Origin of the sequence: Mesorhizobium sp. Ca11 (genome assembly GCF_020165275.1) — a bacterium.
Taxonomy (GTDB): Bacteria; Pseudomonadota; Alphaproteobacteria; order Rhizobiales; family Rhizobiaceae; genus Mesorhizobium.
Genome location: NZ_JAIUHU010000011.1, coordinates 169831 through 222383, shown reverse-complemented (window position 1 = coordinate 222383; position 52553 = coordinate 169831). Strand labels below are relative to the sequence as shown.

Here is a 52553-nt window from a genome sequence, read left to right as displayed (position 1 = left end):
GGCGGGTGCGGGCGCCGGTTGCGGCGCGCGCGGGCGTTGCGCAACTCCTGTCTGCTGCTGACCCGCGTCGCCCGTCAATGCCGGGCGGCGCAGCGCCGCCAGCCTGATGTCGCGCTCGACCACGACATCGGTCGGCCCGCCGATCAGGATCAGATGCTCGATATCGTCGCGACGCACCAGGACAAGCCGGCGATGGCTGTCGACAGCGGTGGCATCCATCACGGCAAGCCGCGTCTTGCGGTTCCTGCCGCCGGCGACGAAGGTGCCGAACGTCAGGTTGCGGACCACCTTGATGGCGAGCAGGACGACAACCAGCATGATGAGAGCCGCTACCGTCCACAGGATTGCAGCGACATAACCCGGGCCCGCTACATTATCCAGCCACTGCATCGGTGCACCCCAATCGCCATCTTTGAAGTCAGGGAACACTAGACCGTTGGGACCAGCGACCGCAAGTTCACATCACCCATCGTGAACAGTTTGAAACATGAATCGTTGATTTTATCGGACATTTGCCGCCGAGGCCTTTTCCGCTACAGGAGAATGTGATTCAACCGGCCGTCCGTGCCCGTCGGACACCGGAATCACGAGCAGGGGGAACATGGCCAAGGAAGCGCGCGGCGATTTCTATCCGGTACCGATCGTCGACCAGAACACGCGTCCGGGCGCCGTCACCAGGCTCATCGTCTTCATCGTCGTCTTGACCGGCGCCGCGATCGTCTTCGGACTTTTCCGCGAGCGCCTCGGCGATCCTTTCCTGCTCGGCATGCTCGGCGTGCTCGCCATGATCGGCGTCGGTTTCCTGTTCGCGACCGCGATCGGCTTCGTCCAGATCGCACCGCGGTCGACCGGCGACGAATTGTCAAAAGCCTTCGTCGACTCCATGTCGCAGGGCCTGCTGGTCACCGACACCAAGGGGCGCGTCGTCTACGCCAATCGCGCCTATGCAGACATGACGGGCGCTGCCTCGGCCGCCGATCTCAAGACCGTCGAAGGACTGTTGTCGGATGTCCCCGAGGCCTCGATGACGATCTACCGGTTGGCGTCGGGCCTGCGCGACGGCCAGGCCGGCGACGGCGAGTTCCGGCTGGCGCAGTCGATCAAACCAGGCGCTGAGCCGGGCGCGCGCTGGTACCGCGCTCGCGCCCGCGCCTTCAGCATGCCCGGGCAAAGGCTGCCGATGCTGGCCTGGCAGCTCGCCGACATCTCGCAGGAACGGGCGGAGCAGGAGCGTTTCTTCCTCGACCTGCAGAAAGCCATAGACCATCTGGACCATGCCCCGGCCGGATTCTTCTCGGCCGACCAGGAAGGCCGCGTCACCTATATCAACGCCACGCTTGCCGAATGGCTTGGCATCGACCTTGCCTCCTTCACGCCGGGCGCCATCACGCTGCCGGAAATCATCGCCGGCGACGGCATGGCGCTGGTCCGCTCGGTCAAGGCCGATCCCGGCACCACGCGCAACGCCGTCATCGACCTCGACCTCACCACGATGAGTGGCCAGGCGCTGCCGGTGCGCTTCATGCACCGGGTTTCGGCAAGCCGCGAAGGCGTGAACGGCCCGACCCGCACGATCGTGCTCAACCGCACCCAGGGCGAGGACGCTTCCGCGGAGCTGCGGGCCTCCGAGGTTCGCTTCACCCGCTTCTTCAACTCGACGCCGATGGCCATTGCCGGCGTCGATGCGAGCGGACGCATCCTGCGCACCAACGCGCCGTTCCTACAGCTGTTTTCGTCCGTGGTCGACCGCGACGCCGTCGACCGGCGGGTGCGCTTCGAAACGATCGTTCACGAACGCGACCGGCCGGCATTCGCCGCCGCCTTCGAGAAGGCCCGGCAGCGGCAGGCTAATATCGAGCCGATCGATTCCGTCCTGCCCGGCAATGAGGAGCGCCACATCCGCTTCTACGTCAATGCCGTCGCCGACAGCGCGGGCAGCGAAGGCGCCGAGGAGGCGGCGATCGTCTATGCGGTAGAGACCACCGAGCAGAAGGCGCTCGAGGGCCAGATGGCGCAGAGCCAGAAGATGCAGGCAGTCGGCCAGCTCGCCGGCGGTATCGCGCACGACTTCAACAACGTGCTGACCGCCATCATCATGGCGTCCGACCTTCTCTTGACCAACCACCGGCCGTCGGACCCGTCCTTCCCCGACATCATGAACATCAAGCAGAACGCCAACCGGGCGGCATCGCTCGTGCGGCAATTGCTCGCCTTCTCGCGCAAGCAGACGCTGCGGCCGGAAGTGCTCAACCTGACCGATGTTCTGGCCGATCTCAGGATGCTGCTCGCGCGCCTCGTCGGCAACGACATCAAGCTGAAGATCGACCACGGCCGCGACCTGTGGCCGGTCAAGGTCGATATCGGCCAGTTCGAGCAGGTGGTGGTCAATCTCGCCGTCAATGCGCGCGATGCCATGCCGAGCGGCGGCGATCTCACCGTGCGCACCCGCAACGTCACCGCCGACGAGTGCAAATCCTTCGCCTACCGCGAATTGACGCCGGCCGACTATGTGCTCGTCGACGTCGAGGACACCGGCAGCGGCATTGAGCCCGAGGTGCTGAAAAAGATCTTCGAGCCCTTCTTCACAACCAAAGAAGTGGGAAAGGGCACCGGCCTCGGCCTGTCGATGGTCTACGGCATCATCAAGCAGACCGGCGGCTTCATCTTCTGCGATTCCGAAGTCGGCAAGGGCACGGTGTTCCGTATCTTCCTGCCGCGCCACATCGCCGAGGTGAAGAAACAACCCGAGCCGGGCGAGGCGCCGGCGATCGCGGCGGCCGCCCCGGCGAAGCTGGCCGATACCGCGAAAGACCTCTCCGGCTCGGCCACCGTGCTTCTGGTCGAGGACGAAGACGCCGTGCGCATGGGCGGCGTCAGGGCGCTGACCTCGCGCGGCTATACCGTGCACGAGGCGTCGTCCGGCGTCGAGGCGCTTGAAGTGTTCGAGGCGCTCGGCGGCAAGGTCGATATCGTCGTGTCCGACGTGGTGATGCCGGAGATGGACGGGCCGACATTGCTCGGCGAGCTGCGCAAACGCCAGCCGGACATCAAGTTCGTGTTCGTTTCGGGCTATGCCGAGGACGCGTTTGCGAAGAACCTGCCGGCCGAGGCGCATTTCGGCTTCCTGCCGAAACCGTTCTCGCTCAAGCAACTGGCGACGATCGTCAAGGACGTGCTGGAATCCTAGGGCGTTCAAGGCTTCCTTGGATTGCTCTAAATAAGCCAGAGCTTGCGCATTGCGGCAGTCCTGCCATGATGGTCGCCGGATGGGTCCATCAGGGGTGGTAGCGCGTGACGCCGCATATCGAGGCGGGCCGGGGGGACTATGCCGAAACGGTGCTGTTGCCGGGCGATCCCGAGCGCGCGCAATGGATGGCGGAGATGTTTCTCGAGGCGCCGCGCTGCGTGAACCGCCGAAGGGGCGCGCTGGGCTTCACCGGCCGGTTCCGCGGCAAGCCGGTCAGCATCCAGGCGACCGGGATAGGGGCGCCGTCTTTCCTGATTTATGCCTTTGAGCTGATGGAGTATTACGGCGTCAAAACGCTGATCCGCACCGGCACATGCGGCGGCTTGTCGGAAGACGTGCCTTTGCGCGGCGTCGTCATCTCCAGCGAGGTGCGGGCCGAGAGTGCAATCAGCGGGCAAGTGTTCGGGCTTTACCAGCCGGCGGGGCCGGACCCGGCGCTGCATGCGCGGGCGCTGCAATGCGCCGCCGATCTCGGTATCGCCTGCAGCGCCGGACTGACGATCTGCAGCGACGTCTTCCACCATCCCGATGGCCGCGCTCGGTTTGACGAGCCGATGGCGCTGGGGGCGTTGGCCGTCGATATGGAAACCAGCGCCCTCTATCGGATTGCGGCACAGTTCGGCGCTCGAGCGCTGTCGCTGCTGACCGTCGTCGACCATGTCGCCACCGGCGAGCTGATCGACGATTCGGAGCGCCAGGCGCTTTTCACCGACATGACCCGGCTGGCGCTCGAAGTCGCAGTCGAGAGCAGTTAGGCGGCTTCCTGCTTCAATGCGGCCTGGTCTTCGGCGCTGGGCCGATGGCCGCGCAAATAGAGCGCGCAGGTCGTGCGCAGCATGGAAGCGAAGTTCGGGATCTCGCCGTTGATCTCGATCGCCTCGTCATAGAGCTTCGAGATGAATTTCGGCGTCGTCAGTCCCTGGCTGTCGGCGATCTCGTCAAGCAGACCCCAGAACGTCGCCTCGAGCTGGATGCTGGTCGAATGGCCGTCGATGCGGATCGACCTGTTGATCTGCCGGTAGCCTTCCGGGTCCTGCCCGGCGAAGACTCTGCACATCGGTACCTCCCGTTGTTGTTTGTCTTGGGCGCCGATTGGGTTGGCTGGCGCCTTTTTGAACACTGCCTGCGTTGGTCATTTTCGATCCGATAGCCGCCGACGGCAATCGGACTTTCGTCCTTAAAATTGGAGCGACACTAGCCGTTTTCCTGCTCCACGCGTGGTAATCGGCTGCCACCACCATTTTTCGCCGGCGCGCATAATCGGCTTCGAAAGCATGAGAGCTCACGGAGTCCGATTTGGCGAAGACGATCCATTCCATGATCAGGGTTCTCGACGAAGCGCGCTCCGTCGACTTCTACAACAAGGCCTTCGGCCTCGAGGTCGCCCAGCGGCTCGATTTCGAGACCTTCACGCTCGTCTATCTCAGCAATGAGAGTTCGCCTTTCGAGGTGGAGCTGACCGTGAACAAGGGACGTACCGAGCCCTACGCGCTTGGCGACGGCTACGGCCATCTCGCCGTCTCGGTCGCCGATCTCGACAGCGAGCACGACCGGATCGGCGCGCTCGGTCTCAACCCGAAGAAGATTGTCGAGTTCAATCACGACGGGGCGCTGATCGCCCGCTTCTTCTTCATCGAGGATCCCGACGGCTACAAGATCGAGGTCCTGCAGCGGGGAGGGCGCTTCCAATAGGGATACGCCGCGGAGAGGCGCGGCGCCAGCAACGGCACTCTCAGGGGTGCGAACAGCAAGCAGGGAGGAAAATCATGGTTACAGTCTACGAGAAGAAACCGGGTTATGAGAGGAAAGCCGGACTATCTAGGCGCGAGCTTCTGAAACGTGGCGGCGCGGGCGCGCTGCTCATCATCTCCGGCAGCGCCGTCATCAGCCCCGAACACGCCTGGGGTCTCGAAACCTCGGCGCTGAAGCCCGAAACGATGGCGACGCTGATCCAGGTGGCGCGCGACATCTACCCGCACGACCAGGTGCCGGACAAATATTACGCCATTGCCGTCAAGGGCCATGACGAGACGGCCGCCAAGGACCCTGCCCACAAGGAGCTGATCGAGAAAGGCATCGCCGAGCTCGATAAGAAGGCTGGCAAGGGAGGCTATCGCGGGCTTGGCTGGGAAGAGCAGCGGGTGGCGCTCCTCACCGGTATCGAGAAGACGCCGTTCTTCCAGGCGGTGCGCGGCGGGCTTGTGGTCAGCCTCTATAACCAGAAGGAGGTGTGGCCGATCTTCGGTTACGAAGGCGAGTCCTACTCCAAGGGCGGCTATATCGCGCGCGGCTTCAACGACATCGAGTGGCTCTGAGCCGCTCTGTCACGAACCGCTTTTCGACAGATTTCATGGGAGGAAACCATGGCAGCACAATTTGATCTCAACAATGACGGCGTGGTCGTCATCATCGGCTCGGGCGCGGGCGGCGGCACGCTCGGCAACGAGCTCGCCCAGAAAGGCATCGACCTGGAAGGACAAGCGCACCACTTCGGGCGACTGGCGCGTGGCCAAGGATTTCCCGAACTTGCCGGCCTGGATCGTCAAGTCGGTCGGCGGCTCGACCACGCACTGGGCCGGCGCCTCGCTGCGCTTCCAGGAGCACGAGTTCAAGGCGGCCACGACCTACGGCAAGGTCAAGGGCGCCAACCTCCTCGACTGGCCAGTGACGCTGGCCGAGATGGCACCCTATTACGCCAAGGCCGAAGCCAAGATGGGTGTCACCGGCACCAACAATTGGCCGCGGCTGCCGGGCAACAACAATTTCAAGGTGCTCAAGGCCGGCGCCGACAAGCTCGGCTACAAGGAATGCCATACCGGCAACATGGCCATCAATTCGGTGGAGCGCGACGACCGCAATTCCTGCCAGCAGACCGGCTTCTGCTTCCAGGGCTGCAAATGGGGCGCCAAATGGTCGACGCTCTACACCGAGATCCCGAAGGGCGAGGCGACCGGGCATCTGGAGGTGCGGCCGAACTCAATGGCAATCAAGATCAATCATGACGCGTCCGGAAAGGTGACCGGCGTCGTCTATGCCGACAAGGACGGCAAGCTGCAGGAGCAGAAGGCCCGCATCGTCGCCGTCGCCGGCAATTCGATCGAGAGTCCGCGCCTGCTGCTCAACTCGGAGTCATCGAAATTCCCGCGCGGGCTCGCCAACTCGTCGGGACAGGTGGGCAAGAACTACATGCGCCACACCACCGGCTCGGTCTATGCCATCTTCGACAAGCCGGTGCATATGTATCGCGGCACCACCATGGCCGGCATCATCCGCGACGAGGCGCGCCACGATCCGTCGCGTGGCTTCGTCGGCGGCTATGAGATGGAGACGCTGTCGCTCGGCCTGCCGTTCATGGCGGCCTTTCTCAACCCCGGCGGCTGGGGCCGCTCCTTCACCACGGCGCTCGACCATTACGACCATATGGCGGGCCTGTGGATCGTCGGCGAGGACATGCCGCGCGAAGAGAACCGCATCACGCTGCACAAGGACGAGAAGGACGAGCACGGCATGCCGATCGCCGACGTCCATTTCGACGATCATCCGAACGACGAGGCCATGCGCAACCATGCCTACAGCCAAGGCCAGGCGCTCTACGCCGCGGTCGGCGCGACGCGGACCTTCCCGACGCCGCCTTATCCTTCGACCCACAATCTCGGCACCAACCGGATGAGCGAAAAGCCGGAGGACGGCGTCGTCAACAAGCACGGCCAGTCGCACGATATCAAGAACTTGTTCATCTCAGACGGCAGCCAGTTCACCACGGGTGCGGCGGAGAACCCGACGCTGACCATCGTGACGCTGGCGATCCGCCAGGCTGACTACATCGCCGCCCAGATGTCGGCGAAAACGATCTGACCTCCCGACTGCCTGCTGGCGCGGGACCCAAACGGGTTCCGCGCCTTTTTTATGCGGGCTATCTTTTGGTGCAGGTCGAGGCTGTGAAGGCGCCGTCCTGCTGTTTCATGATGATGTCGAACGAAGGACCGCTCGGGTCATCCAAGGTGGCCTGGGTCATCGAGATCGAATTGCCGCCGCTGGTGTAGCCGCCGAGCGGACCGAGCCAGGTGATCTCGCCATTGGGATTCATCTGGTAATTGTAAGGCGGCGGCACGGCACCGAAGGTTACCGGGCCGCTGTAGAGGCTGCCCTTGATGGTGATGTCGCCCAGGTTGAGGAACAGGCCGAGCAGGTAGACCTCGCAGTGATAGACGCCGTCCGGCAGCTTGCCGTCGGCAAAATCGGCGCGGGCGCCGCCGGCGGCGGACACAAGAAGCAGGAAAGCCAGGATTGTTCGCAGGGCCATGACGTCGCTCGTTTGCACGGCGACCTTGCCCCATTTCGCCATGAGCCCGCAACAGGGCCGACAAAGCTATCCTTGCCTATGTGGTGAAATCATAGGCATTTTTACAATTTGGGCAAAATCTAGGCAGAGGTGCGTAAACTTTTCTCAATCCTGCCGCGTTGCAGTAGAGGCGACAGTTGCGCGGCTATCATATAACCAACTGTAATCACTGCACTATCACGAAAATCAGTTCAGCGCATTCCTATCTGGCACGTCGCTTGCACCGCTAATATTGCGATGCAAAACAACCAGCTTGGGAGTGTGTCATATGAGGGGTAACTTCGCGAAAATAACAAAAATCCTGTCCGCCGGCGTCGTCGCGGCTGGTCTGCTGGCTTCAGCTTCCGCCAATGCGGCTGAAGACACGATCAAGGTCGGTATCCTCCATTCGCTGTCGGGGACCATGGCGATTTCGGAGACGACGCTGAAAGACGTCATGCTGATGCTGATCGACGAGCAAAACGCCAAGGGCGGCCTGCTCGGCAAGAAACTGGAAGCCGTGGTGGTCGATCCGGCGTCCAACTGGCCGCTCTTCGCCGAAAAGGCGCGCGAGCTGATCTCGAAGGACAAGGTCGCGGCCGTGTTCGGCTGCTGGACCTCGGTGTCGCGCAAATCGGTTCTGCCGGTATTCTCGGAACTCGACAATATCCTGTTCTATCCCGTCCAGTATGAGGGCGAGGAGAGCGAGCGCAACGTCTTCTACACCGGTGCGGCGCCGAACCAGCAGGCCATTCCGGCCGTCGATTACCTGATGAGCGCCGACGGCGGCTCGGTGAAGCGCTGGGTGCTTGAAGGCACCGACTATGTCTATCCGCGCACCACCAACAAGATCCTCGAAGCCTATCTCAAATCGAAGGGCGTGCCGGCCGAGGACATCATGGTCAACTACACGCCGTTCGGCTTCTCCGACTGGCAGACCGAGGTCTCGGCGATCAAGAAATTCGGCTCGGCCGGCAAGAAGACGGCCGTGGTGTCGACCGTCAACGGCGACGCCAACGTGCCATTCTACAAGGAGCTCGGCAACCAGGGCGTCAAGGCCGAGGACATTCCGGTCATGGCCTTCTCGGTCGGCGAGGAAGAATTGGCCGGTCTCGACACCGGGCCGCTGGTCGGCCATCTCGCCGCCTGGAACTACTTCGAAAGCATCGACACGCCGGCGAACAAGAAGTTCATCGACGACTGGCACAAGTTCATCAAGAACGACAAGCGCACCACCAACGACCCGATGGAAGCCCACTATATCGGCTTCAACATGTGGGTGAAGGCGGTCGAGAAGGCCGGAACCACCGATCCGGACAAGGTCATCGACGCCATGGTCGGCGTTTCGGTGCCGAACCTGACCGGCGGCTATTCGACGATGATGCCCAACCACCACATCACCAAGCCGGTGCTGATCGGCGAGATCCAGGCCGACGGCCAGTTCGAGACCGTTTCGCAAACGCCCGGCCTCGTCATGGGCGACGAATGGTCCGACTACCTGCCGGATTCCAAGGACCTGATATCCGATTGGCGCGCGCCTCTGTCCTGCGGCAACTTCAACGTCGCCACCGGAAAGTGCGGCGGCAAGGGCACCAACTGATCCCGGTCCGTGATCCCAGGTCTGTCGGATCGCGGAGTGGCCCCGCGATCCGAGACCGCCGCCCGGGCAGGTTCCTGACCCGCCCGGGCAAGATCCCTGAAACCTAGTTTTGCGCAATTCCGGACGGAAAACCGCTTCACACTTTTCCTGGAATTGCTTGAGAAAGCTGCTTGAAAACGACGATGCTGCTGCTGCGCGCAATCGGTCTGATGTTGCTGCTGACGATGGCTGGACTGACGCCGTCGAAGGCGGCTGAGGCCGACCTTCGCGCATCGATCGGCAAATTCGCAGCTGCAACCGGCTTCTCGGCTACCGAGGCCGTCGTGCGCGAGCTTGCCGCGAGCGGCGATCCGGCGGTAGAGCGGCCGCTTTCGGCGCTGGCCGACGGCAATCTCTACATCCGCAAGGCCGATTCCCAGGTTTTTGTCGGCAAGGAGAGCGGCGACAGCATCGAGCTGCTCGATCCGCTGAGCGGCGAGAACGCCGCCGAAGCGGCCAAGGCCGACCTCACCAAGATCAAGGTCAATAACGGGCTGCGTCGTGTCATCCGCGACGCGCTGGGCACGCTGACCTTGCGCGCCAAGGACGCAAGCGTGCGTCTTGCCGCGGCAATGACGATGTTCAAGACGCCCGATGCGGCGAACATCGGGCCGCTGGATGCCGCAATCGCCGCCGAAATCGATCCCGGCGTCAAGGCCCTGTTCGAGCAGGCGCGCGCGGCATCGGTTCTGGTTTCCGACAAGCCCGAAGCCGATAAGCTCGCGGCGATCTCGGTCGTCGCCGCGCGTGGTGATCGCGACGCGCTCTCGCTGCTCACCTCAGTTGAGGCGAACCCCCAGGGCGCGGTCAAGGAGGCGGCAGCCGCCGCGATCGGCAAGATCAACTCCAAGCTGGCTTTGTGGGATGCGGGCCAGAACATCTGGTACGGCATTTCGCTGGGATCGGTGCTGCTGCTTGCGGCGATCGGGCTTGCCATCACCTTCGGCGTCATGGGCGTCATCAACATGGCGCATGGCGAGATGGTGATGCTCGGCGCCTACACCACCTTCGTCGTCCAGCAAGTTATCCGCACCTCGTTTCCGGGCCTGTTCGACTGGTCGCTGGTGATCGCGCTGCCGCTCGCCTTCCTTGTCGCGGGGCTGGTCGGCCTTGCAATCGAACGCGGCATCATCCGCTTCCTCTATGGCCGCCCGCTCGAAACGCTTCTGGCCACCTGGGGCGTCTCGCTGGTCCTGCAGCAGGCGGTGCGCACCATCTTCGGGCCGACCAACCAGGAGGTCGGCAATCCGTCCTGGATGTCGGGTTCGTTCGATGTCGGCCAGCTGGCCATCACCTGGAACCGGCTGTGGATCTTGGTGTTCGCGCTCGCCGTGTTCGGTGTGCTGCTCTACGTCATGAAGCGCACGCCCTGGGGGCTGCAGATGCGCGCCGTCACCGCCAACCGCCGCATGGCCGCCTCGATGGGCATCAGGACGCCTTGGGTCGACGCGCTGACCTTTGCGTTGGGCTCGGGCATCGCCGGGATCGCGGGCGTGGCGCTCAGCCAGATCGACAATGTCTCGCCCAATCTCGGCCGCGGCTACATCATCGACAGTTTCATGGTCGTGGTCTTCGGCGGCGTCGGCAATCTGTGGGGGACGCTGGTCGGCGCCTTCTCGCTCGGCATCATCAACAAGTTCCTCGAGCCCTATGCCGGCGCGGTGCTCGGCAAGATCGTCGTTCTGGTGCTGATCATCCTGTTCATCCAGAAGCGTCCGCGCGGCCTGTTCGCGCTGAAGGGCAGGGCGGTGGAAGCATGATCGCGCAGCGCTTCCTTTCCGCCGATCGCCGCATCGGCATTGCCATCTTCGTCCTGCTGGCCGCCGCCATCATCGTGCCCCTGCTCGACCTGGCGGTCTCGCCGCAAAGCGCCTTCTACATCCCGCCTTACATCGTGGCGCTGATTGGCAAATATCTCTGCTACGCGCTGCTGGCGCTGGCGCTCGACCTGGTCTGGGGCTATTGCGGCATCCTTTCGCTCGGCCACGGCGCCTTCTTCGCGCTTGGCGGCTATGCGATGGGCATGTATCTGATGCGCCAGATCGGCTCGCGCGGCGTCTACGGCAATCCCATCCTGCCGGACTTCATGGTGTTCCTGAACTACAAGCAGTTGCCCTGGTTCTGGTACGGCTTCGATCATTTCTGGTTCGCGGCGCTCATGGTGCTGGCCGTGCCCGGCCTGCTCGCCTTCGTCTTCGGCTGGTTCGCCTTCCGCAGCCGCGTCACCGGCGTCTATCTTTCGATCATCACCCAGGCGATGACCTATGCGCTGCTGCTCGCCTTCTTCCGCAACGACATGGGCTTCGGCGGCAACAACGGCCTGACCGATTTCAAGGATATACTCGGCTTCAGCGTCCAGGCCGACGCCACGCGCTCGGCGCTGTTTGCGGCCAGCGCCGTTACGCTGGCGCTCGCCGTCTTCGTCACCGCTGCGATCGTGCGCTCCAAATACGGCAAGCTTCTGATGGCGGTGCGCGACGCCGAAAGCCGCACCCGCTTCCTCGGCTGGCGGGCGGAGAACGTCAAGCTGTTCGCCTTCACGGCCTCGGCTATCATGGCCGGCATCGCCGGCGCGCTTTACGTGCCGCAGGTCGGCATCATCAATCCCGGCGAATTCGAGCCGTCCAACTCGATCGAGGTGGTGATCTGGACCGCTGTCGGCGGGCGCGGCACCATTGTCGGTCCGATCGTCGGCGCGCTGCTGGTCAATGCCGGCAAATCCTGGTTCACCGGCGTGCTGCCGGAATTCTGGCTGTTCGCGCTGGGCGGCTTATTCGTCGCTGTCACGCTGCTTTTGCCCAAGGGCATCGTCGGCATGTGGGATGCCTGGCGCAGCCAGGCCAAGGCGCTGCGGGCGGCCTCGATCGCGGCGGAGGCCGGCGCCGATCCGCAGGCGCCGGAGCCGAAGATTGTGCGCTCGGCGGCGACGACGCCCGGCGCCTGGTCTGCCACCGGCGCCGAGCCGCAGCCGGCGGAGTGAGCGATCATGAGCAAGTCGAACACCATCCTTTATCTCGACGGCGTCTCGGTTTCCTTCGATGGCTTTCGCGCTATCAACAAGCTGTCGCTGGTGCTCGACAAGGGCGAAATGCGCGCCATCATCGGGCCCAACGGCGCCGGCAAGACAACGATGATGGATATTGTCACCGGCAAGACGCGGCCGGACGAGGGCGAGGTGTTCTTCGACGGCGAGGTCGATCTCACCCGGCATGACGAGGCCGAGATCGCCATGATGGGTATCGGGCGCAAGTTCCAGAAGCCGACCGTCTTCGAGAGCCACAGCGTTGAGGACAATCTCATGCTGGCGCTAAAAGGGCCGCGCTCGATCTTTCCCGCGCTGTTCCATCGCCGTTCGGCGGCCGAGACGCGGCGCATCGACGATATCCTCGGCATCATCCGTCTCGGCGACAAGCGCGGCGAGCTCGCCGCCAATCTCAGCCATGGCCAGAAGCAGTGGCTGGAGATCGGCATGCTCCTGGCGCAGGACCCAAAGCTTTTGCTCGTCGACGAGCCTGTCGCCGGCATGACCGATGCCGAGACCGAGGAGACCGCGCGGCTGCTCAAGGACATCGCCCGCGACCATTCGGTGATCGTCGTCGAGCACGACATGCATTTCGTGCGCGAGCTCGGCGTCAAGGTCACCTGCCTGCACGAGGGCTCGGTGCTGTCGGAAGGCACGCTCGATTTCGTTTCGGCCGACGAGCGCGTCGTCGAAGTCTATCTGGGGCGGTGAGCATGGTCTGGCGGGTTCCCTTCCACCGTTTCGATTTCGCTTTCCTGAATCGCTGGAGAAGGGGCTGACCATGCTCGAAGTCTCCAATGCCACGCTGCATTACGGCGCCGCCCAGGCGCTGCGCGGCGTTTCGCTAAAGACGGGTGCCGGCAAGATCACCTGCGTGCTCGGCCGCAACGGCGTCGGCAAGACAAGTTTGATGAGATCGATCGTCGGCCATCACCGGCTGACGAGCGGAAGCGTTGCCTTCGAGGGGAAGGCGCTCGACCGGAGCGCGGCGTATGACCGCGCCCGGTCGGGCATCGCATTCGTGCCGCAGGGCAGGGAAGTCTTTCCGCTGCTGACGGTGCGCGAAAACCTGGAATCCGGCTTCGCGCCGCTGCGGCGCGCCGACCGCAACATTCCGCCCTATGTCTTCGAGCTGTTCCCGGTGCTGAAGCAGATGCTGTCGCGGCGCGGCGGCGACCTCTCCGGCGGCCAGCAGCAGCAACTTGCCATTGGGCGAGCGCTGGTGATGCGACCCAAGCTCCTGGTGCTCGACGAGCCGACCGAAGGCATCCAGCCCTCCATCATCAAGGATATCGGCCGCGCCATCCGCTATCTGCGCGACCAGGCGGGGATCGCCGTGCTTCTGGTCGAGCAGTATCTCGACTTCTGCCGGGAACTTGCCGACGAGGTCAACATCATGGATCGGGGCCAGATCGTGCATACCGGTCCTGCAGAAGACCTCGACCGGGCGGATGTGCGGAAGTTTCTGACAGTTTAGAATCGTTTGCTCGACTTCGGTCGACATCGCGAGGCGGCAGCAACCCCAGTATTTCTCTCCGCTGGCCAGGCAGAGCTCTGGCGCGTTGAATACCGCATGCTAGTCTTTTCTTGGCCCTGGTGAGTCGGCCGCTTTCCGTATCAGTTGCGAATGAGGGGGAAGGCGCGGACTCCGTCCGCAAGTTCCACGCAAGCCAATCCACCTAGCTTTCCCCGCAGTGATTGTCGGTCAATGCGTCCAAAAAGAATTTTGCCAGGGGACGGCGATGGAACGTTTTGTCGAGGACTACCAAAAGCGGCGCCTCACCGAGCGCGTCGACATCATGACCGCGATCAACATCCTGATGTCGCAAGGCTATGACGAAGATCATCTCCTGGATGAGATCACCAAGGTTTTCTACGTCGATCTCGACGCCTTCAACGAAGTGATCTCACACCATTGAGAGTTTGCACGCGGCGGTAAAACTCAGCCGGCGCGGCGAAAATCCAGGACGCGGTTGCGGCCGCCGCGCTTGGCGGCATAGAGCGCCTTGTCGGCGGCGCTGAGCACCTTGTCGAAGCTCATGCCATCCCTGCTGCCAAATGCGAAGCCCGCGCTGACCGTGCAGCGCAGCGGTCCGGTCTCGGTCTCGACCGTGCGCGCGGCGAACGCGGCCCGGACGCGTTCGGCCGTCGCCTCGGCTGTCTCGGGCAAAGTGCGCTTCAACACCATGGCAAATTCCTCGCCACCCATGCGGGCGACGGAGTCGTTCGGGCGAAGGTCGGCGGAAAGCACTTGGGCAAAGACCTTGAGCACCTCGTCGCCGGCGGCGTGGCCGAATTGGTCGTTGATCGCCTTGAAGCCGTCGAGGTCGAACACCACCACCGCCGTGAAAGCGCTGACGGGCGTCTTGCCGTGCAGGTCGAACAACGCGCGGCGGTTGAGCAGCCCCGTCAGCACGTCGGTCTCGGCCTCATGCTTATGGTGGCGCGCGAGCCGCCCCTGGTTGAGCGCCAGCGACAGCGCGCCGATGCCGGTCATCGAGGCGATGACGATGACCAAGCTCAGATCCTCCGCCCAGTTGCTCGGCGCGTGGCCGAGGATGAGCTTGCCGTCCCAAGCCAGCACGGCCGCGCAAAGCACGAAGGAAACAGCGGTCAATGAATAGAGCAGCGCCACGCCCACGAGTTGCGCCGGTGCCTCCTCGCGACCCTTCCAATATTCATGCGCGGTGCCGAATAGGAGCAGCGCGGCAAGGAAATTCTCAAGCATGAAGCCCAGACCGTCATAGCCGAGCGCCATTGGCGGTAACGCCAGCGCAAAGGAGATGGCAGTGCCAAGCCTGATGCGCGGCAGCGGCGAGCGGCCGGTCCGGAACTGGTGGGCGGCGCCCAACATCACCGAGAAGCCGAACAGCAGCAGCGCCAGCGCCAGGATGCCGAGGGCTGTTCCGGGCGCATCGATATAGGCGTGATAGACAAAAACCTCCGCCACCACCACCAGCACGCTGGTCGCCCAGGTCAGCAGGAACCTGTCGGAACGGGCGGTCAGCCAGGTTCCGAACAGGGTGAGGCTGAGGCAGGCGGCGGAGAAGCCGACGGCCAGCAGCAATGAATTGTAGTCGAGAAGCATGCGCTCGCCCTTGCCGCCGCCGGGTCTCTGCAACCTGCCGTGCGTTCTATTAGTGCAGCAAGGAAGTATCGATTACGTTACGATAGCGGTGAAGATGCCATAATTCCGCGGCGTCAGAGGACCGCCACCAACAACAGCAGGATGATGCCGACCCCCAACATCACCAGACCCGGCCAATTCTGCGACAGGCCGAGGAAACCGAGTCCGCGCCGGCGTGGCTCAAGCGTCGGGCCAGGCGTTGCCAGGTTTGGCATCGGGTGATCCGAGGCTGCAGCTGCCGGATCGCTAAGTTTCCCGCGCCTGAGGACCGCACCGGCCATGTACACAATGCCGGCGACAATGAGCAATGCCCCGATGAGGATGACAGCCATATCACCTCGCTTTCTTTGGGCTCTCCCGATGCCGGAGCCCGGGCCATTGTTCCGCGACGCTCAACCGCTATGGAAATCCGCTCCCGGCGAGAAAGGCAAAACGGTCGAGATGCCCCGTAAGTTCCGGCGGAGCTCGCCCCTTCAATCGGCCATTCGCTTCATCAGTGCCATGGCGCCGAACGGCGCGCGCACCTTGCCCTCGGTGATGAAGTAGACGAACACGTCGCGCGGCTTGACCGGCGCATCGGTCTTGGGATCGGCGCGCGGCAGGTCGGCGGGCTGCTTGCCTTGCGCCCAGGTCTTCACCCTTCCCGCCCATTCGTCCAGGCCTTTCGGCGTGTAGCAGTCAGGGTTGTCGTCGCTGCCGGTCTGCAGCCGCGCATAGACGAAGTCGCCGGTTACATCGGCGATCGCCGGATATTTTGCGTGGTCGGCATAGACGATCGCGGCGTTGTATTTTCGGGCGAGGGCTGGAAACTCCGGCACGACGAAGCTGTCGTGGCGCACCTCCAGCGCGTGACGCAGAGGCACACCGTCCTGCTTCTCGGGCAGCAGTTTCAGGAAAGCTTCGAAATCGTCCGCGTCGAATTTCTTGGTCGGCGCGAACTGCCACAGAATCGGGCCGAGCTTCTCGCCGAGCGCGGCAACGCCGGAGCCCAGGAAGCGCATCATCGATTCGCCGGCCTCGCCGAGCACCCTCCGGTTGGTCACGAAGCGGTTGCCTTTGAGCGAGAAGACGAAACCCTCCGGCGCTTCGTTGGCCCACTTGGCGAAAGTCGGTTCCTTGAAGCTGGAATAATAAGTGCCGTTGACCTCGATGGTCGGGACCTGCCGGCTGGCGTAGTGGAGTTGCTTGGCCTTGGCGAGCTTGTCCGGGTAGAAGGAGGTGTCCCAAGGCTCGAAAGTCCAGCCGCCCATGCCGGAGCGGATTTTTCCTTGGCTCATTATCGTCCTCCTCTGTTCAAATGTGATCAGGCGGCTCGGTCGACCGACTTCATCATGTCGACCAGGGTCCATCCTGGCCGGTGTGGGTTGGCGCGGCGACCCGTTTCCCGATAGCCGTAGGCGGAATAGAGCGCGATGTTCCGCTCCATCCGCGAATTGGTGTAAAGCCGCACCTCCGGCACGGCCCACAACCGCGCCTGCTCGTCGGCGAAGTTGAGCAGGTTGATGCCGAGTTTTTTACCTTGGAAGGCCGGCGCGACGGCGACGCTGAAGATCATGGCGTGGTCGGGATGCCGTTCGAGGACGATCAGCCCGGCCAGTCCTCCGTCCTCTTCGAGCAGCCAGACCTCGCCGCGCTCGATGCGCGGCGCGTAGTCTTCCGTCACCGGGATCGGCGGGGCGCCGAACAGAGCGGTGTAGGGCGCATAGGCGGCCGTCGTCACCGCGGCAACGGCCGGAAGATCACCGGAAAGCGCTCTTCTAATTGTCATTCAAGCGCCCTTCCGACGAAATGCGCGCTCACTCCGCCGCTTCGCGTTTACCCCCGGGGCGCCGCTCCAGCAGCTCCTTGAGGAACTGGCCTGTGTAGCTGCGCTTCTCGCGCACGATCGCTTCCGGCGTGCCGGACGCCACCAGCTCGCCGCCGCCGTCGCCGCCTTCGGGGCCGAGGTCCAGCACCCAGTCGGCGGTCTTGATCACTTCGAGATTGTGCTCGATCACCACCACCGTGTTGCCCTGGTCGACCAACTCGTGCAGCACTTCGAGCAGCTTGGCGACGTCGTGGAAATGCAGGCCGGTGGTCGGCTCGTCGAGGATGTAGAGCGTCTTGCCGGTCGCCTTGCGCGACAGTTCCTTGGCAAGCTTGATGCGCTGCGCCTCGCCGCCCGAGAGCGTCGTCGCCTGCTGGCCGATATGGATATAGCCGAGGCCGACCTGCTTCAGCGTCTCCAGCTTGTCGCGCACGCCCGGCACCGCCGAGAAGAAGTCGACGCCTTCCTCGACCGTCATGTCGAGCACGTCGGCGATCGACTTGCCCTTAAACAGCACGTCGAGCGTCTCGCGGTTGTAGCGCTTGCCGTGGCAGACGTCGCAGGTGACGTAGACATCGGGCAGGAAGTGCATCTCGATCTTGATGACGCCGTCGCCCTGGCAGGCCTCGCAGCGGCCGCCCTTGACGTTGAAGGAGAAGCGGCCCGGCTGATAGCCGCGCGCCTTGGCTTCGGGCAACCCTGCGAACCAGTCGCGGATCGGCGTGAAGGCGCCGGTATAGGTCGCGGGGTTGGAGCGCGGCGTGCGGCCGATCGGCGACTGGTCGATGTCGATGACCTTGTCGAGGAATTCCAGGCCTTCGATGCGGTCGTGCTCGGCCGGATGCTCGCGCGAGCCCATGATGCGGCGCGAGGCCGCCTTGAACAGCGTCTCGATCAGGAAGGTCGACTTGCCGCCGCCGGACACGCCGGTGACCGCGGTGAAGGTGCCAAGCGGGATTTCCGCCGTCACGTTCTTGAGATTGTTGCCGCGCGCGCCGACCACCTTGATGCGTCGGTTCTTCTTCGCCTCGCGCCGCACTGCGGGCGTTGCCACTTCGAGCTCGCCCGACAGGTATTTGCCGGTGATCGAGGCAGGTGTGGCCATGATCTGCTGCGGCGTGCCTTGCGCGATGATCTGGCCGCCATGGATGCCGGCCGCCGGGCCGATGTCGACGACATAGTCGGCATGCAGGATGGCGTCCTCGTCATGCTCGACGACGATCACCGTGTTGCCGATGTCGCGCAGGTGCTTGAGCGTATCGAGCAGGCGCGCATTGTCGCGCTGATGCAAGCCGATCGACGGCTCGTCCAGCACATAGAGCACGCCGGTGAGGCCGGAGCCGATCTGCGAAGCGAGCCGGATGCGCTGGCTCTCGCCGCCCGACAGCGTGCCGGAATTGCGCGACAAGGTCAGATAGTCGAGGCCGACATCGTTGAGGAAGCGCAGCCGCTCGCGGATTTCCTTCAGCACGCGGACCGCGATCTCGTTCTGCTTGTCATTCAACTGCGCCGGCAGGTCGGTGAACCACTGGTCGGCCTTGCGGATCGACATCTCCGTGACTTCACCGATATGCTTGCCGCCGATCTTCACCGCCAGCGCTTCCGGCTTCAGGCGGTAGCCGTTGCAGGCGGGGCAGGGGGTGGCCGACATGAAGCGCTCGATCTCCTCGCGCATCCAGGCGGATTCGGTTTCCTTCCAGCGCCGGTCGAGATTGGGGATGACGCCCTCGAAGGTCTTGGTCGTCTTGTAGGAGCGCAGGCCGTCATCATATTGGAAGGTGATCTCGCGCTCGCCCGTGCCGCGCAACACGGCTTCTTTGGCCTCGGCGCTCAGATCCTTGAACTTGTCGCCGAGCTTGAAGCCATAGACCTTGCCCAGCGCTTCCAGCGTCTGCGCGTAATAGGGCGAGGTCGATTTCGCCCACGGGCTGATGGCGCCGTCGCGCAGCGACACGTTCTCGTCAGGCACGACGAGGTTGGGATCGATGGCGCGCTGGCTGCCAAGGCCGTCGCAGGTCGGGCAGGCGCCGAACGGGTTGTTGAAGGAGAACAGCCTGGGCTCGATCTCCGGAATGGTGAAGCCAGACACCGGGCAGGCGAATTTTTCCGAGAACAGGATGCGCTCATGCGTCTCGTTCTTCGACTTGTTGACCGAATCCTCGCCGGTCTGGCTGGCGTCGAGCGGCTTGTCGGCGAATTCGGCCACGGCAAGACCTTCGGCAAGCTTCAGCGCTGTCTCGATCGAGTCCGCGAGACGCGTGGCCAGATCGCCGCGCACGACGATGCGGTCGACGACGACGTCGATGTCGTGCTTGTATTTCTTGTCGAGCGCCGGCACGTCGGCGATCTCGTAGAAGACGCCGTCGACCTTGACGCGCTGGAAGCCCTTCTTCTGCAGTTCCAGCAGTTCCTTGCGGTACTCGCCCTTGCGGCCGCGCACGATCGGGGCCAGCAGGAACAGGCGCGTGCCCTCGTCCAGCGCCAGCACGCGGTCGACCATCTGCGAAACCGTCTGGCTTTCGATCGGCAGGCCGGTGGCCGGCGAATAGGGGATGCCGACACGCGCGAACAGCAGGCGCATGTAGTCGTAGATTTCGGTGACGGTACCGACGGTCGAGCGCGGGTTGCGCGAGGTGGTCTTCTGCTCGATCGAGATGGCGGGCGACAGGCCGTCGATCTGGTCGACGTCCGGCTTCTGCATCATCTCGAGGAACTGGCGGGCATAGGCCGACAGGCTTTCGACGTAGCGGCGCTGGCCCTCGGCATAGATGGTGTCGAAGGCAAGCGACGACTTGCCGGATCCCGACAGTCCGGTCATGACGATCAGGCTGTCGCGCGGCAGGTCGAGATCGACGTTCTTGAGATTGTGTTCGCGCGCCCCGCGAATGGAAAGGTATTTATGGTCGGCCATCGCCGGTCGCCGCCTCAGATCTGGAATTTGCTGGATTGGCGGGATTGTCCCGGCCATCCCCTATGTAGGTATTTTCACCGCCACGTCGAGAGACGCCACAATCTCGACGGGACAAGCCGATCATGGGTTTAACCGTCTTTCGCGCGACCGGGCAAGCGGAAAGAACAAAGGTCGAACACGCTCCTGACAAAGCGTTGTGGAACCAATCGCGGCCGAGCTACGCGCCGTTGGGTGTGTCGAAGCACTCGTCTTACCTGCACGTAACCTCCAGACGATCACATTTTTCGGTAACCGACTATTCAACGGTTGACGTCCCGGGCCCAGGGGAGCAGTCTCAAACGCGTCAACGAAGCCGGCCGTCTTTCGATGGCCTCGCCGCCCAATAGGCGGTCTGCGAGACGCCGCAGGCGATAGCGATTTGCGCTTCGAACGACATTGTCGCAACGGACCCAGGAGCGGAGCATGACGCCACCGGACAGTCCCTTGAGGCTCCACACTGAGATGGAGCCGCGGCGGGCATAAGTGCCAGGGCAGACTTGAAACGCCGGCCCGACAAACCGTGACTTGCCGATTCTTAACAATCAGAGACGATAGTCGGATCGTCGGCTGAACGCCGCGTTGCATCCGAAACAGAACGCCGGCAGTCCACTCCCGGCTAAAATTGGATTATCAGATCCATGAAAGCCCCGTCCACCTGCGGAAGCAGTGGCGGGGCTTACATTTTGTGGTGTTCGCGTTTCACCCGCTCGCGATCAATGGTTCGGGATCCGAGCGCCGCCCGTGGCCATATCGATCGTTATGCTGCCACCGATCCTGACGTCGGTGTTGCCGATCTTGAAGGAACCGTCGCTGCCGGCCGGTAGCGCGTCTGGTTCCGGCTGCGGCGCCGGCTTGGCGATGCGGTAGTCGCCGCTGACGCCAGGCAGTTTCTGCGCCGAACTGTCGTCGGCAAGGGCGGCGCCGGCCACCAGCGCGCCGGCAAGCGCGGCGAAGGCAACGCACAAGTGCCTGGATTGGAACGGATCGATCATGCACGGACTATAGGGACGCGGCTAGTCCAATGCCAGACGCGCGGCGATCAATTTGCCGCGCGCCTGCCCGCAACGTCAGGCCGCTTTCTTGCGCGTGTCGTAGACGTGGTCGACAAGGCCCCAAGTCTTGGCTTCCGCGGCGCTCATGAAGTAATCGCGATCGAGCGTGCGCTCAACCTCCTCGTAGGTCCGGCCGCAATGCTTGGCGTAGAGCTCGGTCATGTGCTGCTTGGTGCGCACGATGTCTTCGGCGTGGCGCTGGATGTCGGAAGCCTGGCCCTGGAAGCCGCCCAGCGGCTGATGCAGCACGATCCTTGTGTTGGGCAGCGCGATGCGCCGCCCCGGCGCGCCGGCCATGAGCAGGAAGGAGCCCATCGAGGCAGCAAAGCCCATGCAGACCGTCGACACCGGGCAGGAGATGTACTGCATCGTGTCGTAGATGGCGAAGCCGCTGGTCACCATGCCGCCCGGGGAGTTGATGTAAAGCGAGATCTCCTTGTCGGGGTGGTCGGACTCCAGCGACAGAAGCTGCGCGCAGACCAGCGCCGAGACGTTGTCGTTGATCTCGCCATTGATGAAGACGATGCGCTCGCGCAGCAGCCGCGAAAAAATGTCGAAGGAACGCTCGCCGCGGCTCGATTGCTCGATGACCATTGGCACCAGATTGGCAATGCTCATGACGGGTTTCCTCGGTCCTCTTTTTGATCAGGCCGCGCGCAGCATCATGCAGGGCGCGTTGGCGGCAATCGGGTTCTTGCGCGCGTGAAGCGAGAGCCCGCAGCCGGCGCCGGCAATGGCGAGGACAGGTTCCGCCACCGGCACGAAGCCGTCATGGACGATGCTGAGATGCGTGCCGCCTGAGGCGGTGCGCGTCAGCGTGAAGGTGACGATGCTGTCGAAGGCCGGAAACCGGTCGCGGTCGTTCGCGTTGGGCCGCTGATGCCAGGAATAGCGCAGCAGCTTGCCGGGCTCGGCCTCGATCACCTCGCATTCGATCGATTCATCCGGTCCGGCAAAGGCAAAGCGGGCGCCGGCTTCAGCCTTCATGTCGTTCGGCATCATCCAGGCCGCCAGCAGTTCCGGCTCGGTCAATGCCCGCCAGACTTTTTCCGGCGGCTCGGGAAGCTCGCATTCGAAGTTGAGCGCCGCGTCGGTCGCCGTCGGCTTCCCTGCTTTGGTCATTGGTCCATTCCCTTCAGAACCGTCTTCAACTTCTCGATGCGTTCCGGCCAGAAGGCGCGGTAGCGTTCGATCCAGCCGAGCAGCGGGTCGAGCCCTTGCGGATCGGCGCGGTAATAGGCGTTGCGGCCGGCGCGCCGCTCGACCACCAAGCCGGCGCCGCGCAATACGGCAAGGTGCTGCGAGACCGCCGGCTGGGACACCCTCATGCCGGCGCGCAGCTCGCTCACGCTCATCTCGCCGGCGGCCAGCCGCTCGTAAACCGCGCGTCGTGTCGGGTCGGCGAGAGCGCGGAAAATCTCTGCTTCGATCATGGCAGAAGCATAAGTCGATACTTATCGATTTGGCAAGCTTCTATTTGATCGCCATATCAAAAATGCACGTCCAACCCTGCCTTTGCTGACATTCCTTGACAGAAAGTGCAGCTATGACTAGAACGAAAAGAGAACAAAAACCTTGTGGGAAAAGCCAGCCTTTTGCGGGCGGCGACGACCCGCAGGCTATAAGGTGAGCGACTTGAAATTTGTTTCGGATGAGCGCGGAGAAGTAAGATGGCGGGTAGCGTCAACAAGGTCATTCTGGTCGGCAATCTCGGAGCGGATCCTGAAATCCGCCGCCTGAATTCCGGTGATCCGGTCGTCAACATTCGCATCGCCACGTCGGAAAGCTGGCGCGACAAGAACTCGGGCGAGCGTAAGGAAAAGACCGAGTGGCATAACGTCGTCATTTTCAACGACCAGCTCGCCAAGGTGGCCGAGCAGTATTTGAAGAAGGGCATGAAGGTGTATGTCGAGGGTCAGCTGCAGACCCGCAAATGGCAGGACCAGACCGGTGCCGACAAATACACCACCGAAGTCGTGCTGCAGAAATTCCGAGGCGAGTTGCAGATGCTCGACGCGCGCGGCGAGGGCGGCGGCGGCCAGGTCGGCAATTATTCCGGCGGCGGCAACAGCCGAGGGTCGGATTTCGGCCAGTCCAGCCCGAATGAAAGCTTCAACCGCGGCAGTGGCGGCTCCAGGGGCGGCGGTGGCGGCGGCTCGTCACGCGAGCTGGACGACGAGATCCCGTTCTAAGCGTCTCGAAACGGCCGTCTGAGGGGAGGCGTGATGTCGCTCGGACCGCTTCTGTCGGCGTCGCCTCCCATTCCGTGGCATGCATTCGCGGCCTTCGCCGCTTTGGCCATCGGCGGCGCCCAGCTGGCGCTGCCGAAAGGTACTGTGCGTCATGGTGTGCTGGGCTACAGCTGGGTGGCGTTGATGCTGGTCATCGCCATATCGAGCTTCTGGATCCAGCAGATCCGGCTCGTCGGTCCGTTCAGCCCGATCCATCTTTTGTCGATCCTGGTGATGGTCACCGTGCCGCTGGCGACCTGGTATGCGCACATGCATAAGGTAACCGCGCGTCGCGGCGCCGTGATCAAGCTCTATCTGTTCGCGCTGGTCGGCGCCGGCATCTTCACGCTGCTGCCCGGCCGGATCATGCATGCCGTCGTGTTCGGCCAGTAAGAATTTCTCAAGGAAGATCAACGTGAAAGCACGCATCAAATGGGTCGAGGAACGCACCTTCGTCGGCGAGTCTGGCAGCGGCCACAAGGTCGTGCTGGGCACGGCGCACAGGCCGGATGGCAAGACACCGGGACCGAGCCCGATGGAACTGGTGCTGATCGGCACCGGCGGCTGCTCGGCCTATGATGTCGTGCACATCCTCGAGAAGGGCCGGGAGGCGGTCGAGGATTGCGTGGTCGAGCTCGACGCCGACCGAGCCGAAGCCGATCCAAAGGTGTTCACCCGCATCCACATGCATTTCATCGTCAAGGGCAGAGCCCTGTCGCACGACAAAGTGAAACGCGCGATCGATCTGTCGATCGAGAAATACTGCTCGGCTTCAGCCATGATGGCCAAGACGGCGACGATCACGCATGATTTCGAGGTGGTCGAGACGGCGGTGAAGTAAGGCAGTAGGCAGTAGGCAGTAGGCAGTAGGCAGTAGGCAGTAGGCAGTAGGCAGTAGGCAGTAGGCAGTAGGCAGTAGGCTACTGTTCAAGCGGCCATCAGCGCCTTGATGCCGTCCGCCACGAACTGCACGGCAAGCGCCGCGAGAATGACGCCGAGCAGACGGGTCAGGATCGAGCGGCCGGTCTGGCCGAGGATGCGGTCGATGCGCTCGGACAGCACGAAAACCAGAAAGGTGATCACCAGGCAGATCGCTATGATGCCGACCAGCGCCGCCTGTGCGCCAAAACCCTGGAAGGAGCCCGACAGCAGCACGGTTGCCGAGATGGCGCCCGGACCGGCGATCAGCGGGATTGCCAGCGGGAAGGCGGCGATGTTGTGGATCATGTCCTTGGTGATGGCGACGTCGCCGATCTTCTCCTTACGGTCCTGGCGGCGCTCGAACACCATTTCGAAGGCGATGAAGAACAAGAGGAAGCCGCCGGCGACGCGAAAGGCCGGCAGCGTTATGCCGAACACCGACAGGATCGAGGCGCCGGCAATCGCAAACAGCGCCATGACCAGGAAGCCGATCACCGAGGCGCGGATCGAAACCTGCTGGCGCTCGTCACGGTTCATGCCGCGCGTCACGGCCAGGAAAAGCGGCGCCAGTCCCGGCGGGTCGATGGTCACCAGGATGGTGACGAAGGCGTTGAACAGGCTGTCGAAACTCGGCATCGCTGGTCCCCTCCCGCCGGGCGAAGCCCAGGTTTTGCAATTGGTAGAGCAAAGCTGTGGCGCTGGAAAGCGGAAGGAAATGGTGTGCGAAGCTGTGAAAGCAGGCGCGAGGGATCGCTTTCAATTCCTTGCGGCTTTTCGATCGCTATCGAGGTTCATTTAGGCGACGAGCCAGAAACTCGACCTCCATTCGCCAGGTCGCGCCGCCATCATGCGAGCGCTCGCCGAGCCAGCGAAACGAGTTTTCGGTGATGCGTGAAAAGCTCCAGCGCACAGACGCGCCGGTGCCGTCCGTACCGACCTGGACGATCGTGCCGTCCTCGGTGTGGCCGAGTTGGCGGCTGTAATACTGGTTGCGCGGGTCGCTCCAGAAGATGTGCCAGGCGTCGGCGCCCGGATCGTAGACACGCAATGTGGTGCCGTAGAAGGTCCATGCTCCGAGCGAAGTCTGGACCCCGGTGTTCCGCGCGGGCAAGATCCAGACGTCCTGCACGGCGCGGCCTTCGAGAACCCAGCCGAAATGCACTTCGCCGCGACCCGTGAGCCTTGTGCCATCCTCGAGAATGCGTGTGGCATCGAACGTCCATGCGCCGATGAAGCGGCCATAGAGTTTCAGCTTTTCGGCAAGGTCCGGTTTTGGGCCGTCGCTGTGCAGGGCCTCGGCAAAAGGATCGGTCATTGTTGCTGCCTCGTTTGTCAGGAGAGGGCTAGCAATAGCGGTATGGCAGGGTTCTACGCTTGGGAAAAATTGCTATCTTTCAGCCATGACGACCGCGCAGAAGACTCTGGCTTCCGGACATGGCTGGCAGGTGTCCGACGTGGTGTGCACGGCCGTCGCCGGCGACAAGCCATTCGAGGAAGAGCATTGCAGCTTTTGCGTCGCCGCCGTGACCAGGGGCACGTTCCGCTATCGCACGCGCCAGGGGACGGCGATGCTGGCGCCGGGCGCCCTCCTGCTCGGCAATCCCGGCGCCTGCTATGAATGCGGGCATGAGCACGGCGCCGGCGACCGCTGCCTCTCCTTCCATTTTTCGCCGGCCTATCTGGAGCGCGTCCTGGCCGACCTGCCGGATGTGAAACGGCTCGGCTTTACCCATCCACGCCTGCCGCCCTTGCCGGCGCTGGCGCCTCTGCTGGCCGAGGCGGAGGCGGCACGGGAAGCGGGCGACGGCGACGCATTCGAGGAACTCGGCCTGCGCATGGCCGGGGCGGTCGCCACGGCTGCGGCCGACACTTCCACAGCTGGCCGGGCGCCCAGCCGCCGCGACCAGAAACGCGTTGCCGAGGCGGTGCGGCTGATCGAGCTCAACGCCGATCGACCATTGTCGCTTGCCAAGCTCGCTGCCGGCGTGGCGACAAGCCCGTTTCACTTCCTGCGCACGTTCCGGCAGGTTGCCGGCATGACGCCCTATCAATTCCTGCTGAGGACGAGGCTGCACCGCGCCGCGGTGCGTCTGCGCAGCTCGAGCGCGGCGATCTCGACGATCGCCTTCGATGCCGGCTTTAACGATCTGTCGACCTTCAACCGCCGGTTCCGGCGCGAGATGGGACAAGCTCCCGGCGCGTATCGCGCCAGACGGACCAGAGGGCGCTAACGCCGGCTGAAGCGAAATCGACCTTGGCCATATCGTCGCAATCAGCGATATCCATTTGAAATTGCCATCAAAATTGTCTCTGGAAAAGTCCGGCCGACATTGGAGTTTCGGCGAGGCTTCCTATATAAGCGGTGAGTGATTCCCGACTGGATTGTGACCTGATTTGACCGACCAGAAGACACCGCGCGGGCCGGACGGCGGCCCCACCGGCATCGAGCCGATTTCGATCATCGAGGAGATGCAGCGCTCCTATCTCGATTACGCCATGAGCGTGATCGTCAGCCGTGCGCTGCCCGACGTGCGCGACGGCCTGAAGCCGGTGCATCGCCGCATCCTCTATGCCTCGCATGAGAGCGGCTACCACTGGAACCGCAAATATGTGAAATCGGCCCGCCCGGTCGCCGACGTGATGGGTAAATACCATCCGCATGGCGATGCCTCGATCTATGACGCGCTGGTGCGCATGGCGCAGGACTGGTCGCTGCGCGTGCCGCTGATCGACGGTCAGGGCAATTTCGGCTCGATCGACGGCGATCCGCCGGCGGCGATGCGCTACACCGAGTCCAGGCTCACCAAGGTCGCGCATGAGCTCTTGGAGGACATCGACAAGGAAACCGTCGATTTTCAGGATACTTATGATGCGTCCGGCAGCGAGCCCAAGGTACTGCCGGCCCGTTTCCCGAACCTTCTGGTCAACGGCTCCGGCGGTATCGCCGTCGGCATGGCCACCAACATTCCACCGCACAATCTCGTCGAAGTCTGCAACGGCGCCATCGCTCTCATCGACAATCCGGCGATCGACCTGACGGCGCTGATGGAGATCGTGCCCGGTCCGGATTTCCCGACCGGCGGCATCGTGCTTGGCCGTTCGGGCATCTACAATGCCTATTCGACGGGCCGCGGTTCGATCGTCATGCGCGGCCGCGTCGAGATCGAGCAGCGCGGCAATGACCGCGAATCCATCGTCGTCACCGAGATTCCTTATCAGGTGAACAAGGCCTCGATGATCGAGAAGATGGCCGAGCTGGTGCGCGACAAGCGCATCGAGGGCATTTCCGACATCCGCGACGAGAGCGACCGCCAGGGCTACCGCGTCGTCGTGGAGTTGAAGCGCGACGCCGTAGCCGACGTTGTCCTCAACCAGCTCTACCGTTTCACGCCGCTGCAAACCTCGTTCGGCGCCAATATGGTGGCGCTCAACGGTGGCAAGCCGGAAGTGCTGACGCTGATCGACATGCTGAAGGCCTTTGTCGGCTTCCGCGAGGAAGTCGTCAGCCGTCGCACGAAATATCTGCTGCGCAAGGCGCGCGAGCGGGCGCATGTGTTGGTCGGTCTGGCCATTGCGGTCGCTAATATCGACGAGGTGATCAAGCTGATCCGCACCGCGCCGGATCCGCAGACGGCGCGCGAGCAGTTGATGGAGCGGCGCTGGCCGTCACACGACGTCGCTCCGCTGATCCAGCTGATCGACGATCCGCGCCATCGCATCAACGAGGACGGCACCTATAATCTGTCCGAGGAACAGGCGCGCGCCATTCTTGACCTGCGCCTGCAGCGCCTGACCGCGCTCGGCCGCGACGAGATCGCCGACGAATTGAACCAGATCGGCGCTGAAATCGTCGATTTCCTTGATATTTTGTCATCGCGCGCGCGTATCCAGCAGATCGTCAAGCACGAGCTGGTCGCGGTCCGCGACGAGTTCGGCACACCGCGCCGCACCGAGCTGACCGACGGCGGTTCGGATATGGAAGACGAGGACCTGATCCAGCGCGAGGACATGGTCGTCACCGTCAGCCATTCCGGCTACATCAAGCGCGTGCCGCTTTCACTCTACCGAGCGCAGCGCCGCGGCGGCAAGGGCCGCTCCGGCATGTCGACCAAGGAAGAGGATTTCGTCACCCGCCTGTTCGTCGCCAACACGCACACGCCGGTGCTGTTCTTCTCCTCGCGCGGCATCGTCTACAAGGAAAAGGTCTGGCGGCTGCCGATCGGAAACCCGCAATCGCGCGGCAAGGCGCTGATCAACATGCTGCCGCTCGAGCAGGGCGAGCGCATTACGACGATCATGCCGCTGCCGGAGGACGAAACCAGCTGGGGCGAGCTCGATGTGATGTTCGCGACCACGCGCGGCACCGTGCGCCGCAACAAGCTGTCCGACTTCGTCCAGGTCAACCGCAACGGCAAGATCGCCATGAAGCTGGAGGAAGAGGGCGACGAGATCCTTGGCGTCGAGACCTGCACCGACAATGACGATGTGCTTCTGACCGCGAATTCCGGCCAGTGCATCCGTTTCCGGGTCTCCGATGTGCGTGTGTTCCAGAGCCGCAATTCCGTCGGCGTGCGCGGCATAACCATGGCCGAGACCGACCGCATCATCTCGATGTCCATCATCGAGAACGTCGATGCGTCGCCAGCAGAGCGCGCGGCCTATCTGAAGCGCGCCGCGGCGGAGCGCAGGCTTGCCGCCGGCGGAGCCGGCGAGGAGGAGGAGATCGCGCTCACCAATGAGGAAATCGGCGAGGAAGCCGAGCTTTCCGAGGAGCGCTACGAGTTCCTCAAGGCGCATGAGAAGCTTGTGCTCACGGTGACCGAATATGGCTACGGCAAGCGCTCGTCGTCCTACGATTTCCGGCTGACGGGCCGCGGCGGCAAAGGTATCCGCGCCACCGATGTGTCGAAGGTAGCCGAGATCGGCCGGCTGGTCGCGACGTTCCCGGTCGGCAATGACGATCAGATCATGCTGGTTTCGGACGGCGGCACGGTCATCCGCGTGCCGGTCAACGGCATACGCTTCGCCAGCCGGGCCACTAAGGGCGTGACGATCTTCAACACGGCCGAAGGCGAGAAGGTTGTATCGGTGGAGCGGATTTCGGAACCGCAGTCGGACGAAGAGGCCGAAGACGTGGCTTCAAGCGAGACCGGCACCGACGACATGGGCGAAGGCGAATAGGTTCAAGCTTCACCGGCCTCTCTGGGCCGGTGCGATCATGATCAGTGGCGACGGTAGACGTTGCGATGGGCGAAACCATCGAGCCGCTTGGTATTGGCCTTGACGCGCACTCGCGCTGCTTCCTGATGCAACCCGAATGCAGTCGCGATCAGCATCACAATGGTCATTGCAGTGGCAAGCATGTAGATCAGCATTTGCGTGTTCTCCTGGGCGTACAACGATGAGGTGGGGATTTGGTTTCACCTCTTGAAGCGGCAACCTAGTGAACGCTGCGTGAAATGTTCGTGATTGCCGCATTCATCTGTCGTTCATCGGCGCGAAAAGGTTCACGGCAATGCAATTAATGAGATTTGCCTTTGTCCGAGAGGCTCGCTAGAAGCCTGCCATGACGGAACGCACCGCCCTTTACGCCGGCTCTTTCGACCCGCTGACCAATGGCCATCTCGATGTGCTTAAAGCGTCGCTGGCGGTGGCCGATACCGTCTATGCGGCGATCGGCATTCATCCGGGCAAGAAGCCGTTGTTTTCCTTCGAGGAACGCGTTGAGTTGATCGAGGCCGCAACCAAGGCCGAATTCGGTCGCGACAGCGATCGTATCAAGGTCGTGTCCTTCGATGGGCTGGTCATCGACGCGGCCCGCAAGCACGGCGCCTCGATCATGATCCGGGGGCTGCGCGACGGCACCGACCTCGATTACGAAATGCAGATGGCCGGCATGAACGAGACGATGGCGCCGGAATTGCAGACGGTTTTTCTGCCCGCCAGCCCTTCGGTGCGCACCATTACCGCCACACTTGTGCGCCAGATTGCGTCGATGGGCGGCGATATCCGCCCGTTCGTGCCTGCGGCCGTTGCCGGCGCGCTCGCCGCCAAGTTCACCAAATAGGTTTTCCCGGAGATACCCATGCAGCTGAAGAAGCTCGCTTCGTTCCTTGTCGTGGTTGCCGGCCTTTTCGCGGCGTCCTTGCCGGCCGTCGCCGCCGACAAGGAAGACACCATGATCATCACGCTCAAGAACGGCGACGTGACCATCGCGTTGCGTCCCGATCTGGCGCCCAAGCATGTCGCGCAGATCAAGAAGCTGGTGCGCGACGGCGCTTACGATAACGTCGCCTTCCACCGCGTCATCGACGGCTTCATGGCGCAGACCGGCGACGTCAAATTCGGCAACATGAAGAAGGGGTTCAACCCTGAAGCCGTCGGCACCGGCGGCTCCGATCTTCCCGACCTGCCGGCCGAGTTTTCGCAGAGCGAGCAGTTCGCGCGCGGCGTGGTCGGCATGGCCCGTTCGCAGGACCCGAACTCGGCCAACTCGCAATTCTTCATCATGTTCGCGCCGGCGCCGAACCTCGACGGCCAGTACACCATCGTCGGCAAGGTGGTCGGCGGCATGGATCTCGTCGACAAGATCAAGAAGGGCGACGAGCCCGACAACGGCACGGTCACCGACCCCGACCGCATGATCAAGGTTCGCATCGCCGCCGACAGCAAGTAACTCCCTCAATTTTCAAAGGATTTTCCGACATGGCTGAGATCAAAGACCGCGAGAACGCGCTCATCATGGAAACGACCAAGGGCCCGGTCGTCATCGAAATGTATCCCGAGCTTGCGCCCGGCCATGTTGCGCGCATTAAAGAGCTGGCGCGCGAAGGCGCCTATGACGGCGTGGTGTTCCACCGCGTCATCGACGGCTTCATGGCGCAGACCGGCGACGTCAAGTTTGGCAATTCGAGCAAGCCCACTTATGCGCCGTCGCGCGCGGGCATGGGCGGCTCCGACAAGCCGGACCTCAAGGCCGAGTTCTCCAACGCCAATCACGGCCGCGGCGCCTGCTCGATGGCTAGGGCCCAGAACCCGAACTCGGCGAACTCGCAGTTCTTCATCTGCTTCGACGACGCGGCCTTCCTCAACCGCCAGTACACGGTTTGGGGCCAGGTCATCGAAGGCATGGAGAATGTCGACAAGATCAAGCGCGGCGAGCCGGTGCAGGATCCCGACAAGATCGTGTCGCTGAAAGTCGCGGCAGACGTCAAGTAAAGGCGGAACCATGATGGGCGCTGTCTGGTCTCTGCTCGGCATCCTGTCCGGCGCCTTCATCGCCATCCAGGCGCCGATCAATTCGCAATTGGCTAAGGGCCTCGGCCTTCCGGTCGCGGCCGCCGCCTTTTCCTTCCTGTCCGGTGCCATCGTGCTTGGCATCATCTCGATTTCGGTGGTGAAGCTGCAGGGCATCTCGCTCGACTGGAAGGCGCCGGCGCCCTGGCTGTTCGTCGCCGGCGGCATGCTCGGCGGCTTCTATGTGACGCTGTCGACGATCCTCACGCCACGCATCGGCGCGGCGGCGCTGATGGCCTTCCTGGTCGCCGGTCAGCTGATCGCCGGCATGCTGATCGACCGCGCCGGCTTCCTTGGCGTGGCGGTGCGCGAAATCTCGCTTGGCCGCGTCGCCGGCGCTGTGCTGCTCTTGGCCGGAGCGCTGCTGGTGCGGCTGACCTGAGCGTCGGCTGTTTCGTTCGACGGCAATTGCTCGCAAGGCGCGGCAACAAGACGGTGGCGAGAGCGCGGCGATCGGGTTATTGCCGCAGGCATGAAAGTGGACCTCTTCGATTTCGATCTTCCCGAAGACCGCATCGCGCTCAGGCCGGCCGAGCCGCGCGACAGCGCTCGGCTGCTGGTGGTGAGGCCGGACACCGGTTTCGAGGACCGGACGGTCCGGGACCTGCCGTCGCTGCTCGAGGCCGGCGACGTGCTGGTGTTCAACGACACCAAAGTCATCCCGGCGCAATTGAAGGGCATCAGGCTGCGCGGCGAAGCGGCGGCGCAGGTCGAGGCGACGCTGCACATGCGCACCGGTCCCGACCGCTGGCTGGCCTTCATGCGGCCGGGCAAGCGCATCGCCGCCGGCGACCGCATCCAGTTCGGCCATGACGGCAGTTCCTGCTTTCTGGGCCGGCTCGACGCCACGGTGCTTGAAAAAGGCGAGGGCGGCGAAGCGCTGCTCGGCTTCGATCTGTCGGGCGCCTTTCTCGACGAGGCGCTGCATGCCGTCGGGCATATCCCGCTGCCGCCCTACATTGCGTCGAAGCGCGAGGACGACGAGCGCGACCGCGCCGATTATCAGACGATCTATGCGCGCGAGGAAGGCGCGGTCGCCGCGCCTACCGCTGGCCTGCATTTCACCCCGGAGCTGTTCGCGGCGCTCGACGCCAAGGGCATCGAGCGCCGCTTCGTCACGCTGCATGTCGGCGCCGGCACCTTTTTACCGGTGAAGGCCGACGACACGACCGACCACAAGATGCATGCCGAGACCGGCTCGGTAAGCCCGGAGACGGCGGCGGCGCTCAACGCGGCCAAGGCGCGGGGAGGCCGGATCATCTGCGTCGGCACGACATCGCTGCGGCTCTTGGAGAGCGCGGCGCGCGACGACGGCAGGATCGAGCCCTGGTCCGGACCAACCGACATCTTCATCACGCCCGGCTATCGCTTCCGTACGGCCGATATACTGATAACCAATTTCCATCTGCCGCGCTCGACGCTGTTCATGCTGGTCTCGGCCTTCAGCGGGCTGGAGGCGATGCGCTCGGCCTATGGGCATGCCATCGAGAACCGCTACAGGTTCTACTCCTATGGAGACGCAAGCCTGCTTTTTCGTACGGAGACGAGCAATGGACGATGACCTCGACAGCATGGACCGCGATACGCTGATCGCGCAGGTGAAGAAACTGCGCGCCGGCATTCGCGCGCATCGCGACGCGACAGGGCATGATCTGTGCTGGCATCATCCTGACCTCTGGGAGCTTTTGCCGGAAAGGACCGAGCCGGCGATCGCCGTGCCGCCATGGCCGAAATTCATGCGCGGCTGCATCCGCTATCGGCAGTCGCTCGACGAGCAGGCGCCCGGCGCGCCGGAGCACGACAAGGAATTCAATGGCTGACACTTTTTCATTTCAGGTGCTTGCCACCGATGGCAAGGCGCGGCGCGGCCTGGTCTCAATGCCGCGCGGCGAGATCCGCACGCCGGCCTTCATGCCGGTCGGCACCGGCGGCACCGTCAAGACCATGTATATGGACCAGGTGCGCGGGGTCGGCGCCGACATCATCCTCGGCAACACCTACCATCTGATGCTGCGACCAGGCGCCGAGCGCGTGGCCCGGCTCGGCGGCCTGCATGAGTTCGCGCGGTGGCCGCATCCGATCCTGACCGACAGCGGCGGCTTTCAGGTCATGTCGCTGTCGAAGCTCAGGAAGCTGACCGAACAGGGTGTCACCTTCCGCTCGCATATCGACGGCGCGCCCTACGAGATGTCGCCGGAGCGATCGATCGAAATCCAGGGACTGCTCGATTCCGACATCCAGATGCAGCTCGACGAATGCACGGCGCTGCCGGCCAAGCCCGAGGAGATCGAGCGCGCCATGGAATTGTCGCTGCGCTGGGCGGAGCGCTGCAAGGCGGCGTTCGGCGACCAGCCGGGCAAGGCGATGTTCGGCATCGTCCAGGGCGGCGACAGCGCAGCCTTGCGCGTGCGCTCCGCCCAGGCGCTGAAAGCGATGGATCTGAAAGGCTATGCGGTTGGCGGGCTCGCGGTCGGCGAGCCGCAGCCGGTGATGCTGGAGATGCTCGACATCACTTGCCCGGAGCTGCCGGCCGACAGACCGCGCTACCTGATGGGCGTCGGCACGCCGGACGATATCCTGAAATCGGTGGCGCGCGGCATCGACATGTTCGACTGCGTGATGCCGACCCGCGCCGGCCGCCATGGCCTTGCCTACACGCGCCGCGGCAAGGTCAATCTCAGGAACGCCCGCCATGCCGACGATCCGCGCCCGCTCGACGAGGAAAGCGACTGCCCGGCCGCGCGCGATTATTCGCGCGCCTACCTGCATCACCTGGTGCGCTCGCAGGAAGCGCTCGGCGCCATGCTGCTCACCTGGAACAACCTGTCTTATTATCAGAGGCTGATGCAGGACGTCCGAACAGCCATCGAGACGCAGGCTTTCGAAGCGCGCGCCGCCGCGATTACCGAAGGCTGGGCGCGGGGCGATATCCCGGTCCTTTGATCAGGAAGCCGTCGGAAAACCTTTCATAAATCAGATCAAGAGTAAGTATGCCTTGCCATATCGAGGCAAGGGGCGGCACGACTTTGGTAAAGATGGACGCGTCGATCGTCGACCATAAAGCAGCAAGCGCTAATTTTTACCGGCCAGGTTCTGCGGCGACCCAGCAATGGAGTTACAGTCTATTACTTGTAATTTCAGGGGTCGTGCTTGTCGGCCTTATCTTGCGCCTGCTCGGCGCGCGCGGGGATCTCTGGCACGACGAGATCTGGAGCATCACGCTGCTGAAGCCGCTGACCTCGATCGACCAGATATTCTGGCGTGTGAACCACGACAACAACCACTTTCTCAACTCGATATACCAGTATGTCGTCGGGCCCGATGCCGCGCCGCTGGTCCAGCGCGGCTTCTCAATAACGCTCAGCGGATGCACCGTCATTGCAGCCGCGGCGATATCGCGCGGACGTTGGGCAATGATTGGGTCGGCGCTGCTGTTTGCGTTGAGCTATCCGATGGTTCACTACGGCTCGGAGGCACGTGGCTATGCCGGCCTGGCGCTGTTCACACTCGTTGCGGTGGCTCTTCTGGAGCGCTGGTTCGACAAGCGGGGTGCGTACGGCGTCGCTCTTGCTGTCGCAATTCTGCTTGGCTTCCTTTCCCACCTGACAATGGTCGAAACGGTGGTGGTGCTAACGGCCTGGACGGCGTGGCTGAGCTGGCGAGGCAGCCGCAGTCTGATTGTCGTCAACAAGGAGGTCGTCCAGGCCTTTCTGCCTGCTTTCCTTGCCGTGCTTCCGCTTGCCGCGGCAATGCTTGTAGGCGCACGATGGTTCAGCTTCAATATCGGCGGTTTTTCCTCTTTCTCGCTCGAGAAATTCGCCGCCGGTTATGGCGGAATGATCCGCTATCTTTTCGGCCTGCCGGACTGGATCGGCGACTGGACGTGGGTCGCGGTGACCTGCATCCTGGTCTTGGCACATGCAGGCGTCTCGCGCGATCGCCGGGCCAGCCTTTATGCCATCGGCGTCGTCGGGCTGCCCGCCATAATGGCGGCGGCGCATCTGCCGAATGTTGAATTCCCGCGCTATTTCATTGTCAGCGGAACCTTGTTGCTGCTTTGGGCCGGAGACTTGATCGGACGCGGCTTCGACGCCGGCGGTAAGAGAAGGCTTTTTGCCGCCGGGATGCTCGTTCTTGTGGCCGGCGGCAACGCGGCGTTGCTGGCCCATTTCTATGAGCATGGGCGCGGTTCCTATTCCGGGATGGTGGACGAGATGACAAAGAGCGGCGCCGCCACATATGCCACCAACGCCGATTTCCGCACCGGCATGGTGGTCGATTATTTCGCTGCGCGCATCGGCCGCCAGGCATCGCTCGTCACCCAGGACAAGATTTGCGCCGGACGCGCGGACTGGCTGATTCTCGAAGGCGATACCCAAAAACAGCCGGAGCGCGTGGATTTCGATTGCGCGCTTGCCTACGAACGAGCCGGAGCCTCGACCTTCTGGGGCCTCTCCGGTATGGGCTGGACACTGTATAGCCGCCGAGATTGAGCGGTCATGCCGGTCGGGCTCAGGTACTGACCGAAGTCGAGGCGCGCAGGCTGCAGCCGGTGATCTTGAAGCTGCCGTCCGCTTGTTGCTGCAGCGTATAGACCGCCTCATAATCCTTGCCGTCGGGCCCGATGATCAGCACCTGCTGGATGATCGAGCCGGGTCCGGTCTGCTCGACCTTGCCGAAGGAATAGGATCGGGGCTTGCGCACCGGCGCGTAGCCGTTCGTCACCATGTTCATGAAGGTGTCGACGGTCGGAAAGATCTGCTTCACGTTCGGCGCGGCGAAGCTGTAGGCGGTGGCGCCGTCATCGGCGACGAAGGCCTTCAACTGGCTGTCGATGACTGTCTGCGCGGCCTTGATCTCAGCGTCGCCGGCGAAAGCAAGCGAGGCTATCAACATCGGAACAAGAGCAAGTGCGAACAAAGCGCGGCGCATGGCCTGCCTCCCCGGAATTCGCTTTGGCGAATGCAATCTAACATACGCATCGCGCCATGGCGTGGTTTCACCGGGATGCGAAGATTTCACCATTTCAGCGTCGGGAAGCGGGATCAGGTACTCTTCGAGGTGTGCGGCGCGGGAAGCTTGAAAGCCGGGCAGCAGTCTGCCACAAGGGCCGCTTATTCATGAAGCAGGCTGGCAGGACCGGGCAATGAAGGCATTTTTCGTGCAGATCAAGTGCGACCTGGGCAAGTCCTATGAGGTCGCCAGCGCGCTCGCCGATGCCGAAATCGCCTCCGAGATCTACTCGACCGCGGGCAATTACGACCTGCTTGCCAAATTTTATATCGACGACGAGGAAGACGTTGGCCATTTCGTCAACGAGCGGGTGCAGATTCTGCCTGGAATCAAGGACACCTTCACCATTGTGACCTTCCGGGCGTTCTGACCGGGCCTGTCTGTGCCCCGCCGGAAAGCAGGAGCTGACCCAGCCTTGCTGTCCGTGCCTTGATTCTAGGCAATTTGCATAGAGTGGCCGCCGCGGCTTCCTAAATCTCCGATTGCGCTTGATTTTCTCCGGCGAGGCCAGTGAAATGGTCTCAGAGGGGAGTACGCGATTGGCAGCGTTCGACGAAATGCTTCCGGAAGTTTCCGGATTGAGAAGACCTTATGAGGCTTACGATCGCTGGCTGAAGGAGCAGGACCCAGCCAGGCTTACCCAGAAAATGCAGGATGCCGAGCGCGTCTTCCGCAAGACCGGCATTACCTTTGCCGTCTATGGCGAGCAGGAAGCTTCCGAGCGGCTGATCCCTTTCGACATCGTCCCGCGCATCCTCTCCGGCCACGAATGGCGCCGGCTGACGCAAGGCATCGAGCAGCGCGTGCAGGCGCTGAACGCCTTTCTCGACGACATCTATCATCGCCAGGAGATCCTGCGCGCCGGGCGGGTACCCAAGGATCTGATCGCCAGGAATGAGGCCTTCCTGCCCGAGATGATCGGGGTCAGGCCGCCGGCCGGCGTCTACACCCACATTATCGGCGTCGACATCGTCCGCATCTCTGAGAACGAGTTCTACGTGCTGGAGGACAATGCCCGCACGCCGTCGGGCGTCTCCTACATGCTGGAGAACCGCGAGACTATGATGCAGCTCTTTCCGGAGCTGTTCCAGAAGATCAAGGTTCGGCCGGTCGAGAACTACCCACAACTCCTGCGCCAGTCGCTGGCCGCGGTGCGGCCGCAAAGCAGCAAGGGCGCGCCAACGATCGCGGTGCTGACGCCGGGCTCGTACAACTCGGCCTATTTCGAGCATGCGTTCCTTGCCGACCAGATGGGCGTGCAGCTCGTCGAAGGGCAGGACCTGCGTGTCGTCGACGGCCATGTGGCGATGCGCACGACCGAAGGCTACAAGCAGATCGACGTGCTCTACCGGCGCGTCGACGACAACTTCCTCGATCCGCTGACCTTCCGGCCGGATTCCGCGCTCGGGGTGCCCGGCATCATGGATGTCTACCGCGCCGGCAACATCACCATCGCCAACGCGCCGGGAACCGGCATCGCCGACGACAAGGCGATCTATTCCTACATGCCGGAGATCGTCGAGTTCTACACCGGCCGCAAGGCGATCCTCGGCAACATCCCGACTTGGCGCTGCTCGGAAGCCGACAGCCTAAAATATGTGCTGGAGCACATCCACGAGCTCGTCATCAAGGAAGTGCACGGCTCCGGCGGCTACGGCATGCTGGTCGGCCCGGCGGCAACCAAGAAGGAATGCCAGGACTTTGCAAAAAAGCTGCAGGCGAAGCCCTCGAACTACATCGCTCAGCCGACCCTGGCGCTGTCCACCTGCCCGATCCTGACCGAAAAGGGCCTGTCGCCGCGCCATGTCGATCTCAGGCCTTACGTGCTCGTATCCGACCGCATCCAGATCGTGCCGGGCGGCTTGACGCGCGTCGCGCTCAAGGAGGGGTCCTTGGTGGTCAATTCCTCACAGGGGGGCGGGACGAAGGATACGTGGGTGCTGGATGATTAAGAGCGAATAGAGAGTAGCGAATAGCGAGTAGGGAAAAGGGGGATACGACGGCAATCAATTCCTACAGAGATCTGATTGTTTGGAAGGCGGCTTTGAGGTTGGCCGTGGATTGCTATTCGGCCACGAAAGCTTTTCCAAACAGCGAAGCGTACGGAATGACCTCTCAGATAAGACGCTCGGCGGCTTCCATCGCAGCGAATGTTGCGGAAGGTCACGGAAGAGAAAATACGGGAGCTTTCATTCGATTTCTTCGGGTAGCGCAGGGCTCTCTGAAAGAGTTGGAGACACATCTCATCCTGTGCGGAGAGGTTGGGCTGATGGTCGAAGCGAAGGTCGCCAGCTTGCTTGGCCAAACTGACGAAATAGGAAAGATGCTACGTTCGATGATCCGGAGCCTGCAGCAAAAGTCATGAAGTCTTTTTCTCCCTATTCGCTACTCGCTATTCGCTATTCGCTCGATACCGGAGCAAGCTGATATGCTTTTGGGCCGCACCGCAAACGGTCTCTACTGGATGAACCGCTATATCGAGCGGGCCGAAAACATGGCGCGCCTGGTCGATGCCGGCCTACGCATGGCGTTGACGCGCACCCAGAGCGCTTCGGAGGAATGGAACTCGGTCCTGCTCAGCGCCGGCTCGGACATCGCCTTCAGCCAAAAGTACCAGGACTATACCGCCGCCAACGTCTCGGACTTCTTGCTGCGCGACACCTCGAACCCGTCGAGCACGATGTCGTCGATCGAGACGGCGCGCAACAATGCCCGCATGGTGCGCACGGCGCTGACCCGCGAGACCTGGGAAAGCATCAACGAAGCCTGGATGTCGCTGAAGCGCATGCTGGCAAGGCCGATCGACGAACGCGACCTGCCGACGGTGCTCGATGCAATCAAGCGCGAGACGGCGCTGATCCGCGGTTCATTCTACGGCACCATGCTGCGCAACGAAATTTTCGATTTCTCGCAGCTCGGCACCTATGTCGAACGCGCCGACAACACGGCGCGCATCCTCGACGTGAAATATTATGTGCTGCTGCCGTCGTTGTCCTGGGTCGGCTCGACGCTCGACAACTATCAGTGGGAATCGATCCTGCGCTCGGTGTCGGCGCACCGTTCCTATCGCTGGGTTTATGAAGCCGACTACAAGCCGACCAATATCGCCGACTATCTGATCCTCAACGTGCGCATGCCGCGCTCGCTGACTTTCTGCTACCGCTTCCTCGGCGAGCATTTGAAATTCCTCGCCGACGATTACGGTGAACGCCATGCTTGCCATGGCACGGCCGAGAAGATCCAGGCGCTGCTCAAGAGGGGTTCGATCAAGGACATATTCGATCATGGCCTGCACGAGTTCCTGGCCGAGTTCATTCGGGACAACACCAGGCTGGGCGACGAGATCGCCCAGGACTACCGGTTCTATTGAGCACAGCCGAGGCGAGCGTTATGCGGCTCAAGATCACCCATCGTACCGAGTACCGCTACGATCAAGCGGTGCAGTATCTGCTGCAGCGGCTGCGCCTTTGGCCTTCCAGCGGGCGCACGCAGACCGTCGGCTCCTGGGCGGTCAAGGTCGAAGGCGCGCGTGAGGAGGTGCGCTTCACCGACCATTTCGGCAACGAGACGCGGCTGGTGAGCGCCGAGAGCGGCCAGAATTCGATCACCGTCGAGGCAGCCGGAGACGTGACCACGTATGACACGGCGGGCGTGACGGGTCCGCATCAGGGCTTTGCGCCGCTCTGGCTGTTCGGACAGCCGACGCCACTCACCGCCGCCGGCGAGGGCATACGTGAACTGGCCGGCACGCTGGGCCAGGGCACCGAGATCGAGCGACTGCACCGGCTGATGGGCGCTATCGGCGAACGCGTCGCCTACAGGCCGGGCGCGACCAGCGTCGTGACGCCGGCGGAGGAGGCGCTCGCGTTGAAGTCCGGCGTCTGCCAGGACCACTCCCACATCTTCATCGCTGCCGCAGTCGCCCTCGGCTTTCCCGCACGCTATGTCAGCGGCTACCTGATGATGGATGCGGCCGTCGAGCAGGCCGCAAGCCATGCCTGGGCCGAGGCCTATGTCGTGGGGCTCGGATGGGTTGCCTTCGACCCGGCGAACGGTATCTCTCCCGACGAACGTTATGTGCGGGTGGCGACGGGGCGCGACTATCGCGATGCCTCGCCGGTGTCGGGGATACTGCTCGGGCAGGCACAAGAGAAGCTTGCCGTCACTGTCACGGTAGAGCAGTAATCTGCGCCGGAATCGCTAGCAGAAGAGCAATCATGACCTATTGCGTCGGCCTCAAGATCGATAGCGGGCTCGTGTTCATGTCGGACACGCGCACCAATGCCGGCATGGATTCGATCTCGACCTTCAAGAAGATGCATGTGTGGGAACAGCCCGGCGAGCGCGTCATCGTGCTGATGTCGGCGGGCAACCTTGCCACGACGCAGGCCGTTGTCAGCCTGCTCGACGAGCGTAACAAGGCGGTCAGCGACCGTCATCCGAAGCTACTCGAAACTCCCTCCATGTATCAGACGGTGCGGCTGGTCGGCGATACAGTGAAGGAAGTGATAGAGCATGCCTCGCCGAATGGCGACAAGGCGGATTCCTACTTCAATGCCTCCTTCATCCTCGGCGGCCAGATCAAGGGCAGCCCGCCCAGACTGTTCATGATCTATCCGGAAGGCAACTTCATAGAGTCGACCGACGACACGCCTTTCTTCCAGATCGGCGAGACGAAATACGGCAAGCCGATCATCATCCGTGCCTATGATCGGGCAATGAGCCTGGCCGAAACGGTGAAGCTGCTTCTGGTGTCGTTCGACTCGACGCTGAAATCCAACCTCTCGGTCGGGCTGCCGCTCGATCTGCTGTTCCTGGAACAGGATGCGCTTAGGGTGGGGCTGAACCGACGGATCGGCCATGATGACCCTTACTACCGCACCATATCGGACGGCTGGTCCAACGCGCTGAAAATCGCTTTTTCAAATCTGCCGGACTTTCCGGGATAGGGCTTTGCGAGAGCGGTTCGACCGGCCGCTATCTTCGACGGCCGCTGGGGAGGGAAAATATGGACAGCGACGAATTCCGCGATTGGTCGAGGCGCGCCGCCGACTGGGGCGCCGACTATCGTGCCAACCTGCGCGACCGCCCGGTGCGGCCGGCGATCGCGCCGGGCGAGATTTTCAGAAGCATCGAGGCGTCGCCGCCCGAAATGCCGGAGCCGATGGACAGGATCTTCGCCGACTTCGAAGAAAAGATCGTGCCGGGCATGACGCATTGGCAGCATCCGCGCTTCTTCGCCTATTTTCCCGCCAATGCAGCGCCGGTTTCGGTGGTGGCCGAATATCTGGTCTCGGCGATGGCCGCGCAATGCATGCTGTGGCAGACCTCGCCGGCGGCGACCGAACTCGAAACGCGCATCGTCGACTGGATGCGCCAGGCGCTCGGCCTGCCCGAGGGCTTTTCCGGCGTCATCCAGGATTCGGCTTCCTCGGCGACGCTTGCGGCGGTGCTCACCATGCGCGAGCGGGCACTTGACTGGCAGGGCAACAAAAAGGGGCTGGCCGGGCAGGCGAAGCTACGCGTCTATTCCTCCGACCAGGTCCATACCTCGATCGACCGAGCCATCTGGGTCTCCGGCATCGGCGAGGACAACCTTGTCCGTATCCCGGTCGCCGGACGTTTTCGCGCCATGGATACGCACGCGCTCGAGGCCGCGATCGTTGCCGATCGCAAGGCTGGCCTGCTGCCCGCCGGCATCATCGCCTGCGTCGGCGGCACCAGCACCGGCGGCACGGACGACATCGCGGCGGTGACCGCGGTCGCTCAGCGGCACGGGCTTTACCTCCATGTCGACGCCGCCTGGGCAGGGTCGGCGATGATCTGCCCGGAATACCGGCATTTCTGGGCCGGCGTCGAAGGCGCCGATTCCATTGTCTTCAATCCGCACAAGTGGCTCGGCGCGCAGTTCGATTGCTCGATCCAGTTCGTGCGCCAGCCGGAAGATCTGGTGCGCACGCTGGCCATCAAGCCGGAGTTTCTGAAGACGCTGGGTCATGACGGCATCATCAACTATTCGGAATGGTCGGTGCCGCTCGGCCGCCGCTTCCGCGCCCTGAAACTTTGGTTCCTGCTGCGCGCCCATGGCCTCGAGGGCCTGCGCACCATGATCCGCAACCATGTCGCCTGGAGCGCAGGGCTTGCCGCGCGCCTTGCCGGGGAAGAGGATTTCGAGCTCGTCAGCGAGCCAATGCTTTCGCTGTTCTCGTTCCGGCACCGCACGGTGGCAGGCGCCGACCCTGACGAGCACAACCTCCGCCTCGTCGACGCCATCAACACCGACGGCCGCATTTACCTGACTCAAACGCGGGTAGATGGGCGCGTGGCGATCCGCTTTCAGGCGGGGCAGTTCGAGTCGACGGCGGCAGATGTCGATGCGGCGTTCGACGTCATAACCGAGATTGCGCGGCGCGTATCCTGAGGCAGCAGACCTGTTCCACACTGGTTTGCCTTTTTCAATCAGGTGATTTTCGTTAGCCGGCTTATACCTTTTCTTCGCTTTCGTTTTCCGATATAGACGGGGAAAACGAAAATGGAGGACGCGCAATGTTTCTTTCGCCACGCCATGCCGAGATCATCCAGAGGGCGAAAGACCATGGCAGGGTGCTGGTCGATGACCTGGCGACGCATTTCAACGTGACGCCGCAGACCATCCGCAAGGACCTCAACGACCTGTGCGATCAGCGCCTGCTGACCCGTATCCATGGCGGTGCGCTGTTCCCGTCCGGCATCGAGAACATGGAGTACGAGGCACGCCGCAAGATTGCCGCCGACGAGAAGGAGGCGATCGGCAGCGCGGCGGCGCGGCTGATTCCTGACAATGCCTCGCTGTTCATCAATATCGGCACCACCACCGAGGCCGTCAGCAAGGCGCTGCTCGACCATAACGGGCTTATGGTCATCACTAATAATATCAATGTTGCCAATAGGATGCGCATCTACCCCACGATCGAGGTGGTGATCGCCGGCGGCGTTGTGCGCGGTTCCGACGGCGGCATTGTCGGCGAGGCAGCCGTCGATTTCATCCGCCAGTTTAAGGTCGATTACGCCGTCATCGGCGCCTCGGCGATCGATCATGACGGCGCGCTGCTGGACTTCGATTTCCGCGAGGTGAAAGTTGCGCAGGCCATCATCGCAAATGCCCGCCACGTCATCCTGGTTTCCGACCGGACGAAATTCGAACGCACCGCGCCGGTCCGGATCGGCCATCTTTCGCAGGTGAATACCTTCATCACCGATCGTTGCGAGATCCCGTCGATTCGCAGGATTTGCGAGGAAACCGAAGTCCGGCTGATCGAGACAGCGTTCGAATAAGGCACGCCTCGACGGCTTGCTCATCCGACCGCGATATTTCGTTTGACATTCGCTTTGAGTTCGAAATAATTCCGTCACGGTTTCGTAAAACACAAAAATGGTGCAATGCGAAATCGTTGGAGGAATCTTTGGACGCATCTCCGATCCATGACATTTTCGTCATCGGCGGCGGCATCAACGGCTGCGGCATAGCCCGCGATGCCGTCGGCCGCGGATTTTCAGTTTACCTTGCCGAAATGAACGATCTCGCCAGCGGGACCTCCTCCGGTTCGACCAAGCTCATCCATGGCGGCCTGCGTTATCTCGAATTCTATGAATTCCGGCTGGTGCGCGAGGCGCTGATGGAGCGCGAGGTTCTGTGGAAGAACGCGCCGCACATCATCTGGCCGATGCGCTTCGTGCTGCCCTATGCCAAGGGCCTCAGGCCCGCCTGGCTGATCCGGTTGGGATTGTTCCTTTACGATCATATCGGCGGGCGCAAGCTGTTGCCGGCGACGAAGACGCTGGACATGACCCGCGATCCGGCAGGCAAGCCGCTCAAGCCATTGTTCCGCAAGGCTTTCGAGTATTCGGACGGTTGGGTCAACGACGCGCGCCTGGTGGCGCTGAACGCGCGTGATGCCGCCGACCGGGGTGCCATTATCCGCACCCGCACAAAAGTCGTCAGCGCGCGGCGCGACGGCGCGCTTTGGACCGTGAAGGTGCAGAATGTGCTTACCGGGGAGACCGAAGAGGTCCGCGCGCGGCTTCTCGTCAATGCAGCCGGCCCTTGGGTCGATCACGTGCTCTCGACCGCGGTCGGCCAGAACGAGGTCCACAATGTCCGCCTCGTCCAGGGCAGCCATATCGTAGTCGGAAAGAAGTTCGACGATCCACGCGCCTATTTCTTCCAGAACAAGGATGGCCGCATCATCTTCGCCATTCCTTACGAGGAAGAATTCACGCTGATCGGCACCACCGATCGCGACTATCCGGGCGATCCGCATGAGGTGAAGATCTCCGACGCCGAGATCGACTATCTGTGCGCTGCGGCAAGCGAATATTTCGCGCAGCCGGTGAAGCGGTCCGATATCGTCTGGACCTATTCGGCGGTGCGCCCGCTCTATGACGACGGCGCTTCGAAGGCGCAGGAAGCAACGCGCGACTATGTGCTGAAGGCCAATGGCGGGGAGGGTGCTGCCCCCTTGCTCAACGCCTTCGGCGGCAAGATCACCACCTTCCGCCGGCTGGCGGAATCGATGTTGGAGAAGATCGAAGGTTTTCTCGGCAAGCGCGGCAGGCCGTGGACGCATGATGCGCCGCTGCCCGGCGGCGATTTCGCCGCGACCGGCTTCGATGCCCAGGTTGCCAGGCTGAAGAGCGCCTATCCGTTCCTCGACCAGCGGCTGGCGCGCCGCTTCACCCGGCTCTACGGCACGCGGGCGGAAAGGCTGCTCGGGCTCGCCAAGTCGAATGCCGATCTCGGCCGCAATTTCGGCGCCGACCTTTTCGAGGCGGAAGTTCGCTATCTGGCCGAAAATGAATGGGCAGTCACCGCCGAGGACGTGTTGTGGCGCCGCACCAAGCGCGGCCTGCATTTCAGCCGCGAGCAGACGGCGGCATTGGAAGAATTCATGCGCGGACTGAGCAGCCGCCATGTCGCGGCGGCGGAATAAGGATCGGCCGCTGATGCGCAAGGCCTGGGAGGAGGCGTGATGCTGGAATTGAGGAACGTGACGAAGACCGTCGGCGCGCAGGAGCACATCCGCGACGTGTCGCTGACGCTTCAGCACGGCTCGCTGAACGTCCTGCTTGGGCCGACGCTCTCCGGCAAGACCAGCCTGATGCGGCTGATGGCTGGCCTCGACGCGCCGACTTCCGGCTCGGTCTGGTTCGACGGCAAGGACGTCACCGGACAGAAGGTGCAGAAGCGCAACGTCGCCATGGTCTACCAGCAGTTCATCAACTATCCGGCGATGACCGTCTACGAGAACATCGCCTCGCCGCTGCGGGTCGCCGGCGTCGAGCAGGCGAAGATCGACAAGGAGGTGCGCAACGCGGCGGCGCTCTTGAAGCTCACGCCTTATCTCGAGCGCACGCCGCTCAGCCTGTCCGGCGGCCAGCAGCAACGCACCGCGCTTGCCCGCGCTATCGTCAAGAATGCCAGCCTGGTGTTGCTCGACGAGCCTTTGGCCAATCTCGACTACAAGCTGCGGGAGGAATTGCGGGCCGAATTGCCGAAGATCTTCGCCGCAGCCGGCACGATCTTCGTCTATGCGACGACCGAGCCGCACGAAGCGCTGCTCCTCGGCGGCAACACGGCAACGCTTTCGGAAGGCCGCGTCACGCAATTTGGCCCGACGGTCGAAGTGTTCCGCAAGCCCGTCGACCTGGTGACGGCCCGGACCTTCGCGGATCCGCCGCTCAACACCATCGTGCTCTCCAAGAAAGGGCCGGATTTCCTGCTCGAAGGCGGCGTAAAGCTGCCGGTGCCGACGGAACTCGCCGGCATTGCGGACGCCAGCTACACGATCGGCTTTCAGCCGCATCATTTGTCGCTGGAGCGGCCGAACGCCGGCGCCGTGCCGGTGCGGGCCAAGGTCACCATCACGGAGATCACCGGCTCGGAAAGCTTCGTCCATCTCGATTTCGCCGATGCGCGCTGGGTGATGCTTGCGCATGGTATTCTCGATTTCGAGACGGACGACGAGGTCGAGGTGTTCATCGATCCGCGCCACATCATGGTATTCGACCATAACGGCCGCGCCGTGACGGCGTCGAAGCTGGCGGCCTGAGGAGAAAACGATGGCGCGCATCGAGGTCAACCACATCCGCCACTCCTACCTGCCCAACCCGCAGAAGGATTCCGACTTCGCTCTGAAGGAAGTGCACCATACTTTCGAGGATGGCGGCGCCTACGCGCTGCTCGGGCCTTCGGGCTGCGGCAAGACCACCTTGCTCAACATCATTTCGGGACTGCTGCACCCCTCGCACGGGAAGTTGCTGTTCAATGGCCGGGACGTGACCAGGCTGTCGACGCAGGAGCGCAATATCGCGCAGGTGTTCCAGTTCCCGGTCATTTACGACACCATGACCGTCTACGACAATCTGGCCTTCCCGCTGCGCAACCGGCGCGTGCCGGAAGCCGATGTCGACCGCAAGGTGCGCGAGACGCTCGACATGATCGATCTCGCTTCGATGGCGAACAGGAAGGCGCGCCGGCTCACCGCGGACCAGAAGCAGAAGATCTCGCTTGGACGCGGCCTGGTGCGCTCCGACGTCAACGCCATTCTGTTCGACGAACCGCTGACGGTCATCGACCCGCATATGAAGTGGGTGCTGCGCTCGCAGTTGAAGCAGCTGCACCGCCGCTTCGGCTACACCATGGTTTATGTCACACATGACCAGACCGAAGCGCTGACTTTCGCCGACCGCGTCGTGGTCATGTATGACGGCGAGATCGTGCAGATCGGCACGCCTGCCGAACTTTTCGAGCGTCCGCGCCACACCTTCGTCGGTTATTTCATCGGCTCGCCGGGCATGAACGTGCTGCCGGTTGCGCTGGAAGGCAGGATGGCGAAGCTCGGCGCCCAGCGCATCGAATTGCCGGGCGTGCCCAAGGCTGAAGCCGGCGCCGTCGAGCTCGGCATCCGTCCCGAATATGTGCGGCTCGGCCGCGAGGGCATGACGGTGCAGGTCAGCAAGGTCGAGGACGTCGGCCGCCACAAGGTGGTTCGCGCCAATCTCGAGGGCAGGGAGATCGCCGCGGTGATCGGCGAGGATGACGAAGTGCCGGCCGAACCGAAAGTCCGCTTCGATCCGGCCGGCATCAACATCTATGCCGATTCCTGGCGCGTCGAGATGGGGGCATAGATGGACAAGAGCTGGAACAACAAGGCCTGGTTCCTTGTCCTGCCGGTGCTGGTGCTGGTGGCGTTCTCGGCCGTCATCCCGCTGATGACGGTCGTCAACTATTCGGTGCAGGACACGTTCGGCAACAACGTCTTCTTCTGGGCCGGCACCGAATGGTTCGAGGACCTGCTGCACTCCGACCGCTTCTGGGAAGCGATGGTGCGCAACCTGATCTTCTCTTTCATCATCCTGGCAATCGAGGTGCCGCTCGGCATCTTCATCGCGCTCAACATGCCGAAGAAGGGCTGGGGCGTGCCGGTCTGCCTGGTGCTGATGGCGCTGCCGCTGCTCATTCCGTGGAACGTCGTCGGCACGATCTGGCAGGTCTTCGGCCGCAACGACATCGGCCTGCTCGGCTACTACATCAACGCGCTCGGCATCGACTACAACTACGTCCAGGATCCGATCGATGCCTGGGTAACCGTCATCATCATGGATGTCTGGCACTGGACCAGCCTGGTCGTGCTGCTTTGCTATGCCGGCCTGGTCTCGATTCCCGATGCCTTCTACCAGGCTGCCAAGATCGACGGCGCCTCGCGCTGGGCTGTGTTCCGTTACATCCAGCTGCCCAAGATGCAGCGCGTGCTGCTGATCGCCGTGCTGTTGCGTTTCATGGACAGTTTCATGATCTATACCGAGCCCTTCGTCGTCACCGGCGGCGGTCCCGGCAATTCGACCACCTTTCTGTCGATTGACCTGGTCAAGACGGCGCTCGGCCAGTTCGACCTCGGCCCGGCGGCGGCGATGTCGCTGGTCTACTTCCTGATCATCCTGTTGTTATCGTGGGTGTTCTACACCGTGATGACCAACTACGACGCGGAGCGCTGAGATGGCGGGTGCCAACGAAACGACGCGCGTGAGCGAGACGGCGGTCACCGAAGTGGGCAGCACGCTGTCGCAGGACGAGGTGGCGAAGCTGATGCGCCGTCGCGGCGAGGAATCGCGCTGGTGGTGGATCGTGCCGACGGTCTACATCATCATTATCCTGCTACCGATCTACTGGCTCATCAACATGAGCTTCAAGACCAATGCGGAGATCGTGTCGTCGCTGACGCTGTTCCCGCATAATCCGACACTGGCGAACTATCGCACCATCTTCACCGACCCTTCGTGGTATTCGGGCTATATCAACTCGATCACCTATGTGGTGATGAACATGGTGATATCGGTGGTGGTGGCGCTGCCGGCGGCCTACGCCTTCTCGCGTTACCGCTTCCTCGGCGACAAGCATTTGTTCTTCTGGCTTTTGACCAACCGCATGGCGCCGCCCGCGGTGTTCGCGCTGCCGTTCTTCCAGCTCTATTCGGCGTTCGGCCTGATCGACACCCATATTGCCGTGGCGCTGGCGCACTGCCTGTTCAACGTGCCGCTCGCGGTGTGGATCCTCGAAGGCTTCATGTCCGGCGTGCCGAAGGAGATCGACGAGACCGCCTATATCGACGGCTATTCCTTCCCGCGCTTCTTTCTGAAGATTTTCATGCCGCTGATCGCGAGCGGCATCGGCGTCGCCTGCTTCTTCTGCTTCATGTTCTCGTGGGTGGAGCTCTTGATCGCGCGCACGCTGACCACGACGGACGCCAAGCCGATCGCCGCCACCATGACCCGCACGGTCTCTGCCGCCGGCATGGATTGGGGTCTGCTCGCCGCCGCCGGCGTGCTGACGCTGATCCCCGGCGCCTTGGTCATCTGGTTCGTGCGAAATTATATCGCCAAGGGCTTTGCCCTGGGGAGGGTCTAAAGCCATGAATCTCGACTTCTCCTGGATGGCGTGGACGTGGCCGACGGCCGCCTTCTTCATCGTCATTGTGCTGATGCTCTTTGGCATGGGCGTCTGGGAATATGCCTCGCCCGGCGGTCATCCGCGCATCGGGGTGCTGCGCTTCGAGACGACGCGCGGCGATCGTTTGTTCCTGTCGCTGCTTGGCAGCGCATTTATCCATCTCGCTTGGCTGGGTCTGGTTGGACCCAACCTGTGGTGGGCTCTCGCTCTCTCCGTGGTCTACGCCGTTGGCGTGTTCCGATACGTATAGAGGGGGAATAGCCGGAGCGGCCGCGTGCTGGCGGCCGCCCCGGATCGCACTTGCAACTTAAGACTGGAGGAGACACATGCGACGGCAATTTCTAACATCGACGACAGCCCTTGTCCTTTTGGTGGGAGTGGGCCATGCCTATGCCGGTATGGACGAGGCAAAGGCCTTTCTCGACAAGGAGATAGGCGACCTGTCGACGCTTTCACGCGCCGACCAGGAAAAGGAAATGCAGTGGTTCATCGACGCAGCCAAGCCGTTCGCCGGCATGGACATCAAGGTCGTTTCGGAAACCATCGCCACGCACCAATACGAGTCACAGGTGCTGGCACCGGCCTTCTCCGCCATCACCGGCATCAAGGTCACACATGACGTCATCCAGGAAGGCGACGTCGTCGAGAAGATCCAGACCCAGATGCAGACCGGCCAGAACCTCTATGACGGCTGGGTCAACGACTCCGACCTGATCGGCACGCATTGGCGCTACCAGCAGGTGCGCAACCTGACCGACTGGATGGCGAATGAAGGCAAGGACGTCACCAATCCGAACCTCGATCTGAAGGACTTCATCGGCACGTCGTTCACGACGGCGCCCGACAAGAAGCTCTATCAGCTCCCCGACCAGCAGTTCGCGAACCTCTACTGGTTCCGCTACGACTGGTTCAACGACGAGAAGAACAAAGCCGACTTCAAGGCCAAATACGGCTACGACCTAGGCGTTCCGGTCAACTGGTCGGCTTATGAGGACATCGCCCAGTTCTTCACCGGCCGCGAGATCGACGGCAAGAAGGTCTACGGCCATATGGACTACGGCAAGAAGGACCCGTCACTCGGCTGGCGGTTCACGGACGCCTGGCTGTCCATGGCCGGCAATGGCGACAAGGGCATTCCGAACGGCCTGCCCGTCGACGAATGGGGCATCAAGGTCGACGAGAAATCGCGTCCTGTCGGCTCCTGCACGGCGCGTGGCGGCGATACCAACGGCCCGGCCGCGGTCTACTCGATCCAGAAATATCTCGACTGGCTGAAGGCCTACGCTCCGGCGGAAGCCCAGGGCATGACCTTCTCCGAATCCGGCCCGGTGCCGGCGCAGGGCGGGGTCGCGCAGCAGATCTTCTGGTACACCGCCTTCACCGCTTCGATGGTCGACGCCGGCGCCAAGGCGGTGCTGAACGACGACGGCACGCCGAAGTGGCGCATGGCGCCGTCGCCGCACGGCGTCTACTGGAAGGACGGCATGAAGCTCGGTTACCAGGACGTGGGTTCCTGGACACTGATGAAGTCGACGCCTGACGATCGCGCCAAGGCCGCCTGGCTCTACGCGCAGTTCGTCACCTCGAAGACGGTCGACGTGAAGAAGAGCCATGTCGGCTTGACCTTCATCCGCGAGAGCACGATCCACGACAAGAGCTTCACCGAGCGCGCTCCGAAGCTCGGCGGCCTGATCGAGTTCTATCGCTCGCCGGCCCGCGTCCAGTGGTCGCCGACCGGCACCAACGTGCCTGACTATCCGAAGCTGGCGCAGCTCTGGTGGCAAGCGATCGGCGATGCCTCGTCCGGCGCCAAGTCGGCCCAGGAAGCAATGGACTCGCTCTGCGCCGAGCAGGAAAAGGTCATGAGCCGCATCGAGAAGTCGGGCGTCCAGGGCGACATCGGCCCGAAGATGGCCGAAGAGCACGATCTTGCCTACTGGAACGCCGACGCGGTCAAGAAAGGCAATCTCGCTCCTCAGTTGAAGATCGAGAACGAAAAGGAAAAGCCGGTCACCATCAACTACGACGAACTGGTGAAGAGCTGGCAGCAGCAGTAACTGCATGACGCGGGCGTGCTTGCCCATGTAGGAAGTGCAGGGGAGGCGGCTTTGCCGTCTCCCCTGTTGCATGAGAAGCGGAGGGATGCGGAATGAGCGGTTTTGTGCTGGCCATCGATCAGGGAACGACCTCGACCAGGGCGATACTGTTCGACGACAAGATGAAAGTCGCCGGCACCGGCCAGCAGGAATTCACGCAGCATTATCCGGCTTCCGGCTGGGTCGAACATGACCCGGAAGACATCTGGGCAAGCGTTCTCGCCACGGCGAAAGCGGCTTTGAAGGCCGCCGGCCGCACGGCTTCGGATGTGGCCGCGATCGGCATCACCAACCAGCGCGAGACCGTCGTCATCTGGGACAAGGCGACCGGCAAGCCGATCCATAACGCGATCGTCTGGCAGGACAGGCGCACCGCGCCGCTCTGTCAGAAGCTGAAGAAGCAGGGGCTGGAGAAGACATTCACGAAGAAGACCGGCCTGCTGCTCGACCCCTATTTCTCCGGCACCAAGATCGCCTGGATGCTGGACAAGGTGAAGGGTGCCAGAAGGCGCGCCGAGAGGGGCGAACTGCTTGCCGGCACCATCGACAGCTTTCTCATCTGGCGGCTGACCGGCGGCCAAGTGCACGCCACCGACGCGACAAATGCCTCGCGCACGCTGGTCTACAACATCGAGAAGAATATCTGGGACGACGAGCTGCTTTCGATCCTGAAGATTCCGGCCGCGATCCTGCCGCAGGTGAAGGACTGCGCCGACGATTTCGGCGTCACCGAGAAGAGCCTTTTCGGGGCCGAGATGCGGATCCTCGGGGTGGCCGGCGACCAGCATGCGGCGACCATCGGCCAGGCCTGTTTCGAGCCCGGCATGATGAAATCGACCTACGGCA

At 62.8% G+C, this 52553-nt stretch carries 54 protein-coding genes and 2 pseudogenes (1 of these 56 running past the window's edge); 40 read left to right on the top strand and 16 right to left on the bottom strand.

Going from position 1 to position 52553, the window contains the following annotated elements; all coding sequences use genetic code 11:
* Positions 1-390: pseudogene (locus tag LB538_RS20590) on the bottom strand (flagellar biosynthetic protein FliO); the annotation flags it as partial.
* A 211-nt stretch (positions 391-601) separates the two neighbouring features.
* Here LB538_RS20590 and cckA point away from each other — a divergent pair.
* Positions 602-3187 (top strand): cell cycle histidine kinase CckA, encoded by a 2586-nt coding sequence (gene cckA, locus LB538_RS20585; protein ID WP_224532023.1) that lies wholly within the window; start codon positions 602-604, stop codon positions 3185-3187.
* 104 nt (positions 3188-3291) lie between these two features.
* Positions 3292-4002: a DeoD-type purine-nucleoside phosphorylase gene (locus LB538_RS20580; RefSeq protein ID WP_224532022.1), complete on the top strand. Its 711-nt coding sequence runs from the start codon at positions 3292-3294 to the stop codon at positions 4000-4002.
* Here LB538_RS20580 and LB538_RS20575 read toward each other — a convergent pair.
* Entirely contained in the window at positions 3999-4304 is a 306-nt protein-coding gene (locus LB538_RS20575) for a ribbon-helix-helix domain-containing protein (protein WP_224532021.1), read from the bottom strand. The two genes, LB538_RS20580 and LB538_RS20575, sit on opposite strands and share 4 nt — an antisense overlap.
* A 239-nt stretch (positions 4305-4543) precedes the next feature.
* On the opposite strand from LB538_RS20575, the gene LB538_RS20570 reads away from it, so the two are divergent.
* The 3 genes and pseudogenes from LB538_RS20570 to LB538_RS20560 all read left to right on the top strand — a co-directional run bounded on the left by LB538_RS20570 (position 4544) and on the right by LB538_RS20560 (position 7102).
* On the top strand, positions 4544-4939 hold the full coding sequence (locus LB538_RS20570) for a VOC family protein (RefSeq protein WP_224532020.1): 396 nt from the start codon (positions 4544-4546) through the stop codon (positions 4937-4939).
* Between the two features lie 74 nt (positions 4940-5013).
* Positions 5014-5562 (top strand): Twin-arginine translocation pathway signal, encoded by a 549-nt coding sequence (locus LB538_RS20565; RefSeq protein WP_095765276.1) that lies wholly within the window; start codon positions 5014-5016, stop codon positions 5560-5562.
* Between the two features lie 48 nt (positions 5563-5610).
* A pseudogene (locus LB538_RS20560) lies at positions 5611-7102 on the top strand (GMC family oxidoreductase).
* Between the two features lie 58 nt (positions 7103-7160).
* Here LB538_RS20560 and LB538_RS20555 read toward each other — a convergent pair.
* Positions 7161-7550 carry a hypothetical protein gene (locus LB538_RS20555; RefSeq protein ID WP_224532019.1) on the bottom strand — a complete coding sequence of 130 codons (390 nt, stop codon included), beginning with the start codon at positions 7548-7550 and terminating at the stop codon, positions 7161-7163.
* A gap of 307 nt (positions 7551-7857) precedes the next feature.
* Between LB538_RS20555 and urtA the strand changes: the two genes are divergently transcribed.
* From urtA to LB538_RS20525, 6 genes are all read left to right on the top strand, one after another.
* On the top strand, positions 7858-9168 hold the full coding sequence (gene urtA / locus LB538_RS20550; protein WP_224532018.1) for an urea ABC transporter substrate-binding protein: 1311 nt from the start codon (positions 7858-7860) through the stop codon (positions 9166-9168).
* 182 nt (positions 9169-9350) lie between these two features.
* Positions 9351-10967: an urea ABC transporter permease subunit UrtB gene (gene urtB, locus LB538_RS20545; RefSeq protein WP_224532017.1), complete on the top strand. Its 1617-nt coding sequence runs from the start codon at positions 9351-9353 to the stop codon at positions 10965-10967.
* A complete protein-coding gene (gene urtC, locus LB538_RS20540) occupies positions 10964-12187 on the top strand; it encodes an urea ABC transporter permease subunit UrtC (protein WP_224532016.1) in 1224 nt (407 codons plus the stop codon). Before urtB ends, urtC begins: the two co-directional genes overlap by 4 nt.
* 6 nt (positions 12188-12193) lie before the next feature.
* Complete coding sequence (urtD, locus tag LB538_RS20535) at positions 12194-12940, top strand: urea ABC transporter ATP-binding protein UrtD (protein WP_224532015.1); 747 nt, start codon at positions 12194-12196, stop codon at positions 12938-12940.
* A 70-nt stretch (positions 12941-13010) separates the two neighbouring features.
* Entirely contained in the window at positions 13011-13706 is a 696-nt protein-coding gene (urtE, locus tag LB538_RS20530) for an urea ABC transporter ATP-binding subunit UrtE (RefSeq protein WP_224532014.1), read from the top strand.
* A 265-nt stretch (positions 13707-13971) separates the two neighbouring features.
* The gene (locus LB538_RS20525) at positions 13972-14148 is read left to right on the top strand and encodes a hypothetical protein (RefSeq protein WP_095765283.1); all 177 of its coding nucleotides are present in this window, start codon (positions 13972-13974) and stop codon (positions 14146-14148) included.
* A 23-nt stretch (positions 14149-14171) separates the two neighbouring features.
* Here the strand turns inward: LB538_RS20525 and LB538_RS20520 are convergent, their stop codons facing one another.
* The 9 genes from LB538_RS20520 to LB538_RS20480 form a co-directional block, all read right to left on the bottom strand.
* On the bottom strand, positions 14172-15317 hold the full coding sequence (locus LB538_RS20520; protein ID WP_224532056.1) for a GGDEF domain-containing protein: 1146 nt from the start codon (positions 15315-15317) through the stop codon (positions 14172-14174).
* 113 nt (positions 15318-15430) lie between these two features.
* Positions 15431-15688 carry a hypothetical protein gene (locus LB538_RS20515; protein WP_224532013.1) on the bottom strand — a complete coding sequence of 86 codons (258 nt, stop codon included), beginning with the start codon at positions 15686-15688 and terminating at the stop codon, positions 15431-15433.
* A 141-nt stretch (positions 15689-15829) separates the two neighbouring features.
* Positions 15830-16633 (bottom strand): DUF72 domain-containing protein, encoded by an 804-nt coding sequence (locus LB538_RS20510; RefSeq protein WP_263482587.1) that lies wholly within the window; start codon positions 16631-16633, stop codon positions 15830-15832.
* A gap of 26 nt (positions 16634-16659) precedes the next feature.
* Entirely contained in the window at positions 16660-17124 is a 465-nt protein-coding gene (locus LB538_RS20505; protein ID WP_224532012.1) for a GNAT family N-acetyltransferase, read from the bottom strand.
* A 28-nt stretch (positions 17125-17152) separates the two neighbouring features.
* On the bottom strand, positions 17153-20074 hold the full coding sequence (gene uvrA / locus LB538_RS20500; RefSeq protein WP_095765286.1) for an excinuclease ABC subunit UvrA: 2922 nt from the start codon (positions 20072-20074) through the stop codon (positions 17153-17155).
* A 752-nt stretch (positions 20075-20826) separates the two neighbouring features.
* The gene (locus LB538_RS20495) at positions 20827-21105 is read right to left on the bottom strand and encodes a hypothetical protein (RefSeq protein ID WP_224532011.1); all 279 of its coding nucleotides are present in this window, start codon (positions 21103-21105) and stop codon (positions 20827-20829) included.
* 75 nt (positions 21106-21180) lie between these two features.
* Positions 21181-21783, bottom strand: coding sequence for an ATP-dependent Clp protease proteolytic subunit (locus LB538_RS20490; protein WP_095765288.1), 603 nt, complete (start codon positions 21781-21783; stop codon positions 21181-21183).
* A gap of 27 nt (positions 21784-21810) precedes the next feature.
* Positions 21811-22287: an SRPBCC family protein gene (locus LB538_RS20485; RefSeq protein WP_224532010.1), complete on the bottom strand. Its 477-nt coding sequence runs from the start codon at positions 22285-22287 to the stop codon at positions 21811-21813.
* The gene (locus LB538_RS20480; protein ID WP_224532009.1) at positions 22284-22598 is read right to left on the bottom strand and encodes an ArsR/SmtB family transcription factor; all 315 of its coding nucleotides are present in this window, start codon (positions 22596-22598) and stop codon (positions 22284-22286) included. The genes LB538_RS20485 and LB538_RS20480 overlap by 4 nt, the downstream gene beginning before the upstream one ends.
* 237 nt (positions 22599-22835) lie before the next feature.
* On the opposite strand from LB538_RS20480, the gene LB538_RS20475 reads away from it, so the two are divergent.
* Genes LB538_RS20475 through LB538_RS20465 form a run of 3 tightly spaced genes read left to right on the top strand, consistent with a single transcriptional unit; the run spans position 22836 to position 24237 of the window.
* Complete coding sequence (locus LB538_RS20475) at positions 22836-23357, top strand: single-stranded DNA-binding protein (protein ID WP_095765291.1); 522 nt, start codon at positions 22836-22838, stop codon at positions 23355-23357.
* 33 nt (positions 23358-23390) lie between these two features.
* Positions 23391-23789: a DUF2306 domain-containing protein gene (locus LB538_RS20470; protein ID WP_224532008.1), complete on the top strand. Its 399-nt coding sequence runs from the start codon at positions 23391-23393 to the stop codon at positions 23787-23789.
* A 22-nt stretch (positions 23790-23811) separates the two neighbouring features.
* Complete coding sequence (locus LB538_RS20465) at positions 23812-24237, top strand: OsmC family protein (RefSeq protein WP_224532007.1); 426 nt, start codon at positions 23812-23814, stop codon at positions 24235-24237.
* Between the two features lie 86 nt (positions 24238-24323).
* Here LB538_RS20465 and LB538_RS20460 read toward each other — a convergent pair whose 3' ends face one another.
* A complete protein-coding gene (locus tag LB538_RS20460) occupies positions 24324-24953 on the bottom strand; it encodes a MarC family protein (protein ID WP_224528978.1) in 630 nt (209 codons plus the stop codon).
* Positions 24954-25098: 145 nt separating this feature from the next.
* Positions 25099-25632, bottom strand: a complete 534-nt coding sequence (locus LB538_RS20455; protein ID WP_224528975.1) for a hypothetical protein — start codon at positions 25630-25632, stop codon at positions 25099-25101.
* Positions 25633-25717: 85 nt separating this feature from the next.
* Between LB538_RS20455 and LB538_RS20450 the strand changes: the two genes are divergently transcribed.
* Positions 25718-26548 carry a helix-turn-helix domain-containing protein gene (locus tag LB538_RS20450; protein WP_224528958.1) on the top strand — a complete coding sequence of 277 codons (831 nt, stop codon included), beginning with the start codon at positions 25718-25720 and terminating at the stop codon, positions 26546-26548.
* 163 nt (positions 26549-26711) lie between these two features.
* A complete protein-coding gene (gene gyrA, locus LB538_RS20445) occupies positions 26712-29498 on the top strand; it encodes a DNA gyrase subunit A (RefSeq protein ID WP_224528955.1) in 2787 nt (928 codons plus the stop codon).
* A 41-nt stretch (positions 29499-29539) separates the two neighbouring features.
* On the opposite strand, the gene LB538_RS20440 is transcribed toward gyrA, so the two are convergent.
* On the bottom strand, positions 29540-29692 hold the full coding sequence (locus tag LB538_RS20440) for a hypothetical protein (protein ID WP_095765297.1): 153 nt from the start codon (positions 29690-29692) through the stop codon (positions 29540-29542).
* Between the two features lie 191 nt (positions 29693-29883).
* On the opposite strand from LB538_RS20440, the gene coaD reads away from it, so the two are divergent.
* The 8 genes from coaD (at position 29884) to LB538_RS20400 (ending at position 36106) form a co-directional block, all read left to right on the top strand.
* Positions 29884-30384, top strand: coding sequence for a pantetheine-phosphate adenylyltransferase (gene coaD, locus LB538_RS20435; protein WP_140696281.1), 501 nt, complete (start codon positions 29884-29886; stop codon positions 30382-30384).
* Positions 30385-30402: 18 nt separating this feature from the next.
* Entirely contained in the window at positions 30403-30993 is a 591-nt protein-coding gene (locus LB538_RS20430; protein ID WP_411909041.1) for a peptidylprolyl isomerase, read from the top strand.
* Between the two features lie 29 nt (positions 30994-31022).
* On the top strand, positions 31023-31535 hold the full coding sequence (locus LB538_RS20425) for a peptidylprolyl isomerase (RefSeq protein WP_095765300.1): 513 nt from the start codon (positions 31023-31025) through the stop codon (positions 31533-31535).
* Between the two features lie 10 nt (positions 31536-31545).
* Positions 31546-31995, top strand: coding sequence for a DMT family transporter (locus LB538_RS20420; RefSeq protein ID WP_095765301.1), 450 nt, complete (start codon positions 31546-31548; stop codon positions 31993-31995).
* Positions 31996-32085: 90 nt separating this feature from the next.
* Entirely contained in the window at positions 32086-33174 is a 1089-nt protein-coding gene (gene queA, locus LB538_RS20415) for a tRNA preQ1(34) S-adenosylmethionine ribosyltransferase-isomerase QueA (RefSeq protein ID WP_224560571.1), read from the top strand.
* Positions 33164-33433 carry a hypothetical protein gene (locus tag LB538_RS20410; RefSeq protein ID WP_095765303.1) on the top strand — a complete coding sequence of 90 codons (270 nt, stop codon included), beginning with the start codon at positions 33164-33166 and terminating at the stop codon, positions 33431-33433. The genes queA and LB538_RS20410 overlap by 11 nt, the downstream gene beginning before the upstream one ends.
* On the top strand, positions 33426-34556 hold the full coding sequence (gene tgt / locus LB538_RS20405; protein WP_224528948.1) for a tRNA guanosine(34) transglycosylase Tgt: 1131 nt from the start codon (positions 33426-33428) through the stop codon (positions 34554-34556). Before LB538_RS20410 ends, tgt begins: the two co-directional genes overlap by 8 nt.
* Positions 34557-34648: 92 nt before the next feature.
* Complete coding sequence (locus LB538_RS20400; RefSeq protein WP_224528945.1) at positions 34649-36106, top strand: hypothetical protein; 1458 nt, start codon at positions 34649-34651, stop codon at positions 36104-36106.
* Between the two features lie 19 nt (positions 36107-36125).
* Here the strand turns inward: LB538_RS20400 and LB538_RS20395 are convergent, their stop codons facing one another.
* On the bottom strand, positions 36126-36545 hold the full coding sequence (locus tag LB538_RS20395) for a DUF4864 domain-containing protein (protein WP_224528943.1): 420 nt from the start codon (positions 36543-36545) through the stop codon (positions 36126-36128).
* A 214-nt stretch (positions 36546-36759) separates the two neighbouring features.
* Here LB538_RS20395 and LB538_RS20390 point away from each other — a divergent pair, with 214 nt between their 5' ends.
* The 16 genes from LB538_RS20390 to glpK all read left to right on the top strand — a co-directional run.
* On the top strand, positions 36760-36996 hold the full coding sequence (locus LB538_RS20390; protein WP_040995065.1) for an Lrp/AsnC ligand binding domain-containing protein: 237 nt from the start codon (positions 36760-36762) through the stop codon (positions 36994-36996).
* A 169-nt stretch (positions 36997-37165) separates the two neighbouring features.
* Positions 37166-38578 carry a circularly permuted type 2 ATP-grasp protein gene (locus tag LB538_RS20385; protein ID WP_224528940.1) on the top strand — a complete coding sequence of 471 codons (1413 nt, stop codon included), beginning with the start codon at positions 37166-37168 and terminating at the stop codon, positions 38576-38578.
* Positions 38579-38598: 20 nt separating this feature from the next.
* Positions 38599-38991, top strand: a complete 393-nt coding sequence (locus LB538_RS20380; RefSeq protein WP_318012434.1) for a four helix bundle protein — start codon at positions 38599-38601, stop codon at positions 38989-38991.
* 63 nt (positions 38992-39054) lie between these two features.
* On the top strand, positions 39055-39996 hold the full coding sequence (locus tag LB538_RS20375; RefSeq protein WP_095765309.1) for an alpha-E domain-containing protein: 942 nt from the start codon (positions 39055-39057) through the stop codon (positions 39994-39996).
* 20 nt (positions 39997-40016) lie between these two features.
* Positions 40017-40811: a transglutaminase domain-containing protein gene (locus LB538_RS20370; RefSeq protein WP_224528938.1), complete on the top strand. Its 795-nt coding sequence runs from the start codon at positions 40017-40019 to the stop codon at positions 40809-40811.
* Positions 40812-40843: 32 nt separating this feature from the next.
* Positions 40844-41575: a peptidase gene (locus LB538_RS20365; RefSeq protein WP_224528935.1), complete on the top strand. Its 732-nt coding sequence runs from the start codon at positions 40844-40846 to the stop codon at positions 41573-41575.
* A gap of 59 nt (positions 41576-41634) precedes the next feature.
* The gene (locus tag LB538_RS20360; RefSeq protein WP_224528930.1) at positions 41635-43047 is read left to right on the top strand and encodes a pyridoxal phosphate-dependent decarboxylase family protein; all 1413 of its coding nucleotides are present in this window, start codon (positions 41635-41637) and stop codon (positions 43045-43047) included.
* Between the two features lie 125 nt (positions 43048-43172).
* The gene (locus tag LB538_RS20355; RefSeq protein WP_140545843.1) at positions 43173-43940 is read left to right on the top strand and encodes a DeoR/GlpR family DNA-binding transcription regulator; all 768 of its coding nucleotides are present in this window, start codon (positions 43173-43175) and stop codon (positions 43938-43940) included.
* 128 nt (positions 43941-44068) lie between these two features.
* Positions 44069-45595, top strand: coding sequence for a glycerol-3-phosphate dehydrogenase (glpD, locus tag LB538_RS20350; RefSeq protein WP_224528927.1), 1527 nt, complete (start codon positions 44069-44071; stop codon positions 45593-45595).
* A gap of 39 nt (positions 45596-45634) precedes the next feature.
* Complete coding sequence (locus LB538_RS20345; RefSeq protein ID WP_224528926.1) at positions 45635-46714, top strand: ABC transporter ATP-binding protein; 1080 nt, start codon at positions 45635-45637, stop codon at positions 46712-46714.
* A 10-nt stretch (positions 46715-46724) separates the two neighbouring features.
* The gene (locus tag LB538_RS20340) at positions 46725-47792 is read left to right on the top strand and encodes an ABC transporter ATP-binding protein (RefSeq protein WP_224528924.1); all 1068 of its coding nucleotides are present in this window, start codon (positions 46725-46727) and stop codon (positions 47790-47792) included.
* Positions 47793-48659 (top strand): carbohydrate ABC transporter permease, encoded by an 867-nt coding sequence (locus LB538_RS20335; protein WP_224528922.1) that lies wholly within the window; start codon positions 47793-47795, stop codon positions 48657-48659. It begins immediately after the preceding gene.
* Between the two features lies 1 nt (position 48660).
* Positions 48661-49569, top strand: coding sequence for a carbohydrate ABC transporter permease (locus tag LB538_RS20330; RefSeq protein WP_224528921.1), 909 nt, complete (start codon positions 48661-48663; stop codon positions 49567-49569).
* Between the two features lie 4 nt (positions 49570-49573).
* Positions 49574-49861 (top strand): DUF2160 domain-containing protein, encoded by a 288-nt coding sequence (locus tag LB538_RS20325; protein ID WP_095765318.1) that lies wholly within the window; start codon positions 49574-49576, stop codon positions 49859-49861.
* Between the two features lie 76 nt (positions 49862-49937).
* On the top strand, positions 49938-51668 hold the full coding sequence (locus LB538_RS20320) for an ABC transporter substrate-binding protein (protein ID WP_224528916.1): 1731 nt from the start codon (positions 49938-49940) through the stop codon (positions 51666-51668).
* Positions 51669-51760: 92 nt separating this feature from the next.
* Positions 51761-52553 carry the 5' portion of a glycerol kinase GlpK gene (gene glpK / locus LB538_RS20315; RefSeq protein ID WP_224528913.1) on the top strand. It continues 701 nt past the right edge of the window, so the window shows 793 of its 1494 coding nt (coding positions 1-793); it begins with the start codon at positions 51761-51763; its stop codon lies beyond the right edge, outside the window.

Coding starts and splice junctions, on each gene's coding strand:
- LB538_RS20330 (WP_224528921.1), top strand. CDS start 48,661: ATGGCGGGTGCCAACGAAACGACGCGCGTGAGCGAGACGGCGGTCACC.
- LB538_RS20475 (WP_095765291.1), top strand. CDS start 22,836: ATGGCGGGTAGCGTCAACAAGGTCATTCTGGTCGGCAATCTCGGAGCG.
- urtD (WP_224532015.1), top strand. CDS start 12,194: ATGAGCAAGTCGAACACCATCCTTTATCTCGACGGCGTCTCGGTTTCC.
- LB538_RS20365 (WP_224528935.1), top strand. CDS start 40,844: ATGACCTATTGCGTCGGCCTCAAGATCGATAGCGGGCTCGTGTTCATG.
- LB538_RS20565 (WP_095765276.1), top strand. CDS start 5,014: ATGGTTACAGTCTACGAGAAGAAACCGGGTTATGAGAGGAAAGCCGGA.
- uvrA (WP_095765286.1), bottom strand. CDS start 20,074: ATGGCCGACCATAAATACCTTTCCATTCGCGGGGCGCGCGAACACAAT.
- LB538_RS20345 (WP_224528926.1), top strand. CDS start 45,635: ATGCTGGAATTGAGGAACGTGACGAAGACCGTCGGCGCGCAGGAGCAC.
- LB538_RS20490 (WP_095765288.1), bottom strand. CDS start 21,783: ATGAGCATTGCCAATCTGGTGCCAATGGTCATCGAGCAATCGAGCCGC.
- LB538_RS20480 (WP_224532009.1), bottom strand. CDS start 22,598: ATGATCGAAGCAGAGATTTTCCGCGCTCTCGCCGACCCGACACGACGC.
- LB538_RS20425 (WP_095765300.1), top strand. CDS start 31,023: ATGGCTGAGATCAAAGACCGCGAGAACGCGCTCATCATGGAAACGACC.
- urtB (WP_224532017.1), top strand. CDS start 9,351: ATGCTGCTGCTGCGCGCAATCGGTCTGATGTTGCTGCTGACGATGGCT.
- LB538_RS20575 (WP_224532021.1), bottom strand. CDS start 4,304: ATGTGCAGAGTCTTCGCCGGGCAGGACCCGGAAGGCTACCGGCAGATC.
- LB538_RS20360 (WP_224528930.1), top strand. CDS start 41,635: ATGGACAGCGACGAATTCCGCGATTGGTCGAGGCGCGCCGCCGACTGG.
- LB538_RS20430 (WP_411909041.1), top strand. CDS start 30,403: ATGCAGCTGAAGAAGCTCGCTTCGTTCCTTGTCGTGGTTGCCGGCCTT.
- LB538_RS20375 (WP_095765309.1), top strand. CDS start 39,055: ATGCTTTTGGGCCGCACCGCAAACGGTCTCTACTGGATGAACCGCTAT.
- tgt (WP_224528948.1), top strand. CDS start 33,426: ATGGCTGACACTTTTTCATTTCAGGTGCTTGCCACCGATGGCAAGGCG.
- LB538_RS20410 (WP_095765303.1), top strand. CDS start 33,164: ATGGACGATGACCTCGACAGCATGGACCGCGATACGCTGATCGCGCAG.
- LB538_RS20340 (WP_224528924.1), top strand. CDS start 46,725: ATGGCGCGCATCGAGGTCAACCACATCCGCCACTCCTACCTGCCCAAC.
- LB538_RS20455 (WP_224528975.1), bottom strand. CDS start 25,632: ATGACCGATCCTTTTGCCGAGGCCCTGCACAGCGACGGCCCAAAACCG.
- LB538_RS20555 (WP_224532019.1), bottom strand. CDS start 7,550: ATGGCCCTGCGAACAATCCTGGCTTTCCTGCTTCTTGTGTCCGCCGCC.
- LB538_RS20505 (WP_224532012.1), bottom strand. CDS start 17,124: ATGACAATTAGAAGAGCGCTTTCCGGTGATCTTCCGGCCGTTGCCGCG.
- LB538_RS20450 (WP_224528958.1), top strand. CDS start 25,718: ATGACGACCGCGCAGAAGACTCTGGCTTCCGGACATGGCTGGCAGGTG.
- cckA (WP_224532023.1), top strand. CDS start 602: ATGGCCAAGGAAGCGCGCGGCGATTTCTATCCGGTACCGATCGTCGAC.
- LB538_RS20520 (WP_224532056.1), bottom strand. CDS start 15,317: ATGCTTCTCGACTACAATTCATTGCTGCTGGCCGTCGGCTTCTCCGCC.
- LB538_RS20370 (WP_224528938.1), top strand. CDS start 40,017: ATGCGGCTCAAGATCACCCATCGTACCGAGTACCGCTACGATCAAGCG.
- urtE (WP_224532014.1), top strand. CDS start 13,011: ATGCTCGAAGTCTCCAATGCCACGCTGCATTACGGCGCCGCCCAGGCG.
- LB538_RS20420 (WP_095765301.1), top strand. CDS start 31,546: ATGATGGGCGCTGTCTGGTCTCTGCTCGGCATCCTGTCCGGCGCCTTC.
- LB538_RS20440 (WP_095765297.1), bottom strand. CDS start 29,692: ATGCTGATCTACATGCTTGCCACTGCAATGACCATTGTGATGCTGATC.
- LB538_RS20510 (WP_263482587.1), bottom strand. CDS start 16,633: ATGAGCCAAGGAAAAATCCGCTCCGGCATGGGCGGCTGGACTTTCGAG.
- LB538_RS20355 (WP_140545843.1), top strand. CDS start 43,173: ATGTTTCTTTCGCCACGCCATGCCGAGATCATCCAGAGGGCGAAAGAC.
- LB538_RS20325 (WP_095765318.1), top strand. CDS start 49,574: ATGAATCTCGACTTCTCCTGGATGGCGTGGACGTGGCCGACGGCCGCC.
- urtA (WP_224532018.1), top strand. CDS start 7,858: ATGAGGGGTAACTTCGCGAAAATAACAAAAATCCTGTCCGCCGGCGTC.
- LB538_RS20320 (WP_224528916.1), top strand. CDS start 49,938: ATGCGACGGCAATTTCTAACATCGACGACAGCCCTTGTCCTTTTGGTG.
- LB538_RS20395 (WP_224528943.1), bottom strand. CDS start 36,545: ATGCGCCGCGCTTTGTTCGCACTTGCTCTTGTTCCGATGTTGATAGCC.
- LB538_RS20495 (WP_224532011.1), bottom strand. CDS start 21,105: ATGATCGATCCGTTCCAATCCAGGCACTTGTGCGTTGCCTTCGCCGCG.
- queA (WP_224560571.1), top strand. CDS start 32,086: ATGAAAGTGGACCTCTTCGATTTCGATCTTCCCGAAGACCGCATCGCG.
- LB538_RS20335 (WP_224528922.1), top strand. CDS start 47,793: ATGGACAAGAGCTGGAACAACAAGGCCTGGTTCCTTGTCCTGCCGGTG.
- LB538_RS20460 (WP_224528978.1), bottom strand. CDS start 24,953: ATGCCGAGTTTCGACAGCCTGTTCAACGCCTTCGTCACCATCCTGGTG.
- LB538_RS20515 (WP_224532013.1), bottom strand. CDS start 15,688: ATGGCTGTCATCCTCATCGGGGCATTGCTCATTGTCGCCGGCATTGTG.
- LB538_RS20470 (WP_224532008.1), top strand. CDS start 23,391: ATGTCGCTCGGACCGCTTCTGTCGGCGTCGCCTCCCATTCCGTGGCAT.
- LB538_RS20525 (WP_095765283.1), top strand. CDS start 13,972: ATGGAACGTTTTGTCGAGGACTACCAAAAGCGGCGCCTCACCGAGCGC.
- urtC (WP_224532016.1), top strand. CDS start 10,964: ATGATCGCGCAGCGCTTCCTTTCCGCCGATCGCCGCATCGGCATTGCC.
- coaD (WP_140696281.1), top strand. CDS start 29,884: ATGACGGAACGCACCGCCCTTTACGCCGGCTCTTTCGACCCGCTGACC.
- LB538_RS20485 (WP_224532010.1), bottom strand. CDS start 22,287: ATGACCAAAGCAGGGAAGCCGACGGCGACCGACGCGGCGCTCAACTTC.
- LB538_RS20390 (WP_040995065.1), top strand. CDS start 36,760: ATGAAGGCATTTTTCGTGCAGATCAAGTGCGACCTGGGCAAGTCCTAT.
- LB538_RS20400 (WP_224528945.1), top strand. CDS start 34,649: ATGGACGCGTCGATCGTCGACCATAAAGCAGCAAGCGCTAATTTTTAC.